This is a genomic window from Ignisphaera cupida, assembly GCF_030186535.1.
Lineage (GTDB): Archaea > Thermoproteota > Thermoprotei_A > Sulfolobales > Ignisphaeraceae > Ignisphaera > Ignisphaera cupida.
Window position 1 is genome coordinate 403701 of record NZ_JASNVW010000001.1, and the last position, 57671, is coordinate 461371.

Sequence of the window (57671 nt, forward strand, 5' to 3'; positions counted from 1 at the left end):
ATTGCCATTTCCGTTCCTTTTCTAATACATTCTAAAAACTCATCCTTACTCTTGAAGAGGCCTAGAGCTGCTTTTTGACTAAGCTCATCTATGGTCTCGTTTCTGTAATTCCAATATTCAGCTTCTTGCCAACCAGGCATATAGCCAAGCCATGGTGCTGCAAACTGTGCTAACATTCCAGGATCCCATCTCTCTAATGCTCCTCTACCCCAACCCTCTGTGTATAAATGCCATTGAAACTCCATAGGATCTGTGCCATAAACCCTTGTTATTGCTTCGCCAAATGTTAGCATAACTCTATCGACTTTAAAGCCCAGGTTTTGCTCAATAGCAGCTGCAACAGTTTCTCCTATATTTTTCCTCTCATCCTCAGTTCTAATTATGAATGTAACTTTGATTGGCTCTCCATCATATATCCAAGTGCCACCCTCAAACTTTGCACCAACCTTTGTCAATACATCAGATACTAGTTGGTAGGCATAGCTTGGATCAAATGTGAATCTGTACTTTGCAACAATATCAACAATATCTGCATACATTGGATCAGCAGGTCCATAGTTTGTGTACATGGGTATTCCAAATCCCTTCATGATTTCACGTATTATGAAGTCTCTATCAACCATGTAATTCATTGCAAATCTCACTTGCTTAAAGCAGAATGGGTTTATCTTTAACCCAGTATCTCTGGCAACTTCATAACCAGATGGAATGGTCTTGGGCTTAACACAAAGCTCAATGGATGTAACTCCCTCCTTCTCACTGTAGTAAGTGTTGATAGCCTCTACTGGTAACCCAAGTGCTTTGCTAACATCATCTTTAGTTACTTTGCCTTTGTACTTCAGTATTGTTACTGGTGCTGGATTTAGTATTATATCTAGCAGACCAGCAGCTGCTTGATATAGTTTTATATCAGTTCTACCAGCTAATTGAACTGCTTGAGCAGGTCTTAAACCAAAGAGATAAACATCTATTTCTCTACCAAGTTTTGCAGGCACATCTTCTAGTGGTACTCTTACAAATTCAATTCTCTTAGTGTATGCAGGTAATATTCGCTGGGCTTGAATAGTTAATGGTGCTACAATACTCAGTAATAATATTGTTGCAAGAGCTATTGAAAAGATTGTTTTTACACCATTCATTACTTTCTTCATGAACAAACCCCAACTAAATTAACATGTTTAAACTATATAAATTTTTATGGCACTATTAAATCAGTCTTTAAAAGGTATGATTATGATATTTCTTACATTTAGATATAGAATATTATCTTAGAAGTTAAGTGATAATAGAAAAAGAATTGAGAGGCTATATTTCTTTTGACTTTTCTATATTCATTGTAGAGCTTGCAACATCAAAATTTCTTTTATTAACCTGTCAATTGCTTATGGCATGTCATTTCAATAATTCCGTAAGTTCCTTTCATTGTTTTTGCATAATCCTTGATAACTTTGTTAGCTCGTAATTAAACACATCTTCATATAGTCTATGTACAGAGGTATAATTATGTCTGGGTCTTCTAGTTGTGGATGCCACATTTTCTCCCATTCCACAGATATGTATCCTTGATAGTTTGCAGCGTCAAGATCTCTTACTATTTTGCATATTGGAACTATTCCTTTTCCTGGTCTTACAAATACTCTTTTCCCTTCAACAATTACAAAGTCTTTCATGTGCACATGAACTATTCTATTGGGTATGGAAAAACAGTTTCATGTTTTTCACCAAGCATGATCATATTTGCTGGATCATACAAGATTTTTATTCTTGGATCTAATTCTTTCAAAAGCCTTAGTAATACTTCAAGTCTAGAAAGCTCATCATGTGTCTCAATAGCTATGTATATACCATGTTTTTCAGCATAATCAGCAAATTTGTTAAGGCTTTTAGATATCCTCTTAATAGAGCTTTCAGAATCATCCTCGAATCTACCAGCAAAAACCCTTATTACTTTTGCTTCAAGCTGTTCAGCCATAAGTGTAAGTGTTTTCAATAACTCTTCATTTCTTTTTCTTTCCTCATCTGAAACAGATGAAAATCTTGCATAACCTGCTATAGAAACAATTTTTACTCCACTACTACGTATAGTATCCACATATTCTTTGCCTATTGGGTAGTGAGGTTTAAGATGAATACCATCATCTGCAACTCTAAGTTCTACACCATCTAAACCAAATTTTTTAGCTCTTTCAAGAACCTCATCAATTTTTAGATGGGGATATGCAAGCGTTGAAAATGTAAACCTCATTAAAACACACCATCAGCTAGCAATGGAAGTTTTACATGTGTTTTTCTAGTACTTGAATAGTAAATAGCTCTAACAATTTCAAGACTCTTTAAACCCTCTTCACCAGTTATTGGAAAATCCCTATCCTCAGATAATGCCTTGAGAAAATCTTCAAATAGTTTTCTATGGAGACCTCCAGGCACTTTCAGTGTTTCAGAGGAGTATCCAGGTTTTCTCTCTATAGATATGTCATCTTCAGTTTTCAAAAACACAAGCTCATTATCCCATAGCTCAGCCTGTCCCTTTGAACCAAATATCTTTATTCTTCTATATTGATATGTTGAGGGTTTTGTAAATAGATTTGCTATGAGAACTCCATAACCCCCACTTCTATACTTCATAACCCCTATGCCAATATCCTCAACATTTACTGAGGGGTGTGTAAGGTTATCGATATAGCCAACAACTTCCTCAACATCTCCTCCAAACCACAGCATGAGATCTATTGTATGTATTGCCTGGTTTATTAATGCCCCTCCTCCCTCCGTTGCCCATAAACCTCTCCAACTTCTAGCAAGCTCATCTTTTAAGTAATATGATGTTTCATCTCTATACCACATCATTTCACCAGTAACCAGCAATATCTTGCCAAGAGCATTGCTGTCAACATATCTCTTCAGCTCAACTACACCATCAGCATATCTACCTTGGAAAATAACACCAAGTTTAATACCTTTTCGCCTAGCCTTTGAAATCATTTCTCTTGCAGCAGTAACTGTTGTTGCCATAGGCTTTTCAACAATAACATGCTTGCCATGTTCCATCGCATAAAATGCTTGCCATGCATGAAGATAGTGAGGAGTAGCTATAACCACCACATCAACCTCTGGATCCCTAACAACATCATCATACGACTCATACCCCTTGCAGCCATACCTAGAAGCAAACTCCCTTACCTTACGTCTGCTTAAACTGTGAATCCCTACAAGCTTTACAAGATTAGTTGATTTTTCAAGATCTTTGAGAGCTTCAACATGAACTTGCCCAATTGTGCCAAGACCAATAACAGCTACTCCAATTCTCCTAGACATGGAAACACCACACAATATAAAATATTGTTGTGCAATCTTAATATCTTTACTCAATCCTTGTTATTGTGAATGTTTTCAAGATATGCTAAAAAGCTTTTGTTAATGATTTCCGCTATGGTCATTGTTAAAATGCGCCATTATTGGTTAATGTTGATTGGACTTAAAGAAATTAGGTTCAGCCATGAAATAACTAATCCACTCAACGTAATAGCATATCATGGAACATGGGTTATGGATTTACACTATTTTAAAATGAGAATTAATGTTTATAAGTTTAAAACTAACTTAGTTTTTGATTCATTATGTCAAGCTATCTAATGTTACTGATAGCTTCAGGACTTTTCTTAGCATCACTATTTATTGTTCTATTACATAACTTTCCATGGATTATGAGATGCTATATTCCCAGGATCCATAACGTGAAACTTTCATTAGATGATTTACCTGTTTTCATAGTCTCCGATATTCATTTAGGTAATAAAAATAGCTTGGGTGTGTATGTTTTCAAAATTGCTTCAAAATATAGTTTTCGAACAATGGTTATCGCAGGTGATTTAATCGATAAAAGGGTTTTCTTTAGTGATAAAGTATTTGATTTGCTTAAAATGTTTCTTGTTGGAGATGTTAAAAATGTTTTTTACATACCCTCATCATCAAGTCACGACATAGAGCCGCTACCCAAGAATGTTATAACTCAGTATTTTAATGGTAGAAGAGTTGCTGTTGTACCTCAAGCTCTGGCAATATCTATTAGCAACTGCGTTGGAAGGATATATATAACCCATGGAGATTATGCATCAAGGAATGGTGTAGTAGCTCATTTACTAGATGCTATATTCACAAAGGTTTTGTCTAGGCCATTCACAGTCTTAGTACTTAGAAAAGTTTTTAATGTCAAAAACTTTGAGTGGATTATTTATGGCCATACCCACTTAACAGCATATCTCAAAAACTATAGAGCAGTTAACACTGGTTGTTGGATTAGAAGACCTCACGAATCTATGCAGAAAGCATTTGCTATATTGAAGTGTAGTAACGGATTTGTTGAAGTTGGGTTAGTGAGAATTAAAAACTAATGTTGAGGGGTTTATTTAGAAAGTATTATCTCGAAAACGTCCTTATCCACTTCATCCACCATTGGTATTCCCAATACCCTTGCAGCTCTCTCCGTTAATGCAGCTAAATCTGATCGGTTAAGCAGCCACAGCTTGTACTTTCTTTGTCCAGCCATAAGAATCTTTATTCCTGTTACAATTTTTGTAAAGTATGTGTATAATCCAATTGCACCAGATTTTAGCAGTTTCTCAAAGTTTGTAGCACCATATTTTGCAACAATTTCTGGTGCTGATACAAAGAATTGTTCTGGTTTTGACCCATATCTCTTAGCAAAGTCAGGTGGTAAAGCACCTTTTTGTGCTAGCTCAAGAAAGTATTTCGATTTCATAATAGCTGTTATTGGTGCTCTAGCCATGGCAACTGCTTTAACATATGGTTCTCCATCAAAGTTGCTAAGAGCAATAGCCTTAACAATTTGATGTTCATTTGAGAAACCACCAGCCATTGCAATATCTGGTATGTGCATACCTTTTTTCTTCATTATATTGCATGCCTTCAAAACCCATGCCTCCATATAAAGTGTTGGAACACCACTTTCATTCATCATTGGAATTGGTGACATTCCTGTTCCTCCACCAGCACCATCAAATGTAACACCATTTGCTTTAGCTTCTGATGCTAGCTTCATTACAAATGCTATTTCAGCTGGTCTATAGGTGCCTGTCTTTATCCATATTCTCTTAACCCCCATTGATCTCAATTTATCTATTCTCTCTAGGAAGTGCTGTGGATCGGGTTTAGCGATTCTGCTATGTCTTTCAAAAGTTTTTATAACACCTAGTTTGTAGGCTTCTTGAACATTTTTGTCTTCAGGATCTGGAATAACTATGTAGCCTCTTCTCTTAAGCTCAATAGCTCTATTAATATCGCTAACTCTAACCTCGCCACCAATTGATTTTGCTCCTTGCCCAAACTTCTTCTCAATAATGTTTACCTCAAGCTTTGAAGCAGCATATATATCAACACCAAACATCTCATCTTCAACATTTGTCTGAACAGCTATATCCCCGTGTTTCCCATCCCAAAACTCTCTATATGTCTTAACTCTGTACTCCATATCTCTAGAGCTAACAACTTGCCCATTTGAAAACACAGCCTCTTTATCCATTCCACAAACATTTTCACCAACAACCATTGCAGTACCGGATATTGCAGCACCGTAGGCAAGCCCATCCCAATTTCTTTTAGCAACATCAGTAGAGCCAAGCGCAGCTATAAACACAGGGATTTTTAGCTCAACACCACCATACCTAGTCGAGACATCCACATTCTCAAAAATCATTTTATCTGGAATTGGCTCAACTCCAAACACTTGTGAAAGTCTTGGCATTAATTGAATGTCAGACCAGTCAAGACCAAAATCCTTGTTAGCTGCTGCCGTACTAGCACCAAATTCCTCTGGCTCTGGATAAAGCACTTCCCTACCTCTAAACGCAGCTTTTCCAATATCGCATAGTAATGGGCAGCTATATATGCATAGTGAGCAAATACCACTCAAGGGCGTTATATCAGGGCTTCTAGTTCTTGTACCTGCCAACAAGCTGCTATTCTCTGTGGGCAATTTCTTCTCAGGCATGCTTATTTTCACCTACACAGTTTTACAAAGGCTTTTGTAACATTCTGAACAAAATTAAAAAACTTTACCTTATATACTTTTTAAAGCATGTTTAAACATGCTTTAAAGCTACTAACAAATTTATGGCCATAAATTAAGAAAGGCTTTCTGTTCATAATCATATTATCATCATTAATGCAAGTACAGCTACATATATCGCTACATTTACTATTGTTACAATTACACCAGTTCTAAGGAATTCTGTAAACGATATTGATGTACTCATTCTCGACTCTAAATACTCAACAATAATAATGTTTGATGCTGCACCCAAAAGCGTTAGATTCCCTGCTATTGTTGATGCCATTGCCAGTGTTAGCCATGGCACATAATCAGAGTTTGTGTATCCAAGGCTCTTCATATACCTTATAAACAATTTTGCGAATGGAACATTGCTCACAATTTGACTTACAACTATTGAAATAATTGCTATAGATACTATGGCTTGTATACCCTCAAGTTTCTTTGGCATGAACATGTTAAACAATGGGTTTAGCACACCACTTCTCCACACACCTTCCATGGTTATAAACATTGTTATGAAGAATATTATTGTGCCCCAGTCAACATTAGCTAGAATTCTTCTTGGATTTCTAGAAGCTATATACAAAGCTGCTGAGATTATAAATGGTATAAATCCTCTTTTCGATATATATGGCAAACCTATTAGCTGAAAAACATCGTTAATTACAAGAGCTGTTATTGAAGAAAACAATCCTATTGCAGCTAACAACGCTTCTCTCTTGTCTTTTAAAGCTTCGTGAGGAATTAAAGCAATGTTAACTCTTTGATTCTCTATCCTGAAAAACTTTATAATTATGAACGGAGTTATGAAAAGATTTATAAGTGTAGGCATTAAAAGATACTCCACAAATCTTATGAACGGAGCTTCCAAATCGGATTTTTCAACAATTAAAATATTTTGTGGATTTCCAACTGGAGTAGTAACAGATCCTATTGTAAGTGAAAATGCTAGTAATAGAAACATTGCCTTTGGATCAACATTGATTGCTCTTGCAATAGCATATGCTATTGGCGGACCCATAAAAGCAACTGTATCGTTCATAGCAATAGCAGCAAGCAGTCCAAACAATACGGAGGAGGCGCACAATAAACTGTATCTAGTTTTAAATAAGCTAACAAACCATATAGAAACAGCTTCAATTAAACCAGAGGCTTCTGCAAATCCAACAATGGTGAACATCCCTATTAAGAATAGTATAACGTCAAGATCTATCACACTTTCTAGTTCACTGGGCTTAACTAAGCGAAATAGTATTGTTAAAAATGATAGAAATGCCATTATACTCCACACAGGTGTTTGAGGTCTACGACTTCTTACAATAAGCGATGATATTAAAAGCAAAACTATGGCTAAACCAGCTATGTAATCATAGCTCATATAACATCAGTTTTTGATGAAGCAAAAACTTGAATTAAAAGCATGTTATATATCTAATAATACACAATATGTATAGAAATTATATGGAAGTTCTAGCCTTTGTCGAGTCTTTTTATTGGTGGTGGCACCAAACCTCCTCTCTCAACAAATCTTTTCGAACTAAACCTCGGTATATTCATAACAACTGCTGAGCCCAGTAGACCACCAAAATCAACAACATCACCAGGTTTTGAATTGGGTACAGGTATTATTCTTACTCCAAGCGCTTTATCAAGAGCTATTGCAATAGCCATAACATCTAGTATTAAAGCAGCAATTGTTTCTGGTGGGGTATCACCTGGAATTGCAACCATGTCTATCCCAGTGTTGCATACACTCATCATAGCCTCAAGTCTATCTATTGTTATAGCACCTAGCATTGCCGCTCTATTCATTTCCCAGTCTTCACTAACAGGTATAAATGCTCCACTAAGTCCACCAATGCTTGATGTTGCCATTGCACCACCTTTCTTAACAGCATCAACAAGAATATATAGAGCTGCTATACTTCCAGGCGCTCCAGCAACTTCAACACCCATAGCCTCTAAAATTTTCGCAACGCTATCTCCAATTTTTGGCGATGGTGCAACTGAGAGATCTACTATGCCAAACTGAGCACCAATCTCTCTAGCAACCTCTCTTCCAATAAGCTCACCTAGTCTAGTTATTTTAAATGCTGCTCTCTTCACATAATCATGTAATGTTCTCATATCAGCCTTTTCCCCAAGTCTTCTAACAACAGCTTCTATAACACCAGGTCCACTAACAGCAACATTTACAACAGCCTCTGGCTCCCCCAAACCATGGTATGCACCTGGTATAAACGGGTTGTCCTCTGGTGCATTAGCCATTACAGTAAATCTTGCACATCCAATTCCCTTTGGCGTGTTATTAGCTAATTCAATTATTTTTCTGGAGACAATGTTAATAGCATCCACATTAATACCTGTATAAGTGGAGGCCACATTAATCATCGATGCAATTGTTTGTGTAATTGCAAGTGCTTTGGGAAAAGACTCCAACACAACAAAGTCTCCTGGTGTAATCCCTTTGTGCACAAAAGCTGAGTAGCCACCAACATAGTCTATTCCAGCACTTAAAGCAACTTTATCAACTGTTTTAGCAAATTCTATACCTGCTTCAACAGCTTTTTCAATGCTTTTCTTAGCAAAACCCTCTAAAAGAATTGATATTGGTGTTAATGCTATTCTCTTAGTAACTATCTTCACACCATATTTGTTAGAAACCTTTTCAACTGCTTTAACAAGGCTGTTAGCAAATCCTCTCAACTTGTTCTCAACACAACCAATAAAGTCCAAAGCATTATTTGATGCACAATCCTGAATGCTTAAACCAAGTGTTACAGATCTTATGTCGAGATCTTGAAAAAGAAGCATTTCAACAATTTCTCCAATTTCCTCTGGAGCAAATATTTTTGGCAATGGCTACACCCTTTGCATAGCCTTGAAAACAGCTATGTGATTTACACTCACCTCAACACCTAGCTCCTTACCTCTTGAAACAAGCTCTTCTCTAAGCCTAGGCAAATCTATGTTACCAGTAGATAGATCCACAATCATTATCATACTGAAAATTCCTCTAACAACAGTTTGCGCAATATCAACAATGTTCACATTGTGTTTAGCTAAAACAGCTGTTATACCAGCTACAATACCTGGTTTATCAGCACCAATAACAGTTACCACAGCCAAGTTCTCATCTGAAGTCTCATCAAAGTAATTATGCGGCATAGCAATGATACCATTTAGTAGTAACACATATAAACATATAAAAACATTATTGTATCAACAGCTATGCAATTTGGCAATGTGATGAGCTCAGGCGACTCTGATTAGTGATGTGGTCAGCCTTGGCTGATGTACAAATATGTGATGGAAACAAACCAGTTTTATTCTAAACCAATAAACAAGCTTTGTAGTGAATGCTATGAAAATAAAAATAGTTAAGTTAACATTGAGAAGCAGTGGCTATGAAGTACAAGATATAACAGCTCATGTAGCGCAATTGGTTAAGGAAAATGGATTGGAAAATGGATTGGCTATTCTATACACAAATGAGAGGGGGTGTAGCGTTGCTGAAATAGAGTATGAGCCAGAGCTTTTAGCAGATCTCGAAACATTTCTACAGAAGGTTGGTTGTATAGATAAGAACATATGCAATGTATTGATAGGTAAAAACACCTTTGTACCTGTTGTCCATAGCTCTTTATTCCTTGGCCAATTCAAGAATATTGTGTTTGTTGATGTCTCTAGAGTTGATGGGGAAAAGTCTTTGGTGATTGTTCTTGAGGGTATATTCAAAAATAATTGAAGTTAAAACCTATGGTCCAATGGTGCTACACAACATAACTAATCTCGTGAGAAAAGTTGTTGACTTAAGTAATGTTGAAATGGGCTTGGCGTGGCTTTCTGTTGAAGGAGCTACACCAGCTCTGATAATACTTAGAAATGGTGAAGAGAAAACCTTTCTAGATTCACTAACTAAGCTAATACCATTTACTGGTTGGAGACATGGAAACGCATATGCACATCTAATATCAACTATTCTCTCAACAAATATTGCAATACCAATAATCAACAAGGCTCTTTTGATAAACAGCGATGAAAACATTTATCTTCTTGAAACAAGATCAGTTTACAACCACACTAGAAGGGTTCTAGTGCAAATACATGAAAATGAAAAACCGTAAAACATGGTGGTAAAACTATTTTTAGAAATATTGCAAAAATTTTTTATGTATTTGTCATAACCATTTTTCTTAAGATAATTCACAAAGTTTTGTGGAGACATACAATAATTAAGGGATATGTAACACAAAATGTTTTCATACCATTCTATTTCACATCATCAAATAGCATTGCAAGTGCTGCAAGAGCTGTGCTTTTGAGAATCTCAAATATTCAAAGCTTATGTGAGGTTGGAAGTGGATCTGGCTATGTAACCACAGAGCTTTTGAAAAGATTCAGCAACCTATATGCCATAGCAATAGATGCTTTTAGCAGCGCTACAACAATTACAAAGCTTAATGCTAAAAAGCATATGGTTTTTGATAGAATTGATGTTGTTCAATGCATTTCAGGTCATTGCATAAGAGAAAAATCGTTTGATTTAGTATTTTCAAATCCTCCTTATCTTCCATGCCCCACTATTCTATCTCCTGAACTATGTAGCAATATTAACGAGAATGTGTATATAGACATTGCTTTACAGCTTATTAGAATTTCAAAAAGATTTGTCATATTATCTTCATCAAGTTTATCAAAAGCTTACAAAACACTTTTGAAGATACTGAAAAAAGTTATTGTGCTTGGTGTTAGAACTCCTGTTGATGAAGTAAAAATTTTGATAATAGTTCTCAGGTAAACTAGTTTCTATTTTCTATTGTAGCTGTAGCTAAAACTTTTTTGTCATTGAGAGTGAAGCTGTGGACTTGTTTGTGGTGTGGAGGAGGTTAGATTGCTAAAATGTTACTATAGTTCCATAAGCTGTTTCCAGAATTATTTTACCTGATCCGCTAACAACATCTCCAAGATCATATGGTTTAAATCCATGTTTTTCAATAATATGTTTAACAATATTGCTTTTTTCTCTAGATGTGGTAATCACAAGTCCTATGCCCATGTTGAATACTTTGTACATTTCCTCTATTGAAATGCTGCCAAGCTTCATAATAACTTCGAATATTTTTGGAGGTGTAGGCATTTTGAGAATCATGTCCAAGTTTTGTGGTAAAACCCTTTTTAGCTTTGAGAAGGCGCCACCAGTTATGTGTGCTGCAGATGTTATCAGGTTTTGTTCTATCAGCTCCAGAATTAGGTTAGAATATATCGCTACAGGTTTCGTAATTTCCTCAGCAATGTTAATACCATCTATAGTTGTTGTGTAACCCACTCCACTGCTTTCCAAGACCTTTCTCACAAGACTATAGCCATTTGCGTGAAGACCCCAGCTGGAAACCCCTATAACCACATCCCCAGTCTGTGCTCTATTAGCAAAACTATTATTCTTAACACCCAGAGCTGTGCACACAACATCAAAACCATTTACTAAATCAGGCAAAATAGCTGTTTCACCTCCAAGCAAAGCAACCCTAGCAACTTTAGCTGCGTCTATAATACCCCTCATAATTTCTCTAAAGCTATTCTCATCTGGTTTTGACATAGCTATGTAGTCAACAACAGCAAGTGGTTTAATACCGTCACAAGCAATATCATTTACGTTCATAGCTATGCAGTCCCATCCAGCAACATATAGCTTGTTTAGTTTTTGAAGAACAATTGTTTTTGTTCCAACACCATCAACATGAAGAGAAAACAAGATGTTGTTGTATTTAATTGTTGCTGCATATCCTCCAAAGCTTTCTATATCAAAACCTAGCTCCCTATTTAAATTCTCTATTGCCTCAAGAGCAAACCTGTGCATAGCTTTATGCTTATCCAGATCAACACCTGCTTTGCTATAGCTCCACGAACTCATAAAATATTCACTCAATTACTATATGCGATACTGCTTCTCTCGCCTTTTTCAATGCTTCTTCAACACTGCTTCCCCTTGCTAGCACAACAGCCATTCTTCTATCCTTATACGTGAACGGTTTTCCAAACACTCTCAAATCAACGCCATTAATTTTCATAGCTTCATAAACACCTTTGATTTTTGGAGCCCAAACATTATCACTTTCAGCATATATCGCTATGGATGCTGCTGGTGATAGTATTCTCGGTCTTGGTACTGGAAGCCCTAAAACAGCTCTAACATGAATTGCAAACTCACTTAGCTCCTGACTTGCCATTGTAACCATTCCAGTGTCGTGTGGTCTTGGAGCAACTTCGCTAAACAATATTCTACCATCTTTCGTTAGGAAAATCTCGACACCAAATATTCCAAGACCTCCAAGACCATTGGCTACTTTAACGCCTATTTCCCTTGCTTTTTCAAGAACATCCATAGGCTTTGTTGATGGCTGCCAAGACTCTATGTAGTGATACTTTCCATATCTCCAGTGCTCCACAGGTTCACAAGTTTCTGTAGCAATTCCACTATCTCCAACATATCTATATGTCAATACAGTGAATTCTGTTTCTAGCTGAACAAACTCCTCAACAATCACCCTTCTGCTTTTACCTCTTGAGTGAGTAACTGCATATTCATACGCTTCTTTAACAAGCTTTGGACTAGGCTCAAAAACCTTTACATGGCCATGGCCACTACTGCTCATCTCTGGTTTTATTAGACATGGATAGCCAACTTTATCACATGCATCAACAGCTTCATCAGGATTTTCAGCAAATGCGTATCTAGTTGTTGGAAGACCTAGCTGTTCTGCTGCAAATTTTCTAAGCTCTATTCTGTTCATGGCTATTTTAACAGCTTTAGCATTTGGAATTACCATGAACCCTCTTGACTCCAAATCCTCTAGAGCATCATATGAAACAGCCTCGATTTCAGGTATTATAACATCGGGTTTTTCTCTTTCAACAACAGCTTTAACAGCATTAGCATTAAGCATATCCAAGACATATCTTCTGTGAGCAACATGCATCGCAGGTGCCCAGTCATATCTATCAACAACTATAACCTCTACACCAAGCCTTTGAGCCTCTATAGCAATCTCTTTGCCCAGTTCCCCACCACCGAGAAGCATAATCTTTATTGATTCTCCAAACATTGGTGTTGTAAGATATTCCCTTCTTCTATAGTCCATGTAAATCACCTTACAAAACCAATTAATGGATTCTCTATAACACCTTCGCCAGGAAGCCAAATAAGAACCTTGCCAAGCAATCCATTAGAAGCTCTTGCCATATAAACTTCTCTAACTCTTTTCGCAACCCTTATTCTATCCTCCAAAAGCTCTCTAGATCCAATATCTCTTCTATAGAAAAGTGGCCATCCATCCAACGACTCAACAAATTGCACAGCATTTTCGCTTTTCCTATAGGCCTCCTCATAGTCTTTTCCACTACAAACAATTTCAAAAGCTCTAGAGCCCTTTGTGTACATCATGTTGTTTGAACCAAGCTCAACACTAGCATATAGAACCTCACAACTAAGCTCCCTTATCCTATTCTCATCAACATAAATTGTGTGGTTGCTAGCTAGCTTCTTATCATCGGGGTAGCCAGCAGGTGCAATGGCTTTAACTATAGTTACTACATCCTCATTTATCTCCAGCTTTACACCAGCAAGTCTTTTTTCAGCTGCTCTATCCAAAATCTCTAGAAAATCGCTTTCAACTATTGGAACAAGATTCGATATCTCAGGGTCTCCAAATCTGCTGTAAAACTCTATTACTGTTGGTCCCCAAACTCCTGTTAGCATCATCTGACCTGCAAATGCACCTATATAAGGCTCTTTAGTCTCCATATACAATGCCTTTAAAACTTTTGAAACAATTTCAATGGTTTTTCTATACTCATCAAATGTTATAAATGGTAGCACCCAACCAGGTCCTTGTATACTTCCCATACCGCCTGTTTCAGGCCCAATGTCATATTCAAATGCATGTGGATGATCTTGTATAAGCGGTAATGATAAAACGTAATCTCCATCAGTTATAACCATTGCTGTGTATTCAACTCCTTCAACTCTTTGCTCAACAATAATCTTATAGTCGATATCTCTATAGCTACTCATTTCAGTGAAGAGCTTATCAACATAGCTTCTCTTGACTTCTGATCTATCTTTTGACAAATAGGCTTGAGTGTCTTTAAGAACCTTAACACCTTTTCCACCAGCTTGTCTAGCAGGCTTTATAACAACATCGCCAGCAAATTCAATGAATTTTCTCGCCTCCTCAACATCTCTAAAGGCTTTGAAATACAGTCTACCATCAATATTGTATTTCCACATAACAGTTCTTGCAAACACTTTGCTTTTCTCAATTTCAGCACATCTCATTGAAGCTCCAAATACTGTGAAACCTTTTTCTCTAAGAGCATCTGAAACACCTGCAAACTGTGGTTCCTCAGGCCCTATAACAATTAAGTCAGGAGATAACTCATTGGCTATCTCAAGAACCTTGCCTACAGAAGTTGTGCTTGCAACAAACCATTTTCCACCAGTTTCAACAGCCTCTCTTTCTAAGCCAGGGTTTCTATAATCCATTACAACAAATATTTTTGGATTCAAAGAGCTTCTTCTAACAAGCTTGGCAATTGCATGTTCTCTTCCACCAGATCCTATGATAAGCACCTTCACTTTTCCTCACCCCCAATCACATTAACTCCTAAACATCTTCCACAAAATCTTAAACCAAACATTCTAGCAACCCTATCCACATCTTCAATCGAAAGCCAGTGAAGAGAATCAACCTCTAGATAGCTTTTGGCAAGCTCCTTGGAGAGATTAGCTGCAAGAAGGTTTTGCATATCTAGCTTCATAACATTGTATGGACAGGATCTTATAAGTGGTGGCGATGCTATGAACAAATGTATCTCCCTCACACCAACTCTAAACCTAAGTATTTGGGATACTGTCTTAATCGTTGACCCAGTCACCATACTGTCATCGACTATTGCCACCTTCTTGCCTTCTAACGAGCTCCTAATTGGATTCATTTTAAGGTGAATAGCAACTATCTTCTCAAAGGGATTGCTTGCTAACATAGATCTTCTCCTCCCACCAGTAGCAACAAAAGCAACTTCAAATGGTTTGCCAACTCTACTTGAAAATCCTATGGCGTAAGGCAAAGCTGTTTCAGGTACACCAACAACAACATCAACTTCTTTATCAAGATACTCCCCAAGATCGTATCCCAAAGCCTTTCTAAACTCATAAACACTAACATTGTTGATAATGGCATCGTGACGAGATAGGTAAAGAAATTCAAAAAGACAGAGACCGTTATATGCATCTGCTTGATTAACCAAGAATGTTTTTAGCATATGCCTTGAAATGTAGATGCCTTCCCCAGGTTTAAGAAACTTCTTTAAATCACCACCAAGAATATCTATGGCAACACTTTCAGAAGCTGCTATAGCCATGTCGAAACCATAGCTACCTAGAGCAATTGGTGAAAACCCATTGTGACTTCTCCAAACAAAAACCTCTTTATCTTTTGTTAAAACCATTAACGATGGCACAACATCTTCAGAATCTCTTTGAAGATTTGATAAAGCATTTGTAAAAGCTTCTACTCTATTTCTAGATGTTTTCAACATGTTTACAAGATCTAGTGCAAAATCGTCAATTCTTCTCCACGGCCTTTCAGCAACAATGACAACACTATATTCATTACTTCTTTGAATTGTGAAAGTCTTTTCATTTTCATAATTATGAATCGAAGCTATTGCAACATGACCCGAAGCACTTTTTGCAACATCGATGTCACTACCCTCAACACACTCAACATCGACTCCAGTACTGCAAACAACATAGTTTTGCAAACCCCTATGCTGCAATGCCATTAGTCCATATCTCACAGTATTTGCTAAATTCCAGAGCTCGTCAAATGCATAGATAGAGAGCATTCCACTCACTATAATCACCTCACAAAAGATTTTTCCAGAGCATCAACATCTAATCCTCTGAATGGATAAAGTCCTGTGAAACATGCATAGCATAGCAATGGTATTCCAACAGCTTTTCTAAGTCCTTGGATACTGTTATAGCCAACACTATCTGCTTCTATAGCTCTAGCAATATCATCTAAGTCCATTAGTCTCCAAGCAATTAGCTCATCTCTAGACGCAACATCTATACCCATAAAGCATGGGTATCTAAATGGAGGACTAGCAACTCTTACATGAACTTCTCTAGCACCTATTTCCCTAAGCCTTCTCACAATGTTTCTCATGGTTGTTCCTCTAACAATAGAGTCATCAACTAAAACAATCCTCTTACCATTTACCACATCTTTGACAAACCCATATTTGAATCTGAATATAAAATCTCTCATTGTTGGAGGTGCTATGAATCCTCTGCCAACATATTTATTGACAACGATACCTTCTTCAATTGGTATTCCAGAAACTTTGCTAAAACCTATTGCAGCTGCTCTACCACTATCAGGAACAGGTATCACAACATCACCATTTGTTGGAACCTCTTTAGCAAGTTCCTCACCCATTCTAACCCTAGAAACATAGATGTTAACACCATTAAAAACAGAATCAGGTCGAGAGAAATACACGTATTCAAAAACACATGGCGATACAAACCTGGATATTGGTGATTTTGTTTGCTCCAATGATCTTCCATCAAATGATATGATTTCACCTGGTAAAACCTCTCTCCAAGGATAGGGACTAGCAATTTCAAGAGCAGCTGTTTCTGATGCTATGTACAACTCGTTATTTGCAAAAGATATTGATAAAGGTCTGAACCCATGTGGATCTTTAGCAACAACAACTCTAGGCTCCGAGGTCAGAACTGCTATGCTGTAACCCCCAACAACATACATTGGCAGAATCTTCAAAGCCTCAACAACATCATTTCCAAGCTCTTTAGCAAGCCTGTATAAAAGCATTGAAAGAAGTTTTGCATCGCCATTGACATTGCCAAATCCAAACGCTTTTGCAAGACTAGCATAGTTTGCTATTGTGCCATTAAATGCAACAGCTATTTTGAGGCTATTATCTCCAACAACAATGGGCTGAGCCTGGGAATCTAAATAGCCACCAGATGTTGAGTATCTCACATGTCCTATGCCACCAACAATTCCATCGAGATTGTACAGCAGATAAAGATTTTCGTAACTAAGAGCTTCAACAACAAGACCTTTGCCAACAACTCTGTGTATACTACCATCTCTTGTAGCAACAGCTATTCCAGCTGCTTCCTGCCCTCTGTGCTGCAACTCCAAAAGAATAGATGTTATAATAGATATTGCGTTACCAGAGCCCATGTATCCAGCAATTCCACACATTCAAGCCCCACTCTCAAGATCCTTTTCCAACTCATTTTCATATTCATAAGCAAGCTCATTGAGATCAAAACTCGCTACAACTCTCGAACCATTCCATATAACAACACTTGGCTTATCAATAACATTACCAACAATACTTACTCTAACACCTAACTTGTTTGCTAGTTTCTTGAAGTCTTCAATCCTATCTCTTTTAACCTCAACAACATATCTTGCTTGTGTTTCTGAGAACAACACTTCATCAATTCTTTGAATCCCCCTTGCATAAATTTTTGATACATCAATCTCAAATCCAAGTTTTCCAGTAATAGCCATTTCAGCTACAGCAATAGAAGCTCCACCTATGCTAACATCATGTACAGCATTGACAAACCCAAGGCTTATTGCCTTTAGAATAAACCTTGCATTTCTAATCTCAGATACTGGTCTAGGCTTTGGTATTTCACCTTCCTCAACTCCAAACAATCTGTAGAGATATTCGCTACCTCCAAGCTCAGGATATGTAACACCTACAATAGCTATTGCTGAACCACTTTCTTTGAAGCCCATAGTCATTGCATTATCAATGTTCTCTATCTTGCCAACACCAACAATTGTTGCTGTAGGCTTTATTTGCTTGCCCATGTGATCCTCATTATAGAAACTCACCTTGCCACCAACAACTGGCAGTTTAAGCTCCTCAGCCATCCAAGCAACACCCTTCAACATCATTTCAAAATACCAGAAATGCTCTGGCTTCTCAGGATTTCCAGCATTAAGCTCATCAACTATGGCAATAGGCTTTGAACCCACAGCAACAAGATTTCTAAAACACTCACCAACAGAATTTGCTGCTCCATTGAATGGATCGAGAGCAGTGTATCTGGGGTTTGCATCACCTTTTACAGCAATACCTCTTTTGCTTCCATCTAAAAGCCTCAAAACAGCTGCATCACCATACCCAGGCTTAACAACAGTTCTAATCCCTACCTCATAATCATATTGCTCGTAGATCCACCTCTTCGATGCAACATTAGGGGATGAGACTATGGATAGTATGGCCTTTCTATAGTCCGGCTCTGGAGGAAGAGCAAAAACTGGTTTTAAACCCTTTAGCGCCTCCTGTGGTGGTGTAGAAGCTCTTCTAATTGGTCTTGGCTTTGCAAGCTCCTTTGCAGGCACCTCAGCAACTTTTATTCTATTGAAGTAAACCCTTATAACTCCATCATCTGTAAAATAGCCTATGAAGCTATATGCCAAATCAAATTTTGTTAGAACCTCCTCAACCTCATTGATTTTACTTGGATCAACAACTATAAGCATCCTTTCCTGACTTTCAGAAACAAGCAACTCTAGAGGAGTAAGCTTTTCTCTTATGTGAAGCTTTTCAAGATGAATAACCACTCCAAGGCCGTGGTCAGCAGCTGTTTCGCTTATAGCTGTTGTTAAACCACCGCCACCAAGATCCTTAACATATTTAACAAGCTTCTTCTTTACAAGAACCTGTATAGAATCTATTAAAAGCTTCTCAGTTAAGGCATCACCAACTTGAACAGCACCAATATCCTTATCCACATCATCTGAAAGAGGCTTTGATGCAAAGCTACTTCCAAGCAAACCATCTCTTCCAGTTGAATTACCAATTATAGCTATTACATCCCCTGGTTTTGGAGAATCCAAAACAATATCTCCAGTTTTTGCTATACCAACACAAGCAACATTAACAAGAGGTTGCGTATTGAATGCTTCATCAAAAAACGTATCACCTGCTACAGTTGGAACACCTATTCTATTTCCATAATCGCTAATACCCTTGACAATGCCTCTTATTAACCAGTTTGCATGAGAGTTTCTTGGATTGCCCATGTACAACATATCTAGAAGAGCTACAGGCTTTGCTCCCAAGGTTAGAATATCACGCACTATGCCACCAATACCAGTTGCAGCTCCGTTATATGGATCAACAGCTGATGGATGATTGTGACTCTCAATCTTGAAAACAACAACCCAGTTACTAAAAACCTTTACCGCAGGAGCATCCTTTCCAGGTCCAACCAACACATGCTTACCTTCTGTTGGTAAAAGCTTTAAAAGAATTCTACTGCTCTTATATGAGCAATGCTCACTCCACTGAGCTTCAAACATTGCCAGCTCTTCAGCTGTTGGCTCTCTCCCAAGTATTTTCCTAATCTCACTAACCTCATCACTTGTTAAGGGCATTACCAACCCCTCTTCAAGGAATATGCAATGCTTTCAAATATTGCTCTACCACCAGCTCTAAACCCTTTTGGAGCCAAAACATCTTCAGAAGCTCTTTCTGGATGAGGCATTAACCCAAGGATTAGGCCATCCTCTGTAGCAATTCCAGCAACATCATATAGACTTCCGTTGGGGTTAAAACCAGGGCAATATCTTATTATTGGCGATGATGAGGCAACACTTTTGTATGTCTCCTCATCTATGTAGTACCTCCCCTCAGCATGGGCAACAGGCATATCCAAAACCTGACCATCACTCACAAGAGAAAGCCATGGACCCTTAGGATTCTTAACACATGTCCTAACCCATCTACACACAAACCTACTATTTTCATTTGGTAGAAGAGCACCTGGAAGAAGATTTGCTTCAACAAGTATTTGAAACCCATTGCAAATACCTAGAACAGGCACCCCCTCATCAACAGCATTGCGAAGCTCTTCAATAGCTTGAGTGTTTGCTGCTATGGCTCCTGCTCTAAGCCAGTCCCCGTAGCTGAAGCCCCCTGGAATTATAACAGCATCCCAGTTTCTCAAAGAAAAGTCTTTGTACCACACAATCTCAGATTCAATACCAATAACATTTTTTAGAACATTATGAACATCCTCATCACAGTTCGTTCCAGGAAACTTTAGAATAGCTATTCTAGCTATGGGGCCTCACCTCTATGTCGTGTACAATGGGATTGTATATTCTAAGTCTCACGCAAATCTCCTTCGCTATGTTCATAGCCTCTTCAACGCTATTAGCATTTACTTCAAGCAGAAAATACTTCCCAGTTCTAACACTTGAAACCATCGAGTATCCCTTTCTCAGTATGAGATGCTTGTGTATTGTCTCCCCCTCTGGATCTCTAACCCCTCTCTTATTCATTATTATAACCTCAATAAGATGAGAAGACACCATCTACACTCACACCAACAACTTCAGCAAGACGCAAATATGCCTTGAGAAGAAGACCAGCATCTTTTGTTCTTCTAAAAACCTCTTTATCAAGGTGATTACCATTTTCATCAAGAACTCTGAAGGTGTCTCCAGAAATCTCATCTGCCACTAATATTTCTCCTGATCTTGATTTTCCAAACTCAAGCTTTACATCAACAAACTTGAGCTTTTTAGATTCAAAGAATTTTGTTAAAATATCATTGACTCTCAGACTAACACTCTTTATAAAATCAAGTTCCTGCTCACTTAAAATACCGGTTCTGATTAGATCCTCCTCCAAAACGAGTGGGTCGTGAAGATCGTCATCCTTGTAGTGAAATTCTAGTAGAGGTGGCTCAAGCTTTTGCAGAGGCTTGTAAATAGGTAATCTTCTAAGTAGTGATCCATAGGCATAGTTTCTAACTATTACTTCAACAGGTATTATTTCAAGTTTTTTAACAATTATTCTTCTAAATCCGTCATATTCTATGAAATGAGTTTTGATGCCAGCATCATTAAGAAGTTTGAAGAAAAAGGCAGAGATTCTTGCTGCTAAAACACCTTTGCCAATCGCAACTGCTTTCACAAGCCCATCAATAGCTGTGACATCATCTTTGAACTCAATTACAAGTGTATCCTCATCCTTTGCATAAACCCTCTTACTCTTACCCTCGTAAATAAGTTGCAAAGTATTCATTTGCACCACACTTACTTTAGTTGTGTAATACTCTATATAAGCCGCACATTTACATACTCAAAAATATATATACATAAACTATGCAATGATTGTAAGAAACTTTCAATATTTGGTTTAGTATAAGACAAACCAGTAAGCTTTTCATATATCATGAAACACTTGCTTCACAACAGACCTTATTAAGCTATAGATACAAAATAATTGCTTGAATCAGGTAAGAAAAATGGTTGTAGGAAAAACTATGAAATTAATTGCATCAATACTGCTAATATCAATAGCAATAGCTGCTTCCATAGGACAGCTTAGCCTAGCTCAAACTACTACAACAACTACTACTCCAAAGCAATCAACAACAAATGTAAATGCCTCAAATGTTACATACCAGGTATTTTTAGCTAAAGCACTAGTACTTAGAGAAATGCTTAGCAGAGTACAAGCATTGAATATCTCAAGCGAGTTAAAATCTGAGATATCAGCTCTACTAGCTATAAACATATCAAAGCTGCCTCTCGATGAGCTTAAAGAGTGGATTTACAACGCATCAAAAGTTCTTTCAGATGTTCATAAGGAAATTGTGGTTGGTGGAAGAGCTTACGCTGTTGAAATAGTTTTAGAGAGATATATTAATGGTTTGAAAATAGCTATTGAAAATAGGGTTAAGCACATAGAAAAGAAATACAATATAACAATACCTGTAGAAAGTATTGTAGCTAACATAACTAAAGCTAAAAACATTAGAGAAGTTAACAAAGCTTTAAAAGAGCTTGAAAAGGAGATGGAGCGTGAAAGAGTAAAGAAGTTTGCTAACATAGTTCTCAATGCAACAGCTAAGGAGCTTGCCAAGGGAGTTCCAAAAGGTATTGAGGAAGCGTATAAACATTTAAACATAGTCATAAACATTCTGAATCAAACTGTTAAAAAATTGGAAAAAGCTAACGTGTCTAAGGATATTATTGCATCACTGAATATAGCCATTGAGAAAGTTATTGAAGCTAGAAATATTGTTGTCAACATATCTAAGCGCATTACTATTGAGAAACCTGTAAATATCTCTGCTGTTGTATCAAAGGTTGTTAAGAATAAGACTGAAGAGGCTTTAGAGGAACTAGAGGAATTAGAGGAAGAACTTGAGAACTTAAGAAATGTCTCTATAAGCACTAACATCACAACAAAAATTAACGAGCTTCTACAAAGAATTGAAGAGCTAAAAAAGAAAATAGCTAATGCGAGCATAGAGGACTTAAGTAGGTGGATGCCTGATCTAGCAGAAATAAAGGCTTGGATAAAGGCTATTAGAGATGAGTACAAGGAGCTGCCAAAGTCTTTGCCTGCTGCAAATGTGGATAAGGCATATAATGTGACCATTGGAAAGGCAGAAAAACTCTTGGAAAAAGTGAAGCAAATGCTTAGCTACATAAGGAATATGACCAAGGATCTCAAATATTGTATAATGATATATCCACCACCACCAGTATGTAAAGTTCTAGAACCAGCATTCATTAACTGGGTAAACAATTCAATTAAAACAGCTGAAGATTTAATTACAACAGCAAAGCAACAGTATGAAGCTGGTAACAAGATAACAGCTTTAATACTTGCAAACAAAGCATATTCCATACTAAAAATAGTTGAAGGACAACTAAAACCAATTTATGAGTTATTGCTTAAGTCAAAAAGTGCACAACAAATATCTACTCAAACACAAAAACCATTGCTAGAGGTTAAAGAGGCTAGAATTGAGCGTAAAGGTCTCACCTCTGTACTTATTTTAAAGGTTAAAAACAATGGAAATGTAGATGTGAAGATAACAAGCATAACAATAATGCTGAAACCAAAACCAGTATCAATTCAAAAAGAAGTTACTATTAGTGCCGGTGCTGAGCAAACAATTAGCATACAGCTCTCTATACCCATAATTGAAAAAACTGTAGATATAGTTATTACAACATCTAGTGGAGAAACAATAGCTTCAAGTGCAGAGGTGGAGTAAAGCAAAAACAACCTTTATAATTTTTTTACAATTCAATTTTTTAAATACATAAAATTTTTATCTAATTTGAAGATTTATCTGATGTGTATAGCTGGGGTTGTCTTTATTGGACATGTTTTTGAGTAGAGGTACTAAATGTTTATTGTTTTTTGCAGCTGGTGGTGGAGGTGATGCTGCAACAGCTTCAATGCTTTCATTGGCTGCTAGAAGAGTTGGTTTAAAATCCTTTGTTGCTAGTGTTATTTGGGAGAGGTTTGTTGTTGATCCTGTTCCAGGTCCGATACCATTTGAGGAAATAGTTGGTGGTAAAATCATTGGCAACTTTTCTATGCTTGTCAATGGTTTTTCAAAGGCTTTTAGAGGTGGTAGAGAGGTTATTTTCCAAGCCGCTAAAACGTCTATGGTTCTTGGAGAGCCCATAGCTGTTGTTGATCTTGTGAAGGGTGTCTATGGTGTTATGAAGGGGTTGGAGGAGATAATGAGTTATTTTGGATGTGAAACTGTTGTTACTGTTGATGTTGGTGGAGATATTCTTGCAACTGGTTTTGAAGATGATTTGTGGAGTCCTCTAGCAGATTTTATTGGTCTTGCAGCATCAGCTTCACTCAATAGTGTTATAGCTGTTCACTCACCTGGTAGCGATGGTGAGTTATCTCAGGAGTATGTATTGAAAAGAATTTCACTAGTTGCTGAAAATGGTGGTTATTTGGGTGCTAGAGGTGTTACGAAGGAGGATGTTGAAAACCTTGAAAAAATACTTGAAGTTGTTGAAAGTGAGGCAAGTAGAGCAACATTGTTAGCTGCCAAAGGGGTTTGGGGATTTACTGCTTTGAGAAAGGGAAGTAGAGAATCATTCATAACACCAGTAAATCTCCTAACGTTCTTTCTAGACGCAAAAACTGTTGCATCTCTAAACCCTGTAATCAAGGAGATTAACAATTGCGAAGAGATTGAGTGTGCAAGAAAAAAGCTTAACAGCTTATGCATATTCACAGAACTTGATCTGGAAGAGGAGGTTTATAAGCTAATTCAAAAAGGTGTTGAAATCAATGGTAATATTCTAGTCGACATAAAGAAGAGGTTTAAAAGCACCTGCAAAACACTTACAAAGCAAAGCTCAAAGCCATAATGAAACAACTTCTAACCTCTTCACCCTTTAATGAATAAATCTAAGGCATTCTCAATTTACTTTAATGAGTTTAAACATCTACTTTACTACTAAAACCTTATAAAGCATTGATCTATTAATTACATACCAAAACCGTTTTGGCTTAGATAAAACCCTAGTTGTGTGGTATGTTAAATGATTTCAAGAACGGAGGCTTTAAATCTTTTGAGAAAGTATTTGGTAGATGAAAAGATGATAAAGCATTGCATTGCTGTTGAAAGCATTATGAGAAGTTTGGCTAGGATGCTTGGAGAAGATGAGGAGCTCTGGGGCCTTGTAGGATTGTTGCACGACATAGACTATGACTATGTAAATAGAGATATGAGTAGACATGGCTTGGAAGCATTAAATATTCTGAAAAACGTTTTACCTGAAGATGCTTTACAGGCTATTGCAGGTCATAATGAACATAATGGCTTTGTAGTAACAAGTGAGAAAGCTAAGAAGCTTCTACATGCCCTAAGAGCGGCAGATCATACCGCAGGTTTAATAGTTGCAACTGCATTGGTTATGCCAGGAAAGAGAATTTCTGAAGTGAAATTAAATACGCTTATGAGGAAGTTTAGGTCAAAAGACTTTGCTAGAGGGGTGGATAGAAGTAGGATAATGGAGGTGCAACAACTGGGGTTAGGCGTAGAAGAGCTTCTTAAGCTAGCATTGGAAAGTTTGAAGAATGTTGCACAAGAACTTGAGCTATAAGCAAAAAAGATGCAAAGCTTGTAGTAGAATTCATGTAGTATGACCATGTTTAAATGTTTTTTAGCCAATTCTTTTTCTTTCAGAAACTCTTTTAATAATGTTTTTGGTGCAAACCTCATTTGCAAGAGCTTCAACAAGTTTTTCTGGATCTGAAAACATTTTTATTTCGGATAGGGCTCTTCTATCTATGTGTGGTGCTAAAAGCTCTATTCTATCGCTTGACAAACCCGATTTTAGAACATAAACAGGTTTTCCCTCTGTATAAGCTGCTACAATCTCATGTATTGTACCACTTTCGCCACCCACGGCTATTAAAGCATTGCATGATCTAACCATGAACACGCTTCTAACCCTGTAGTCAACTCCAGGCTTAAACACTATAGCTTCTTCAGGAAAATCTGTTTCCTCACCTGATATTGGAGAAACAATAACAACTTGAAAACCATTTTCTATTGCTCTATCAACAATGTTTTTCATAAGCCCCCAGTAACCACCTACAAAGATGACCACATTGCTGCAATACCTTTTCAGATTATCTACAACCTTAATCGCGTTGATAACAACACTCTTCTCTGGCTCTTCACTATAGGCAGCAAAACATATTTGAATCATTTCACTAAACACCCTTAACCCTCTTGTTTCTAGCAAATTCTTTAACTGTGGGGTTGATGGCATCTAGAGGTTCTTCACCATTGAGAACTTTTATAACATTTTCAGCAGCTCTCATAGCCATTGCCCTTCTGCTTTCCTCTGTTAACCAAGCTATGTGAGGTGTTAGTACAGTATTTGGAAGTTTCACAATTTCATCAGTTGGTGGGATAGGCTCAACATGAAAAACATCTAGTGCTGCTCCAGCCAATCTACCACTTTTTAGTGCTTTCACAAGAGCTTTATGATCTACTACTGCTCCTCTGGATATGTTGATTAGTATAGCGTTTTGCTTCATCATATAGAGTTCTCTCTCCCCTATCAAACCCCTGGTTTTTTCTGTTAACGGCACTGAAACAACTATGAAATCAGAGTTTTTGAGAAGATAATCAAATTGCGAAAATTCCACACCAAGTCTTTTCTCCAACTCAATTTTTCTCTCAATATCATAGTAAATAACCTTTAGCCCAAAACCCTTAGCTCTTTCAGCAATTCTAGCCCCTATTCTTCCAAGCCCCACAATCCCCAGCGTCTTACCTCTCAAACCAATTCCGATAAAGAGTTGTTTATCAAATGGTTTTTCAAACCATTTACCAAGCCTTACAAAACTGTCCGCAGTACAAATTTTTCTAGTTATGCACAGAAGCAGAGCAATAGCATGATCAGCAACAGCATCGAAAAGCTCTTCAACAGGTGTTATAGTTACCCATATCCCAAGTCTTGTAGCTGCATCCACATCAATATTGTCATATCCAACACCATGCCTTGCAACAATCAATAACCTACTAGAATTCTCTAAAACTCTTTTTGTAAATGGCTCAACACCCATAGAGATAACAGCATCAAAATCTTTCACAACATTCATCAACTCATCTTCGCTTCTCAAAGGCTTATCAGATACAACAACTTCTGCAACACCTCTAAGCAACTCAACAGCATCTTGGTGTATAGGAGCAGTTAACAAAACCCTCCTCATGTATAATCACAAACATATGTTGAAGCAACTAAGATTTAAATATTTTGAAAAGAAATTGATGCAAAGGTGGATAAATTGTCTAAACTCAAAAAGATTTTGAAAAGTGGTGAAGTTGCTTTAGGAACTTGGATAACAATAGCTCATCCAGATGTTGTTGAAGCTATATCCACATTACCAATAAATTGGCTTGTTTTTGATATGGAGCATGCACCTATAGATGTTTCAAACCTGGAAATTCTTCTAATGGGTGTTAAAAACCCTGACATAGCCTCTATTGTTAGAGTTCCATGGAATGACATGGTCGTTATAAAAAGAGTTCTAGATGTTGGAGCAACAGGTATTCTAGTTCCATGGGTCAACACAAGAACAGAAGCTGAAAATGTTATGAAGTATGTTAAGTATCCACCAACTGGTGTACGTGGTGTGGGCCCAAGAAGAGCTATTCTCTACGGAGCCATAAACTTTCTAGACTACTACAAAAAATTTAAGCTAGAAGACCTTGTAGTTGCTGTTCAAATTGAGACTGAAGAAGCATTAAAGAATCTTGAAGAAATTGTGAGCGTCAATGGAATAGACATATACTATGTAGGTCCAATGGATCTTTCAACAAATCTTGGCATACCACTTGAATACAACCACCCAAAATTTGTTGAAGCAATACAAAAAGTTCTAAAAACATGCGAAAAATTCGATAAAACCCCAGGAATACATGCCTTCGACACACAATTAGCAATAAAATACATTGAAATGGGATTCAAATTCGTAGCCATAATGTCAGACATAAGCATCTTAAGAAGCTCATTAGCAAAAATGATTGAAATCATAAGAACCAAAAATAAATAAGCCATGGATTATTGTAACAAGAATTAAAGTAGAATTGTAGCATTAAACATTAATGATTATAACAGTTCATTCCTTTTCAATACTATTTGAAATGTTATTTTAAAGAGCATAGCCTTATCAATGTATTCTAGTTATACCAGCATCAGTAATGTTAAAATGTTAATAAAGTCTTAGTGTTGTTATGCTTCTATTAATACTAAATGTTCCAATAATTTGCATTAAAATTTTTAAAACTAGCTTAAAAATCAATATCTAGGGTTGAACTCAATGCACATCCTAGTAAAAGCAAAGAAAATTAAGGGTAAAGCAGAAACTCATACAAAAATTCTTACCACAATTACTGCTATCGCATTAATTATCCTAGTTGCATTATCAAGCACTTATACAAGAGCACAGGTTGCAATACCTAGAGAAGACACAGTGCATGTTATAGGAGCTCAGTGGGGGCCTCCACCAGGCTGGAATCTATTTCAACCATCCACAACATGGGGAACTTGGGGCTATCTTTATATGCCTCTCTTCACCTACAGCGCTTTGAAAGATGCATGGCTCCCTGTAATTGCTGAAAGATTTGAGTTTGTTGATCCCTATACACTTAGAGTTTATATAAGGCCTCAAGCTAAGTGGAGTGATGGAAAACCAATAACAGCTTATGATGTTGAGTTTACATACTTTGTTGTACAAAAGGTAAAACTTGGTCCAGGTGTTGGTTGCTGGGATTATGTTGAATATATAAAGGCTATTGGAGATAAGGTTGTTGAGACCAGAATTAAGGATCCGCCAAGAAACTACTTCTCATTCATAGGTTGTGCACTAGGACTCTATCCAATGCCAAAACATGTTATAGAGCCTTTGTGGAATCAAATGGGTGAGAAAATAAAGGAATGGAAAAACGATGATCCAGCAAAACAAGTTGTTTCAGGACCATACAAACTATATTACTATGATACTGATAGAGTTATATATGCTAGAGTTGATGATTGGTGGGGCAAAGATATATTTGGTTTACCAAAACCAAAATACCTTGCACACATAATATATAAGGATAATCCATCAGCTAATACAGCATTTGAAAAGGGAGATGCAGATTGGGCAGGAACCTTCATACCCTCGGTATGGACATTGTTTACTAAAGGCATAGGCACATGGTATAAGAGCAAACCATATTATGTTGGTTCAGGACCAAACTTTCTCTATCTAAACTTAAACAAGACAGCATTTCAAAATGTAGCTGTGAGAAAGGCTATAGCATACGCAATACCATATACTGATATGCTTGAAAAAGCTTACTTCGGTTACTCACCACAAGCTACAGCTGTAGCTGTACATCATGTGTTTGAAGTTTATAGAAAGTACATATTCACGGACCTTTGTCAGATGTATCTAGGATCTACAGAATGCTTCTTTGCAACAGATCTTGATAAGGCCAAGAAGATTTTGGATGATGCAGGCATAATTGATAGAAATGGTGATGGTATTAGAGAACTTCCAGATGGAACACCACTAAAAGACTTAACAATATCTGTTCCATATGGATGGACAGATTGGATGATGATGTGTGAAATGATTGCAGAAAACCTTAGAAAGATAGGCATAGATGTTCGAACATACTTCCCAGACTTTAGCGTATGGTGGAACAATATTATTGAAGGAAAATATGATATGGTTATAGGATGGGATGGGGGTATAGGCTTTGATCATCCATGGGGTGTTTATAGATGGGTAATGGACCCAAGGCTATCAGCACCTGCAGGCAACTGGGAAAGATATAACAACAAAGAAGTTATACCATTAATAGACAATGCAGCAAGTAAAGCATATGATCCAACAGCATATGTCGAAGCCATAAAGAAGTTGCAAGAAATATGGTTAAGAGATTTACCAGCAATACCATTGTTCTATGGAGCTCATTGGTACGCATACAATACAAAATACTGGATAGGATGGCCTAACAACGATAATCCATGGTGGTGGCCTGCTGCACCATGGGATGCAGGTGCATGGCCAATACTCTTCGGCATAGCCAAAGCAGGTGAAACACCAACACCACCAAAATGGGTACAAACAATTGACAAAGGTGGATTACTCATCCCGACCTCAATAATATGGCAACAAATAGTGAGATTAGTAGCAACGCCAACGCCTACACCTACACCTACTCCAACTCCTACACCAACTCCAACACCCAAGCCCACTCCTACACCGACTCCTACTCCTACTCCAACGCCTACACCTACACCAACTCCGACTCCCACACCAACTCCTAAGCCAACACCATCTCCAACACCTACAATAGCACCAACAATAACAACAACTGTTACAACTGTTGTTACTCAAACAATTGAAAGAACTGTTACAACAATATCAACAATGTTATCAACAGTTGTTTCAACAGTGTTATCAACAACAACATCAACTGTTACACAAACAGTAACAGAATGGACAACAACAATAGCAATAGCAATAGTGTTATTCATAATAGGATTCGCAATAGCATGGACAATAAAAAGAAAATAAACAAAAACAAATTTTTAAACTTTAATTTTTTTAATCTAGTTATAAACTGATGTGAGATGAATCAATCATGGTTTCAGATAAAAGGTTTAGAATATCACCTGTTGTTATCTTTTTGGTGAGAAGATCAGCGTTTTTGATAACAACATATTTTATCGCATTGACAATAGTGTTTATATTGCCTAGAGCCATACCTGGAAATCCATTGGCTTTGCTTTTAACACAATTGTTTCAGCAAGCTCAAACAAATCCAGAGGCTATAAGAGAGGTTTACAAGAAGTTAATGGAGGAGTTTGGCATTGGCAAACCAATTTATGTGCAGTACATAGAATTTCTTTCAAGAGCTTTTAGAGGTGATTTAGGAACCTCTATTGCGTTCTATCCTAAGAAAGTTATAGATTTAATTGCTCCCGCAATTCCATGGACACTTGCTTTACTAGTACCTGCAACAATTTCTGCATGGACTGTTGGTAATTTAATTGGAGCTGTAGCAGGCTATAAGCGGGGAAGTAAGTTCGAAAAAACAGTGCTTATTTCATCACTGATACTATCTCAAACACCTTATTATTGGTTGGCAATGTTACTTATGTTTGTTTTGGCAGTAAGGCTTAATATCTTTCCATATGGTGGTGCTTATAGCCAAGATCTAATACCGTCGTTTGCACCTCAATTTATATTGGATGTTTTGTGGCACTATGTTCTTCCATTTCTTTCAATATTTTTATCAGCTATAGGTGGCTGGGCCATAGGCATGAGAGTTTTAACGATATATGAGCTAGGCTCGGATTACATGACTTATTCAGAGTCTTTAGGTGTTAAAGAATCAATTATATTTAAATATGCATTTAGAAATTCATTACTGCCTCAAGTAACAGGCCTAGCTCTCTCCCTGGGCTCTGTTTTAGGTGGTGCACTAATTACAGAGGTCGTATTCAATTATCCTGGAACAGGTTACATACTATTTAGAGGCTTATCAACACTTGACTATCCCCTAATCCAAGGGGTATTTGTAATATTAATAGCGACACTTTACATAGCTAATTTTGCTGTAGACTTTGTTTACGCATTGATAGATCCTAGAATTAGACTTGCAGGTGAAAAAGTGTAGGGGTGACTCTATGAATCCACTGATATATATGCTGCTTAGAAACATGAGGTTTGTAGTAGGTTTATCAATATTTATGATAGTAGTTCTTTTAGGAACAATTGGACCTCTCATATATACCAAGGATCCTTTAAGTTTTGCAGGTCCTATGGAAACACCTCCATCTCCTCAATACCCCTTAGGAACAGACACCTATGGCAGAGATATTTTGGCTCAATTGCTATGGGGAACTAGAAACTCTTTATATGTAGGGCTTTTAACAGCAGTCATAGCAACAATCATAGGTCTTGTAATAGGCTCTGTGGCTGGTATAAAAGGTGGTATCATAGACGAGGTTCTCATGTCTATAACAAACATAGTTTTAAGTATACCAGGCATGCTCCTAGCAATTCTAGTTGCTAGTTACTTAAAGGTTAGAGCTATGGAAATGGTAGCACTGCTTCTAGGTGTCACATCGTGGCCATGGTTTGCAAGAGCTATTAGAGCTCAGTTAATGAGTTTGAAGGAGAGAGAATATGTATACTTATCTAAGATGGCTGGTCTCGAAGATCTTAAAATAGCATTTGCAGATTTACTACCAAACATAGCATCATACGTGTTCATGGCTTTTGTTCTCTATGTTAATGGTGGTATCCTAGGAGAAGCTGGATTATCTATAATAGGTGTAGGGCCTACTAGAGGTGTTACCCTGGGGTTGATGCTTCAGTGGGCAGCATTGATGGAGGCTGTTAGAAGAGGGTTGTGGTGGTGGTTTATACCGCCAGGAGCAGTTATGGTTGCAGCAACATCCTCGTTAATGGTAATTTCAACAGCATTAGATGAAATATTTAATCCGAGACTAAGACAAGGCTAAATTTTAACCAATTGTTTTAATTAAATACGTAACTATTATTCATTTGGCAGAGGTTATAGAAACAATAATTTATAGCAAAAACTGCTTCACTAGGTTTTTGAATTCTTGAGCATTTTGAGCCATATAAACATTGTTGAATAATACAAATATTTCCTTGCTTTTCTCCACAACTCTCTTTGTAATGCTCAGAAGGTTTGCAAGGTCCTGGTTTGTGTATCTATATTTGTAGTTTACCTCTCCACTGCCTATTCCATGCAATCTGAAGTAGGCTGTGTTTTTGTCTACTGCTGGAAGGGTTTTGAATGGATCAACAACATGAATTAAATTCTTGAATCTAGAAACTATTTCAGTTATTTTGTCTTTGTGTTGCATCCATGTTCCTCTGGGTTCCCACCCAATTAAAAAGTTGTGTGTAGCTGTAGATGAGAAAAATTCAATAGCATTTCTAAAGTTCTCTTCATTATATCCAAAACTTGGTGGTGTTTGAATAACAATGACCTTTGCGTTTAAGGCTTTTGCACCTTCGACAACCTTTTCCCAGGCATCGAAAACTTCTTTAGTTGGTCTTAAAAATCCATATCTATCACTAAGGCTTTTATCTGGTATTGTTTTTGCTTTTTTCCAAGTTGGTGAATCAAGTGGATGTGTTATAGCCTGCCATGCCTTCATCGCAAATACAAAACTTGGTGGTGCCTCGCTTGCAATTTTTTTAAGTTTTTCTGGATCTGGAGGATTGTAGAAAGTCTCCTGAATTTCAACAACATCGAATATTGAAAAGTATTTTTCTCTGCTTATGCAAAAACCACAGCAACCAACAAATACCATGTTAAATCACATTAATGATCTTGTTCTTAACACTCATTTAAGCATTTAGAGATATGCGAAAATTGTGTGAAGTGCTAGTAGCATTTTCTCTCAACTTCTTTAACACATTCTTCAACACATGAGTTGTAGGATTCTCTATCGATGGCCTCTTCAGAGCATGCATCTCTGCAAAATCTATATGGATGTGTTTTTACATAGTCATCACAAACAATTTCCATGCATACACCAAAAAGATTTTTGTTTACAGCATTAATTAGCTTAATGAAAAGATGTTAAAGAATAAATCTTTATACTAATATAATGATTAATATATGTTGTAGTTGTGGTGTTTTAAAGCTATGGTCATTAAATTTATTGCTTTACAATATACTGTTATAATGCTTCTTACTTTTACTGTTCAATTCCTTTACTCAGAACACGTTGTTTTGCCATATCTAGGAGCTCCAAATGCTATTTGTTTTTACAATGGCACTGTGTATGTTTTTGGTTTTGAAAATAGTAGTAAAGTTCCAAGAGCATTTGCTATTTCCTTTGATGTGCAAAACAATAATGTTGTGAAAATATTCAATGGTTCTTTTGGAGGTTTTTACAATTGTATTGTTTATGAAGATAAAATTTATGTTGTCGGCTTTGAAAACATTTCCAATGTTTTCTCATGGGCTTTGACGATATTTAGCTCTAGTTTACATTTGGAGAGAATGGTACTTGAGAACCTGTCTAGTGGAATCAATGTTGCAATGGATATTGTTGTACACAATAACAGTTTGTATGTTGCTGGTGTTGTTAACAAATCAGGTAATGCCTTCATTAGAATTGAGAAAAGATCTCTTAAAACACTAACTATTGAGTCTGTGCTCAATATTCGCATTGGTTCTGCTGTTGGTATTGTTCCAAGGCTTTACATAATCAAAAATTTCTTGGTTATTGCCTATACAAATCGCGAAAAAGGGGTGATATCAATGGACTTTCTAGACACGAATCTTAACCTCGTTAATAGAATTAATGTGAATATTAATGGTTATTTGTATAGCATTGTCTCAGACAATAACTGCATTTATATAGGTGGATCTTTTGGTGTTGCAAAAATTTGTGATGGTAAAGTTAATAACTTGGTTTATCTTTATGGTGGTGATGCTCTAAGTGTGAAATTTTATAATGAGAGTTTAATTGCATTAGTTTCAACCCCTATTGGAATAGATAGTGCTCAAATCAATGTTTATGCATTGGACAAGAATCTTAATATTTTATGGAGAAAACATCTAAATAACTCATATAGGCATTTGCTCTACATAAAACCAGTTGAGATAGTTGAAAATAGTATTGTCATAGCCTCTTCATCATCTTCAGGTTTTTGGACGCTAAACAAGTTTGCAATCCCACAAATAAGCACTAAGGCTGATAGAGACTTTATTACATGCTATACTGAAGTGGTTATTGTATTGTCATATCTTCTAACCATGGCTATTATAATTATATTAAGATTGTTAAGATATAGTAGAATGCAGAGAAGGTAAAATCAAATGTTTGGTAGCTAGTAGAAAGGTAGTATCAAAGCTATTATGATCATGGCAATAGATGCTGCTACTTTGAATAGCCTTTGTCTAGATAGCAAATATCTATAGGCTTTTTCAATCTTTGTCAAGCCTGCAACAGCTATTGCAATGAGTATTAGTGGAGAAACAAAAATTGCTGTATATAGCATTGCTAGTGGAAACCATAACAGCAGCTCCATATTTGCAGTAACAAAATTGAATACAATGTATAATCCAGCACTACATGGAAGTAGTGTAAAAGATGCTACAAAGCCAAGTACTGAAATAATGAAAACACTTGTTTTTGTATTTGCAAATCTATTTAGATTTAGCGTTGAAGCAATTTTACACTCAATTCTATCCTCTCTACATACCATCTCACTTGCTTCACCCTCAAAAAACATTGTATAAACAATCATTGCTAAGGCGTAAACAATTAGAATAGCTGATAAAATCCATCGAGGTGGAGTCCATGAAGCAACTAATGTTTTGAGAATAACTCCAAAAAGTAAATAGCCTATGTAAACAGAAGACACAAAGGCTGCAGCAGTTTTTGCTATATGCTTTAACCCAGCTAATGAAGCAGATAGGAGAAGTGATACATATAAAGCGAATATGCATGGATCTATAGAATCTGCTAACGCACCAAAAACAATTAGTGTAAGTAACTGCCAAATGCTAAAATCCAACTATTTTCACCACTATCCATATAATCGCTTTATTGAAACAAAATAAGTTTTTGTCAGAATCTCTAACCCCTATCACCAATCATTTTCGAGGACCCCATTCATCATCTAGCTATGAACTAATTTACTGCGAGTTAGCTTATATAATTATCTTACATTGGGTAACTGTTTAAACTATTTAAATAGATTATAACAACAGGTTTAAATATGTTTAAGGATTCAATATTCTTAAGATGAAGGTGATTTGATATGAGGAATATAAATAAAAATATTGTGGTAATCCTTGTAATAGCTTTTGTTATAATTATGTTTCTGTCTGCTTTCTATGCTTATAATATTCACAGAGTACATTCTACAGTCACAATTACATATACCTATACCTACTCTGTTACCTCTAGATTATCTCCACTTACCATTGCTATTTCAACAGATATATCAACTGTTGATATTCATTTTGCTACTGGTGTAGCTGATTTTGAGATTCTTGGAAAAGTTTATGAGTCTCTATTCAAAATTGTTTTAGATAATGGAAAACTTGAATATGTTCCGTGGCTTGTGAAATACTATAAACAGTTGAACGATACCACATGGATTTTTGTTATTAGAGACAATATTTATTTTCATAATGGTAAGAAACTTGATGCTTGGGATGTTAAAGCAAGTTTAGAAAGATCAATGAGGATATCGCCAATAGGAAGAATGTTGTTGAGAGATTCAAGTGGTAATCCAATAATTAGTGATATTACAGTTTTAAATAGTACGGCAATTGTTCTAAAATTAAGCAAGCCCTTTACTCCTTTAATAGAGCACTTAGCCCATCTAGCAACAGCTATAATGCCTAGAGAAATAGCTGAAAAATATTGGAATAGCCCAATAAACTCCACAGCTGATGTTATTGGAACAGGGCCATTTAGATTTATTTCATATGAAAAGGGGTCGAAGATTGTTCTAGCAAGATTTGATGGTTACTGGAGCAAAAAACCAAACATATCACTATTAACATACTTGATTCTTCCAAATCCATCAGCAAGAATATCAGCGGTTCTTAGTGGATCAGCAGATATAGCTGTTGGCATATCACCTGATGATGTGTCTAAGCTAAGATCAAGCGGTATCAGCATTTATAATGTTACTGGTGTTAGACTTGTTCTAGTTGCAATAAATTGTAAGAGAATTCCAGATGTGCGCATTAGACAAGCATTGAACTATGCCATTGATAAGAAGGCTATAGTTAAAGATCTTTTGAATGGATTTGCAGCAATTGCTAATAGCGTTACCTCGCCTGTTTTCCCTAACGTCTATACAATGAATCCATATGAATACAATGTTTCCAAGGCTAAAGAACTTTTAAAAGAAGCAGGCTTTTCAAACAAAACTTTGAAGCTTTTGGTATCAACACGAAGTGCAAAGGATATTCAATTAGCTCAAGTTATACAACAATATCTTGCTGCTATTGGAATAAATACTGAAATTATTCAAATGGAGCATACAGCATTTTTGAAAAAGGTTTTTGGAGAGCATGATTTTGACCTTGCAATATATGGGCCATCACCATCGTCTTTGTACTACGCATTAACATATTGGAGAACAAATGCTAGTTTAAATGGTCCTCAATACAGCAATCCAGTATATGATAAGCTACTGGATGATATTGCTAGTGAGGTTAATGAAAGTAGGAGAGCTTTGTTATATAAAGAAGCTCAAGAGATTTTGTGGAGTGATGCACCAGCTATATGGCTTTACTATGAAGATATTATAGTTGCTGCAAAACCATCTATAAAAGGATTGCAGATATTGCCATTTCAAATGCTTGTTTTGGATAATGTGTTAGTTGATTAATATGATGTGGTGGTTAATTGCAAAAAGCATTGCAAAAACCCTTACCTTAATTCTCCTAACCACAGCAACAATATATTTGGTTGCAAGAGCTTTTCCTGGCGATCCAATAACTGTTTTATATGGTGAGCAACCAATATCAGATGAGGTTAGAAAAGCTGTTGAGTCTAGACTTGGTTTAGACAAGCCTCTTTATCTACAGATTTTGATTTACTGGAGAAGAGTTTTTACAGGTGATTGGGGTGTATCAACATTTTTTGCAAAACCTGTTTTCCAGGTTGTTTTTCAAAGCTTTATCAACTCTTTGAAGCTTGCTGTATCAGCAACAGTTTTAACAACATTGGTATGTGTTTTGCTAGCTTACTTATCAATGGCTAAGGGTTTTAAAATGCTTTCCTCGGTTTTCCCAACACTTTCCTCATCAATGCCTGCAGCTGTTTGGGGGGTTGTTCTAATGGTTTTTGCAGCTTATTTGAAAATACCAATAGGTTTTGGCAGCATGTCAATGCCTTTGCTAACACTTGTTGTTGCTGGAACAGGGGTTTTTTACAGGATTTTGCAAAGTCTTCTAGAAAAAACCTTTTCAGAGCCCTTTGTGGAAATGTACAAAGCTTTTGGTATGTCAATAGAAAAAATTTTTCTGAAAGCATTGAGATATGCTATGCCTGTTTACTTAACAGCAACTTTCTATAGAATGGGGCTTATAATAGCTGGTGCAATGGCTACAGAGGTTATCTTTGCCTATCCGGGAATGGGTTTGCTATTGGTTCAAGCATTTTCCTCAAGAGATTACCCTGTTTTAATTGGATGGACAACAATAGTTTCAGTAACGCTATCGGTTTTGAACATGGTTTCAGATATTCTCCATATCTATATGGATCCTAGACTAAGAGGTGTTGTTTAATGAATATTTGGACAAAAATCAGTATAGTCGTTCTTGTTGTAGAAGCTTTTTTAGCTGCTTTTCCACAGCTTTTTTCACATTATTCCCCAACAACAATAGATCTTACTAACAGACTTGCTCCACCATCTATAGCTCATTTTCTTGGAACCGACACTCTTGGGAGAGACGTTTTTATAAGACTTCTCTATGCCATTAGATATTCGTTTACTGTAGCCAGTTTCTCACTAGTATTATCGCTTTCAATAGGGCTTTTAATGGGAAGTTTATCAGCTATTGTAGGAGGCTTTGCAGATTCTATGCTTTCAACTCTTTTTAATATTCTCTATATCATACCAGGTTTCTTCATAGCAATAGCTCTATCAATTCTAATCGGATCTGGCTTAACAACAACTTCAATAGTAATTGGATTGAGTCTAGCACCAATCTTTTATAGACTTTGCAGATCAGCTGCAAAAGAGATTTTAACACAGCCATATATAGAAGCTGCAAAAGCTCTTGGAGCTTCTACAAACTGGATCATCTTTAGATACGTTGGTAAGGAGCTTTTCTACATAGCGTTAACAACAGCAATATTTCTTCTATCAGATGCTATTGCATTTGAAGCTTCTCTTAGTATTTTAGGACTAGGTGTTCAACCTCCAACGCCAACTCTAGGTAATATGATTGCAGAATACAAAGAATATGTGTTTACATCTCCACATCTCCTAATATATCCAGTAATGGTTATAGCAACAACCATAGCATCTCTGAATACACTAGCTAATGAAGTTGGGAGAAAACTAAATGTGTTGATGAAGAATAGTTTGTTATAGAGTTGAAATTTCATATGGGTTTTGTCTCAAAAGCTCAAGTCTATAAATAGATTTTCATTTTATTTTAGTGTTTAAGGTAGTAGAATTTTTGAATAGTTTAGATGCTACATTTAAGATGAGTGATTTAAAAATGCCAAGAACTATTTCAAAACTTCATTTTGGAACTGCCGGCATACCCAATTCAACTCCTAGGAAGTCTACTCCCAATGGTGTTAGAAGAGTTTGGGAGCTGGGTCTCGACGCTATGGAGATTGAGTTTGTTAGAGGTGTTAGAATGAGTAGTGAAATAGCTGAAGAGGTTAGAAGCATTGCTAATGGTTTAGGTGTTTTGTTAACTGTTCATGCACCTTACTACATAAACCTCAATTCTTCTGATAATTCAAAAGTTGAAGCCAGTATTAACAGAATTCTTGAAAGTGCTAGAATTGGGTTTAGAGCTGGTGCTTGGAGTGTTGTTTTTCATAGCGGCTACTACGGTTCTTTCACAAGTGATGAGGCTTATAGAAGAGTTAGAGACGCTATCAAAGTTATTGTTTTGAGACTTAGAGATGAGGGCATAGATATTTGGATAAGACCAGAGCTAATGGGTGGAACAAGTGAAATTGGATCACTTGAAGAAGTAATTAAATTAACTGAGGATATAGGCGATAATGTGCTACCCTGTATAGACTTTGCGCACTTGCATGCAAGAACAAATGGAAAGTACAATACATATGAAGAGTTTAGAGAAGTTCTAAACATGTTAGAGAATAGATTAGGGAAAGAAGCTTTACAAAATATGCATATACACATAAGTGGTATTGAATACGGAGAAAAAGGTGAAATAAAGCATCTAAATCTAAAGGAATCTGACTTTAACTATCAGGATTTGGCAAAAACACTAAAAGAATACAACGTAAAAGGGGTGGTAATAAGTGAGTCACCAAATCTAGAAGAAGATGCAATACTATTTAAACAAGCCTATGAAAAAATAAAAACCTAAGTAAAAAGGAAAAGATAAATGGGCCCGTAGCTCAGCCAGGACAGAGCGCCGGCCTCCTAAGCCGGTGGTCGGGGGTTCAAATCCCCCCGGGCCCGCCACAGAATTAAATAATTGACACAAAGAATTCAATCACAAATACAAATTACTTCACATCAATGAAATATTGTATAACTAATGGTAAAGAGAATAACTAATGAGAATTACCGCAAGAAGATTAGATTTCTGCTGGAGTTGCATTTACATACTATTTAATTTTGGGGAATAGAATTATTTGATGGTTGTAACAATGACTTTGTATTCTTTTGAATACATAATAGCCAAAAATACATTGAAGACTTGAAATTACTGGGATAAATAGTTGTAAAATGTAGCTGTAGATATCATTATTTCTTTGTAGTAAATCCATATAGTTATCATCTTTTTGCTTTCCTCTGAAAGTGTGAATATTGCGTCCCATATTCGTTTCTCTGGATCCCATGTGAAATATGTTGTTTTGCTTTCCAATGTGTTACCCCTATCATCCATTACCTTGTATACTATCTTCGAATTCTGTATAAAATCTCGACTGGGATTTTCAAGCCATAGTGTAATGGTTGTTGTTATTGGTTTGTTAGTGTTAGGTATAGGTTTTTGTTCATAGCGTATAACTGGTATTTGCATCAGTGATGATGGTAATGGTGTTGGTGTTGCAGTATTTGGTGCTGCTGGAAGGCTTCGTGATGTGGCTAAGTCGTGTTGGTATGCTATATCCACATTGTTTTTAGCTATGTTCAATGTTTTCGATATTTTTATCCAGTAATTGCTTCCTAGATTTCTTCCAAGATTAAATGTTGCTGTATTTATTTGTTGATTTGTGCCATCACTTGCTGTTACTGTTGCTGGTGGATTTATGTTGTAGAAGTAACCTGCAATTGTACGAGAATTGGTTATAGCTATTGTTGCTATTGGTATTGTTGTGCCAGTGCCAACCCATGTATTTGAGTTGATGAGCACAAGAGTTATATACCCTTTGCTTCCTGGGGAAAGCCAAGAATATGGATTTTTACATATATCCTCTAAATCTGCTCCATAGCTAAGCAAAACTGATGATGCTACAGGTTTTGGGTTCCAACCAAATGGATATCTGCAAGAATATGCACCATACACTCTATCCTGCAAACTGTTAACAATTGTATCTACATTGCTTGGATAAAGCACTAGTTTCAGGTCATAGTATGTGAAATCGTATAATTGATTTATTTGTCCATATCTACTGTGTTCAAGTTTAAATGACGCTACTAGAAATTCTCCACCATCAAGTTCATAGATTATGGTCTTGAACACTAAGTTAATTTCAGGAATCATTATATAAACATTGCTAGACTCTTTCTTGAAACCACTTTGAGAAACGATATTACCGCTATCATCAATTACTATGCTGTATTTAGCGTTTGTTGCAATGTTTTTTATTGTTATGTTTGTATATAGTTTTCCGCTATTTGTATAGCTATAATCAGATATGTTAAGAGGTCCATAGTAGAATACCACTATTGGTGGCAAAATTATGAGTTGTTTTAGATTAACCCAAGTATCTATATACCAAATATTGTTGTAGGAATCAAGATTTACAGTCATTGATGTGCTTATAACATAGTTTTTCACAACTATTTGCTGAGGTCTTGACTTAGCAAGGTAAACTTTATAAAAACCTGTCGGTAGTAAAAACCCTCTTTCAATTATTGTTGAATTATACATGTAAAACCTTAGGTATGTTGGACACCATCCAAATATTCTTCCTCTCTTAGTAACTATGTATATACGTGCTTTACACTTATCCACTTCCTTGGCCAGTCCTTGCCCAGACCATTTATCTGAGTATATAAGTGTCCACTTACCTGGTTCCAGAGAAACCTCTGTATTGTTTCTCCATGGCTGGTACTCACCAGAGGTATTACTAAGCAAAATTGTTGCATATACAACTCTCACAGCAATGTTTGGATTAGCATATATTGCATCATTAGTTAAATTAAATGCGATGTATTCTTCTAATGCCTGAGAATATCGAATATACTCCTGCTGAACAGCTGCTGCAGCCTGCTTAACAAGTATAACATATCGCGTTATAAGCATAAGCATTATTGAAAGAATTACAGCTAAAACCATCACAGCAACAGTTTCAGCTTGACCAACAAAACGTTTTCTACTCATAATACCTAGCCTTACCCAACCCTCTTAGTGGGTATGAGAAAACCCTCAGTAAGTATCCATCCAGCATCGCATACACTTCTAATGTTACTGCAAGTGAAGGTGCTATTGCCAGAAACTACAATTCTTTCTCCTTCAATGTTACTAATATTACAAATAGCGATATTGTTACAAATGGTGCCATTCCTAGCAATAAGCACAATGTTATAATTCTTAAGGTCATTATTTACAATAACCAAGTCATTACCAACAACAAAAGCAGCTATATTAGGAGTTTTACCAATACCTGTAGGCATTTGCATTAAGTATTGTCTAAGCCAATAGATTACAGCACCAGCTGCCGTAACAACAACCATTGTTAGTATTAATCCAACAACAACATTAGCTAAACCCTTTCCATAAATACACATTTTTGCTTACCTCCAAAAATTGCCTTGTATTTAAATAGTTTTCAAATCAAAGCATTGAATTGAAAATCTTATGCATCATCAAATAATGCATATACTCATAAAATCAATTAACATATTATAAAGTATTAGAATTTTATTGTAGATAATCGCTTTAGGTTTTAATAGAAGGATCTCATCTCCTCATAGCTAAATAGCTCATTAAAAACATCTCTTATGATTTGTGCTTTGTCTCTCAATTCTCTTCTTATGTACAATCTAATTAGTATTGCAAACTTTGGTATATTGAACCATGTGAAGTCAAATATGCTTTTTCTTGTTATTTGCCCTCCTTCAAGCATCACAATTATTTCTTCTGAGCCTAGCATTGGATTTAGAGAAAGCTTTGGTGTATCTATGAAAAAGTCTTTGTCTTTTTCTACTTCAATGCTTTTTCTTTTTAGTTCTTGCTCAAGAATATTCTCTAAAACTACTTTGCTTCTATTTATAAATTCTATTGGTGTTCTAAGATTTGCTAGTGGTATTCTGTACTCTGCCACAAGTTTATATGGTATTTTTCTTGATAGAAAATCCCTGGTTTCGTTTAAACTGTATACACTTGGATTGAATAGAAAGCTCTCATCATTTAACTTTATGTATTCACCAACATTTTTTAACATATTATTAAAATCCATTATTTTTCTGCTTTGAACAATAGACATTATATCACCTAGAAACTTTGTTGCAGCTCTAACTGTTTTATGGTAGTAAACTGTTGAAAACATGTACATTCGAGCAAGCATTAATAGCTCCAAAGCATCTAAGGCTCTATAGTCAATAACGATATTGTCTCCCACAACCCCTAGATAATACGAGATTCTATACCAATCTATATTGCTTCCATATCCAGCACCTGTATAATATGAATCTCTAAGCAAATAATCAATGATATCAGCACTGTAAACACCCTTTAATATGTAGAACAATGCTTTTTCAGAGCCACCATCATATATATTCTCTTTAAATGGCCAAAAATCTTTTTTAGTACATTTCAAAGCCGCTGAAACATCACTTAATTTATATCCATACTCAGAAACAATTCTTTCAACAACTGAAGATATTTGAGGTTCTTGCAAAACAATTTCGGCACCAACATCTTCATGAGTTATTCCTTTTGGTATGAGAATAAAATCTTCAAAAGCATGGCTAAATGGGCCATGGCCAATATCATGCAGAAGCGCTATAAACCTCATGATAACAACATATCTCTCTAAATCATATTGCTTAACCCTATACTTTCTAGTAACATCTCTTACAAGAGCCTCTGTTACATGGGCCACACCCAAACTGTGACTAAATCTCGTATGTGTAGCACCAGGATAAACAATATCAGCTACTGAAAGCTGTTTTATTTTTCGAAGTCTTTGAAAAGCAAATGTGTCTACAATAGAAAGTTCATGCTCATATATCTTAATATACCCATGAACAGGGTCTTTAACTATCTTATATCTTCCAAGATCCATGAACAAAACCCTGGCTAATCAGGAACTTTGTTCCTATTTAAGCTAGCATCTTCCCAACCACAAGAGGTAAAGACCTTTTTAGCATAATTCATTAACTTTCACCATTTATTCACGACTGTGTTTCTTATCTACTAAGTAGCTATTATGATTAGAGATACTTCATACATCTTAATCTTTTACTACTAGTCATTATATTTCTCCTGAAGTAAAGAGTCTCATCATTTAGAGAAGAATATGTGTAAAAAAGATTATAAAATTTTGTTTAACCCAAATATCAAGATCTTAACTGCAAGAGATTATAATTTGAAATTAATGTATCATCTTTTATCTTCAAATACAAAAACAGAAACTTTTAGTCACTAGTTTTCAGAATGTATTGAGGGGGTTACATACATAAGTTGTGAAAACCTTAATTATTCTAAAGAAAATTGAGCATTAAATGAAATGCTGTATACAGCTCTAAGTAGCTATCCATGCTTATTAGCTAAATTATTCTAGCTATTATTGACTTGTTTAAGTAGCGATATTTTTCGACCTCTGCTTACTAATTATAGAGCTATCAAAAGAATTGAGTTGAAAACACTGCAAGAACTGTTTTTGCAAAGGTTTAATTCTGAGCTTTACCTCTTGCAGTTTTTGGTATCATCAAGATATCAAATAGTTATGATATTTAAGATTAGCTTTAAAATTCTCATTTGTAGAATGTTCTATGGATAAACTAGGTTGTATGTTCCATTTAGTAAGTCTATATCTACGTGAATTAGATGAGCATAGGGCTCTAACCTCTTTTTACTATATGAAATAATTTCATTTATTTCTTTTTCTGTTGGAAAGGGTAGAAACGATATCTTATCCTTATTGCCAACAACAATAAATTGTGAAATTTCAAGTACTTTCTCTATTAAAGCATTAAATATGTAAATAACGTCTTTCCAGCCATTCATGGGTTTTATACATGTGAGAACCGCTTTAGATTTAGAGACTTTGCTAATAACGCATTCAGCTTCATAATCCAGTTGATAAGCAGATAATATATCTTCTGGAGATGGTAATGGCAAAGGTATTGGATGGCTGTGCAGAAATATTGTGCTTTTGCATTGACTTTTATACTGCGAATATATTTCATGAGCAGGTATCAAGCCTTCTACAAATCTTCCAATATAAACCAACGATTCATTATTGCACAATGCATAAGCATCTTCCATCAGAAGATTAAGAGATAGAGGCTTTAACCCAATTACATCATATACATACTTTGTTGCTTCATCCATGTACATACTAATAGTCTTTTTAACAATAGCGTTTCCAACAAATGGCAAATCACTAAAACCAACTACTGATGGAATTTCATATGCTGTGGAAGCCATTAACCCAATGAGTTCATTTCCAAAAACATGCTGTTTCATTTTAACTAAACCTGTAGCATTTAAACATAACTTTTTGTCTGAATTGCTAAAAAGTTTTTATGATAGTTAACATTAGCAATAAAATAAAAAAAATGTTAATAGTACAACTAACGAGAGAACTTATAAAGCGTTAAGCAAATTCAGGAGCGCCAGCCATCATCATTAACAAAAATCAGATGGGGTTATAAACACATCACTCCTTTACTAAGCACAGCTACCAAATTTTCATACCTCAACAATATTTTTACAAACGCTTTTTAATTTTTCTAATAATGCATCAAGATTTTGTATTTGTATTTTATATGTGTAGAGATATCTTTTTGTTCTTGCTTTAACCTTTGCAATATTCTTCTTTGGAATCCTCTTAACTCTACACTCCTCAGCTTTTCTAGCTACATCTATGAATTCTTCTTCACTGGAAATAAATACAGGCATTGTGTTATACCCATTAATTCTATTTTTAATACCACATTGATACCTCTCGGTTAAAAGCTTTTTAATAGATTCCTTGATATAACATTTTCAAACTGGTGTCGACTATGATTAATCAGTACCTTAACTGGTATAACATGGTTCAAGAAACATTGGAAAGTGAAGTATTTAATTCAAAGGAGTATAAGGATATTGAAAGAGTTGTTGTAATTGGAATGGGTGGAAGTGGCATAGTAGGAGATATCCTTAGTGTAATAGCACAAAACTACTCTAATCTTTTAATGCTTACATACAAGGATTTCTATGTTCCAAATAATTTCATAAGCAATAAAACATTTGTTTTAGCAATAAGCTATTCTGGTAACACATTAGAAACAATAGCATCTGTAATACAGCTTCTAAAGAAAGGTCTTCCAATAGGTGTTGTTGCTTCTGGTGGTGAGCTTCTGGATATAGCAAAGAAGCATATACTACCACACATTGTTGTGCGACCTGGTTTAGCACCCAGATCAGCTATGCCTCTAATGCTTGTTGCATCTATTAAGCTACTTAGTTCATGTGGCATAAGATTGGTTTCATGGGAAAGCTTACACAAGTCTTTAGCTATTCTAAGAAATACTGAAGAAGCTAATAGAATTAGTGATGAAGTTGTTGAGTTTCTAAAAGAATCTACCATACCTTTGATTGTAGCTACAAATAGATATCATCCATTAGCCATAAGAATTAAAAATGAGTTAAATGAAAATGCGAAAATGCCTGCTAAAATTGAGGTAATTCCTGAGCTATTTCATAATGATATAGTTGGTTGGGAAAGACATAGCGGAAGGGAAAAGGCAATAATTATAAGCTCAGATATCGAGTATGAGGAGCAGCTACTAAAATTCTATGGAGAATATTTAGAGAGTACAGGATTTGATGTGTATCATCTTAAACTTAGTGGTAACATAATTGAAAGGTATTTGTTTGGATCACTTATAGCTGGAATTGCAAGTGCTAAAATTGCTAATAAGCTTGGTTTAGATCCACTGCAAACAAGAAGCATAGTAATGTATAAGGAATTTTTAAAGAAACATCGCGATGATATTTTAAAAAAGGTTTTGAGTTTATAAAAAAATGGAAATAATGTGCTATGTGATATAGTATGGTCTTTTCTCTCCTTTTATACCCTCCTCTTTTTGCTGAGTAAAGCTTCTGAGAAGTAACTCAACCTCTTTCTCAATACCTTTCCCCTTTCTCTCCAAATCTCGAGTATCTACACCAAGATTCCATACGTTACTTAGCAAATCAATGACAAGCTTAGCAGCTGTATAATCCACATAGTTTAGCTCTACAATGCTTCTCCAAGTTTCTCCAAGTGCGCAAGTTCCTTGAATACCAAAAACTTTTGCCCACCCAATTATAATGCCGTTTAATCCACTTATAACACCTTCACTTAGCACTACAGCTCCTTTATCCACATATTTTCTCAACACATCTTTGTTATTACCAACAACAAAAACTCTTCTACTAGAAACAACAACATCTGAAACATATGCTGCAGCAGCTATAACCTCAACAATGTTGTATTTCCTAAGCTTACTGAGAATGTAGTGACTAAGGAAATGCTGATCGGAATCGCTAATAGGTTGAGAATCTCCTGTTACAATGAAAACTCCAAGATCATTCACCTTGGAATTGTATATTAAAACCTTACTAATTTCACCAATTCCACCAGAATCCACTATTAGCTGAGCAGGGAATTTAGTGCCATAGATAACCCCAAACAATTTTGCATCAAGAGAATCTATCAAATGAGAAGCAACAGTTTTTCCAACAAGACCCATACCAGGAAAACCAACTATAACTATACTTCTACCAAAGTCAATGTTATTATCATACTTAATAAATTTCCACATAAATATTATTCCCCTATATTCAACCTATTTCAGTATCGAATGATATGAGAGTATCTAGTTAATTAGTTTTTAGGAAAATATGAGTATAGGCAAAGAAAAACATATAAACCTAGGGCAACAATTATTAGTTGATAGGGCCCGTAGCTCAGCCAGGTAGAGCGCCCGGCTCATAACCGGGTGGTCCGGGGTTCAAATCCCCGCGGGCCCACTAATATAATTGAATGTGCTATTTTAAATAGTGTTTCAAAAATGGAAGTTGAGATAACACACATTAAATATGTCATTGCTATTACTTTATCAGTACCATTAATAATAATATACTTATTGTCAATGATTATGCCATTAAGGTTTGAAAACATTTTTATAGAAAACCCCAAATTTCTTGCTGTAATTACGTTCTATTTATCATTGATACTGTTAATTATTAGAGAGCTTATAGCAAGCATGAAATTAAGGGATATATTGACAATTTTAATAATCTTGGTAATAAATCTGTATTCATACGTAGTTGGATTATACTTTGAATTAAGTCATTTGACATTTTTGAAGCATTACGTAATTCCACCATCTTTTATATACATACCCTGTTCTGATATTAGTAGATGTGACAATTTTGCAGCACTTAGTATAAGTGTTCCACTAACTTTGGAATCAGTACTACTAATCTACGGCATTTTTGGTTTTTTGAAACAAAATGGGCAATAGTAACCAAAAAGTTTTGGAAAATCTATTCTAGGCTCTAAACCTATATGCCAAAGAACCATTGTTGTTAGAGGTAATACCTTATCTGCTTTTTCTATTATTACAGCATCTGTTGATGCAACTACACCGTGTTTCGCCATTGATATTGTCTCTGAATCAGGTGTTTGTGAAAGTATGTATGAGACTTTGATATTTTTAACATTATTGCTTAGCAAATTTGAAAATGATTTCACATAATCTAGACTATGACTAACATTTTTGTCAGCAATAATCACTACTTCGTTAAAAAGATTTCTGTATGTAGATAAAACATCCATAATTATTTTGTATACATTAGCTAACAATGCTTTTTCATCACCTCTTATTTTAGCACCTCTCAAGTCTCTTACAAGACAATCATCACAAAGAAAAACACATTCTGATTTAATAATTGATAAAACAGTTAATACTATGTTAAAGAAATCTATTACAAGAATGGAACTATTCAAGCTATTTACACATGGAACAACAAGTTTTTTCATAGTATCATATACGTAGCTCAAGCTATGAACACACCTAAAAAGTAGCATTTTCTCATATCGATCCAGCATATAGTGCTTTGCAACAATATCCAATATAGATGATGAATAGCCTCTAGAAAGTAGAAACCTATAATCATAAGCTGCATTAGCTAACGCATCAAGTCTTATTTCTTCATTACACCTACTTCTTTCACTATTTCTTAAATTCACATAACATTACCCTGTGAGCCTAGAGCGTTTCCCCGCTAACGGAACTAAAGATATTTACAAGTATTTAGAAGTACCGTTAGCGGGGTTGGCCCTAGGCTTGGGATCACTAGCTTCGCCCAAGCCTCATGGGGCCCTGTCGAGGGGAACGCCACGCCCCTCCCATCTGCGGACAGATATCTCAGACCAATATTGATAGCACCTATCATGTCTCTATCCATGGTTAATCCGTTGCTCAGCCTGGCTATTCTCATCTGTATCTTTATGACTTTTACCCTTCTACCCCCTCTCAACGCAATGCGAATCACAGAGGGGGCATAATTTTTGATGGGTCTACCGCTAAACGGATCCCTTGAGGAGGAGTATGCCTCTGACTCCTCAACAACATATATAGGTTTATTATTCAATGTTTCAACTAGTTTTGAGGTGCTCCACTGGTGGATTCTATGCCTAAGATTTTTACTAGCTTTGCTAGCCATTCTATTCTTACCCCTATGGACATTTCCAACAACTATAGTTGCATCATATCTCCTAGCGATCTTCTCAATGATCCTAGCTGTCTTGTATATTATATCCTCCTTCCTCTCACCCTCTCTAAGCTTTCTAAATGCTTTCCTAGCAATTCTATCCCTAGTGGATCTACCGCTTGCTATCCTCTTCCTCCTCTCAGAATACGCTATAACTATTCTACCAATATTGGTTTCAATCCTATAGATCTCATGTAGCCTCCTATCAACAAAAACAGCTAGTGTAACATTGTTCTCATTTATATCCACTGCAACAGCGTTATTCGGGTTATAAGATACCTCGAATTCTCTTACAAGGGTTAGATATATGAGGATCCTCCCACCAACTAGCTTCAGCTTTAACTCGCTTGATTGTCTCCAACCACTGTAGAGATATCTATGTAATTGCCTATGATTTTTATAGGTTATTCTGATCCATCCCCTATGTGTTCTAAGTTCTACAGCTCCATCCCTCAACCTCCAATCCTGAGAATCAGAATATGTTATTGTTATACTCCTTATCTCAGGCCTATCTCTTTTTGCCTGTCCTTTTTTCCTAAGCTTTTTGAATGATTTTACCCTTCTAATGGCATCTCTATAGCACCCCTTAATAATCCTCGTGGGAAGCCATGGATATTCCTCTCTAAACCTGTTATAGAAGATCCTGTGTAAAGTAGATTGAGATGCTCTATGCTCTAGAGCGTAGCAGAGCATCTCACCCAACATCTCCCTATATGCATCCCCAACCTCTCTAAGAGCCTCTCCACCAAACCTATTAGTCCAGCCTTCTAGCACAACCGTTCTCCTAAGCGTCTTTAAGAGCATCTCCAACACTAACCAAGTAATTAGAAGTAGCTGAAAGCATTTAAATTTATCGCTAAACCAGCAACAGCCTATTTTGAAACTTTTAGAGAATACAACTTTATAATTTCAATAACAACTAAGTAGTATGTTCAGTGTAAAACAATGGTATCTGAAAACAATGTTGTAGAGGTTAGTGAGGATGAGCTTTTAGAGATAGAGAAAGAACTAGAAAAGTTAAGTGAGAAAACGAAAAGCAGTAGAAAGGAGGAGAAAGCAGGACAGAAACAAACAAAGGGACTATATTATGTGACAAGAGTTTCAACTGGTGTAACAGAATTAGATAATGCTCTAGAGGGTGGAGTCCCAAAAGGTTCATGGGTTGCAATAACAGGTGAGCCTGGCACTGGCAAATCTATACTGTGTATGCATTTTGCATGGGCAGGTCTAATGGCTGGAGATCCGGTGGTTTACGTTACTACAGAAGCTGAGTTTAGAGATGTTGTTAAACAAGCAAAGATGTTTGGCATGGATTTTGAACAATATAGAATATATGACATATCTAGTAGTAGAGAAGCTTCAGAAACACCCAATATTGTTGTCATAGACATATTTGGTTTACTAAAAATTGCAAGACAAATGAGTGAAGCAATTCCAACTGATGTTGAAACTGCTAAAAAGAGAAGGTTTGCTGCACTCGATATTCAAACACTTGTAGCAGCTATTCAAGAAGCTTACAAAATTCTTGGTGTTCTTAGGGAAGGTGGTAAATCACCTACTAGACATGTGAGGTTAATAATAGACTCTTTAAGTGCTTTTTGGGCAGATAAACCAGCAATGGCAAGAAAATATAGCTATGATTTGAAGATATCTACTCATAGAGAAAATGTAACAGCTTACTTGGTATCACAATATGCAATGACAACAAAATCCACATTTGGATTTGGCTTAGAGCATATAGCTGATGGCGTATTCCATTTATGGATGGATGATGTAGAAAATGCAAAGGAGGTTAGAAGATATTTAATAATAAAGAAAATGAGGATGACGAATCACGCAAGATATGCATTTAAAGTAGATATAGTTCCGGAAAAAGGTTTCACAATAACACCACTTGTTTCCTAATCCTCATAAAAAATTGTTTTAATCATCTCCTTTGCATAGCAATAACATTGTTAATAATTAATAAGTTCATAAACAATTTAGAATAGCTCATACTGAAATATGTAAATAATCATAAATTTTGTTATTTTATAATAATTTTTGCTTTAGAAACAATTTTTTCAATAAGTTCATCGATATTGTTAGAGAATGTGTAAAGTCCATGAGGTACATATTCTAGGTACTCACATTTCCAATAGGGTTCTAAAACCTTAGATGCATCAACAATTTTCGCATACAATGATCTTACCCCACTATATATTCCAATAATTATGTTGAAATCACCAATCTTTCCTAAGAAGAGTACACAATTGTGCTCTTTTTCAACTAAATATACTTTCTCAAATCCTTTTTGAATAAGAATATTTCTTATAGTATTTGCATCAAGTGCTGCCATAGATTTTCACTATTAAAGCATCTAGGTAACTTTTTTATATCCTTTTCTTTGCCTTGTTGATCCGAGGAATATCAATGCTTGAAGGAGTAACATTAAAGTATTATAGGTTTTTAAGAATTCCATCAGCAATTGCAAAGAAATTTTACATAGCTTACATAACATTGTTTTTGTTGCTTTTCATAGCGGATGTTTATCCCTTTCTATTCTTATATGCTATTAATTTGATGTTTTTATATAAATTACTTATTATCCATGTTTTATCTATGTTGATTTTGATATTGTTTATGAAAATTTCTGCAAAATATATGAAAACTAGGCAAATAGTTAATGCAATTGTTTTCATAGTTAGTGTCGGTGTGCCATTAGAGTTCATATCTTCTCCTATTGGGTTGTATGGTATAGCTTATGCTATTATACCATTAATTGGAACAATAACACTAGTTCATTTAGCAGGATTATTTAAGGGGTTAATTTACGTAGTTTTTGTATCTATAGCTATAGAGTCCATGTTTTCATATGTTGATAGCTTCAAATTCGTATTACTCAGATTTTCATTGGTATTAATACTTCTACTTGTTTCAGTTTCTATTGTAATGCGATTAAATAAAGTTGGGAACTATAATGTACTTAAAATAGCAAATGCGTGGATAAGATTCATGTTATCTGGAGATGGCAATGAAATTGAGGAAGCACTTGATAACATTGGCATAGAGTTCAATGCGCAAATGAAGATATTTTTGTTTGAAAGAAAAACTGATGCCATAGCACTGATTACACCAACAATACATTTTGGACCATATAAAAATATTGGAAGCACATACCTTCCTTATGACATAGAATCGGTTTTTACAAGCAAAAAATTAAAGGTGCTTGTATTTCATGGTGCAGGATCACATGAACTTGATCTTACTAAAAGAGCTTATGGGGTATCATTAGCACGTGAACTTGCCTCAAGAATAGTAGAAGAAAAAGATAGAATAGTTCCAGAACTTGTTTACGAACCTTTTCGTGTTTTTAATGGTTTGCGAGAAGCCTTAGCTATACAAACTGATAGTACTGCACTAATAATAATATCATCTACTGTGACAGGAGGGGATGATTTGCCTTATGAATTGCAAAAATTTGCAGAATCAATTACTAGGTTGTATGGATTTAGGGATGTTGTTATTGTCGATGCTCATAATTTAGAAGGTAAGCGAGAACTTGATGTATCACAGTTTAGTTTATTGGTAAAAGCTGCTTTGTCAAAGAGAAGCAAAGTATGTGAAGAGTTTATGGTTGGTTATGGAGAATCAAGTATAAAGGAACATGTTTACGTTAAAGGAATTTGCAGAGATGTTGTCAAGGCTTTAACGATGAGATGTAATGAAAATCTCTACTCCATAATATATCTCTATGGAAATAATGCCAAAGTTGGTGTGAGAGATGCTTTGAGAAAAGTAGCTATAGAGAATGGCTGCAAAGATGCTGAAGTTGTTACACTAGATGATCATACTTGCGCAGGATCAGTTTTTGATGCACCATATTATAGTATTGAATTGAGTAATAGCCTCATTGATGCTGTGAAAAATGCATTGAATGTCTCCATCAATGACCTTAAACCTGCTACAGTTAAATACCTACAATATGAATCCAAGGTTAAAGTTGCTGGTAATAAAATTTATGAATTATTAGATGTTGCAACTCGTGTTGGCTCCATAATTGTAAAATATCTGAAAATATCGTTACCATTATTATATTTTATATGGCTTGTGCTAGTTCTTATAATTAAGACTGCTATAATTTAGTGGTAATACTGCATCTATAAAGCAATTGAGTTTCCACGTATGTGACACCTTATATAAAATTGCTTTTTAAAAGTCATATTATCGAGGTTAGGATTATGGGTATAACCATAGAGAATGTTGCTTCAAGTATTGGTCAAACCATAACAGATATTTATGGTAGAAAAGTTGGTGTTTTGGTGAGTGTCTATAGCGATTTCGATGGTAAGGTAACAGCTGTTGAGATAATGACCAATGATATGACATATGAAACTCTTTCAAGTGATAGGTTAGAGCATGGAATAGATGGAATCAAGATTCTTCCAGAATGGGTTATTGAGGCTAGAAAAATTGAGCGCAAGTTAGATGTGATAAAGAAGAGATTCAAAGCCTTAGAGGAGCTCTATAAAAAGAATCAAATTGCTCAACACGCTTATAAAGAACTCAAAGAAAAATTTGCAAAGGAGATTGAACATGTTAAGATAGAGACAAAGAATACTAAGGAGCTTCTGCGCAAGAGAATAAACGAATTGGAGAACTTTGTTATACATATAGAGAAGGCTATGACACATCTAATAGTAAGCTATACAGCAGGAGAAATACCGGAAACAGGGTTTAAAATATCTGCAGATTTCATGAGATTTGCTAGACAAGCTGCAATAGATGAAAGAAAGGATTTGGATAAACATCTAGGTCTAATTGAAAAATTAGAACAAGAACTTGTTTCAATAGTATCAGGATTTGAAGAATCACAAACAATTGCTACACCAGCTCAGCCAGTCACTCAACCATCTCCAACTCCTCTAGCCGTGAAGGTTGTAAGTTAGCATAGCTAGTGATTTTCATGGCAATGCCGGCAGGAATTTTGGATCATTTCACAAAGATTCTTAGCATATCATCTCGGCGTGATCCTCAGAAAGGAGCTTTAGTATACATAGTTTCCTCATTAAATGAATTGAAGATAAAGCTGGAGGAGGTTAAGAAGAGACTTAAAGATAGAGATGATGAATTGTTAACAAGTGCTGTTAAAGCATTGAATATGAATGATAGAGAAAGAGCTTCAATATATGCTGCAGAAATAGCTGAGGTTAGAAGATTAATAAAATATGTTCAAATAGCATTGCTAGCAGTAGAAAGATTGCTAGAACGCATGAAAACCATGAATATTGTTAATGATATAAGGGTTTTATCAACAACACTAGGTGTTTTAAATGAGCTTAAAGCAATGTTCTCTAATACAATGCCTGAGCTTGCATCAACTTTAGATACCATTGTAAATAATGTGAATGCAATTGTTGCACAAACACAAACACCTGAATTCAATATAAGCTTAGTACCTGAGACAAAGGAGGTTAAAGAAATATTGAAGGAAATAGAAAGTCAGGCAGAAGAAAAGGTGAAGAGCACCTTATCTCCTATACCAGTACAATTAGAAAGTGTAATTAATAGTGTTACACAAGAGGACATTATTAGTATTTCCAAAATAGTTGAAAAAGGAACTTCAGCAACAGCAACCATTCCAACAGCTTTCGTAACTCGAAAACATCAATATGTACCTTCATCAGGTATAGATAGTGGAATAGAATATCAAATATATAGCTATATAGTATCCAACAAAGGTATGATAAAAATAGATGAATGTGCACGTATTTTTGGTATTTCAAAGGATGATGTTATAACCATTTTGAAGAGACTTGAGCAGAAAGGTCTTATAAAAATAGTTGCATGAATTTGAATTTTTTCTTTGAATTCTTATACGTGGTCGATTTAAATGAGTGGTGGACGTGAATATCTAGAAGCACTAGCTAGGAAATATGTTCATGAAGCAATGATAAATGAAAAAATTGGCAATAAAGTTGATGCTGCTAAAAACTATAAAAAAGCTGCTGAAATAATCATGATGCTTATAAATAACTACAAAAATGATCCAATGATACATATATATAAAAGTCTTGCCGAAAGCTATATTAACAAGGCTAAGGAACTTGAAGAAGAATCCAAACTCTCAGTATCTATAGGAGGTGAGAAAGAGGAATCTGAAGAGGATGTTGTGAAGGATTATGTTCTAATTGAAAAACCTTCTGTAAGATTCGAAGATGTGATAGGATTAGATAATGTGAAACAGGCAATAATGGATTCAATTGTTTATCCAACAAAAAGACCAGACCTCTTTCCACTTGGTTGGCCAAGAAACATACTTCTCTATGGCCCACCTGGATGTGGAAAGACGTTAATAGCTGCAGCTGTAGCTAATGAAATAGATGGAGTATTTATGCAAGTAGATGCAGCTAGTCTAATGTCAAAATGGCTAGGCGAAGCTGAGAAAAGAGTTGCTGCAATATTTAAATACGCCAGGAAAATAGGTGTGTCAAAGCCGGTTATAATATTTATTGATGAAGCTGACGGGTTATTGGGTGTATATGAAAGCGAAATTGGTGGTGAGGCCAGGGTTAGAAATCAGTTTTTAAAAGAATTGGATGGTCTAAGCGACAAAGGCAAAAAATTCTTCATTTATGTTATAGCTGCAACTAATAAGCCATGGAAACTTGACATAGGCTTTTTGAGAAGATTCCAAAAGAGAATATATGTACCACCACCTAATAAGGAGGCAAGAAGAAACTTATTTGAATACTATACCAAGTTCTTTAAACTTGCTCCCGATGTTGATTTCAATATCTTAGCAGAGAAAACAGAAGGCTATTCAGCAAGTGATATTAGAGATATTGTTTTAGAAGCTTATTTAAAAACCGTTAGAGAATTATTCAAATCAAATAACTTTAATGAGAGCCCGAGACCAATAACATTAAAGGATTTTATGGAGGTTCTTCAACATAGAAAACCAAGCATTTCGCAAGAACTCTTAAAGCTGTATGAAGAATGGGGTAAAAACTTCGGTGCAATGGCTTAATGCCATTATTTTTAACCTTCTAAACACTATAATTAATCTTTCTCCATTTAAAGAACGAAAATTTTCTCAGCATGGCTTATTTGTTTCTTTTTCATGGATCTATGCACAAAGTTTATGATTTCATAATATGTTGCATATATGGCAAGAATTCAAATTATAGATTACCATAATTCAGCAATAAATTTTATCAAAGACTTTTATGAGCAAGTACAACTTTATTCATAGAAAAAGTCCTTACCTACTTTTCATCTCTACATACTCCAACAGCTCTGGCACATATTTTAATACATCATCTATTGTCACAATGCCTATAACTTTTCCGATTTTGTTGACAACTGGAATGTGACCATGACCTGTACCAATCATCAGATTTATAACATCCTTTAGTGGTGTATCGGGGTCTACTACTGTAACTGGTTTTGAAAGTATTTGAGTAATATTGACAAGTTTTGGGTCAAGACCTTTTGCAATAGTCTTTATCACTATGTCCTTTGCAGTTACAACACCGAATACAATATCATTTTCATCAACAACTATAACTGATGCTATATTGTATTTCTCCATTGTTTTTATCGCATCATATACCGTTGCATTTATCCTTACACAAATTGGGTTAGGAACCATCACATCAGATGCTCTAAGCATTTTTCCAGCACCTCTTTAGCATTTTCATTTACAGCTATTTTAACTATTCTACTTTTTCCAGGTATTTTAGTTCTTAATTCATTTAAATCAATAGCCATAGCAACAACCTCTAAACCTCTTTTCTTCAATTCACTTAGAAACTCATTTACCACTTCCTCAATTTTTAGGTCCCCTGGTTCCAAAATCATATAGGCAATACTTTTTCTTAGAACATTATTTTCTGAACCAATAACAACCCTAAGATTACAAATGTTTTCATTATCTATGGTAAGCTCTAATCCTATACCTAATCTAAGCTTTACATCATTTAAGTAATTCTTTTTTCCATAAACCATAAATCCTCCACGTGGAAGATATTCCCCAGCTGGAGGAGATAGGGATACCTGGAATCCAGGAACCCAAAAAACATTCACAGAATGTAAACCCATTTTCCAGGCCTTGCTATAGCACGCAGCTAAAATAGCTGCCTCTTTCAACGCTTCTTCATCAATATTTCTATTATTTGTTTTCACAATCACTGCACTACCGCCATGAATATCAGCATGCATTACAATATCGTTATCATGCAAAAATCTTTTGATGAGGTAAATGTTTTGACTTGCATCCCTACCTCCAAGAATCAAGAACCC

Annotated in this window: 55 protein-coding genes and 2 tRNA genes (2 of these 57 cut by a window edge); 24 read left to right on the top strand and 33 right to left on the bottom strand. The window is 35.8% G+C overall.

The window, feature by feature from the left end; translation table 11 throughout:
* From QPL79_RS02295 to QPL79_RS02310, 4 genes are all read right to left on the bottom strand, one after another.
* Positions 1-1151: the start of an ABC transporter substrate-binding protein gene (locus QPL79_RS02295; protein ID WP_285273166.1), read on the bottom strand. 1933 nt of this gene lie to the left of the window's left edge; the window shows 1151 of its 3084 coding nt (coding positions 1-1151); its start codon is at positions 1149-1151; its stop codon lies beyond the left edge, outside the window.
* Between the two features lie 300 nt (positions 1152-1451).
* Entirely contained in the window at positions 1452-1670 is a 219-nt protein-coding gene (locus QPL79_RS02300; protein WP_285273167.1) for an apurinic/apyrimidinic endonuclease family protein, read from the bottom strand.
* 11 nt (positions 1671-1681) lie between these two features.
* Complete coding sequence (locus tag QPL79_RS02305) at positions 1682-2245, bottom strand: sugar phosphate isomerase/epimerase family protein (protein ID WP_285273168.1); 564 nt, start codon at positions 2243-2245, stop codon at positions 1682-1684.
* On the bottom strand, positions 2245-3315 hold the full coding sequence (locus tag QPL79_RS02310; protein ID WP_285273169.1) for a Gfo/Idh/MocA family protein: 1071 nt from the start codon (positions 3313-3315) through the stop codon (positions 2245-2247). The genes QPL79_RS02305 and QPL79_RS02310 overlap by 1 nt, the downstream gene beginning before the upstream one ends.
* Before the next feature lie 302 nt (positions 3316-3617).
* Between QPL79_RS02310 and QPL79_RS02315 the strand changes: the two genes are divergently transcribed.
* Complete coding sequence (locus QPL79_RS02315; protein ID WP_285273170.1) at positions 3618-4391, top strand: metallophosphoesterase; 774 nt, start codon at positions 3618-3620, stop codon at positions 4389-4391.
* Between the two features lie 11 nt (positions 4392-4402).
* Here QPL79_RS02315 and QPL79_RS02320 read toward each other — a convergent pair whose 3' ends face one another.
* The 4 genes from QPL79_RS02320 to QPL79_RS02335 all read right to left on the bottom strand — a co-directional run bounded on the left by QPL79_RS02320 (position 4403) and on the right by QPL79_RS02335 (position 9238).
* The gene (locus tag QPL79_RS02320; protein WP_285273171.1) at positions 4403-6007 is read right to left on the bottom strand and encodes a glutamate synthase-related protein; all 1605 of its coding nucleotides are present in this window, start codon (positions 6005-6007) and stop codon (positions 4403-4405) included.
* 157 nt (positions 6008-6164) lie between these two features.
* Positions 6165-7448: an ArsB/NhaD family transporter gene (locus tag QPL79_RS02325; RefSeq protein ID WP_285273172.1), complete on the bottom strand. Its 1284-nt coding sequence runs from the start codon at positions 7446-7448 to the stop codon at positions 6165-6167.
* Between the two features lie 92 nt (positions 7449-7540).
* A complete protein-coding gene (locus QPL79_RS02330; RefSeq protein WP_350309068.1) occupies positions 7541-8920 on the bottom strand; it encodes a PFL family protein in 1380 nt (459 codons plus the stop codon).
* 12 nt (positions 8921-8932) lie between these two features.
* On the bottom strand, positions 8933-9238 hold the full coding sequence (locus tag QPL79_RS02335) for an ACT domain-containing protein (protein ID WP_285273174.1): 306 nt from the start codon (positions 9236-9238) through the stop codon (positions 8933-8935).
* A 196-nt stretch (positions 9239-9434) separates the two neighbouring features.
* Between QPL79_RS02335 and QPL79_RS02340 the strand changes: the two genes are divergently transcribed.
* The 3 genes from QPL79_RS02340 to QPL79_RS02350 all read left to right on the top strand — a co-directional run bounded on the left by QPL79_RS02340 (position 9435) and on the right by QPL79_RS02350 (position 10871).
* Positions 9435-9818: a YjbQ family protein gene (locus QPL79_RS02340; protein WP_285273175.1), complete on the top strand. Its 384-nt coding sequence runs from the start codon at positions 9435-9437 to the stop codon at positions 9816-9818.
* Positions 9793-10197, top strand: a complete 405-nt coding sequence (locus tag QPL79_RS02345) for a YjbQ family protein (RefSeq protein WP_285273176.1) — start codon at positions 9793-9795, stop codon at positions 10195-10197. The genes QPL79_RS02340 and QPL79_RS02345 overlap by 26 nt, the downstream gene beginning before the upstream one ends.
* Before the next feature lie 89 nt (positions 10198-10286).
* Positions 10287-10871 carry a methyltransferase gene (locus QPL79_RS02350; RefSeq protein ID WP_285273177.1) on the top strand — a complete coding sequence of 195 codons (585 nt, stop codon included), beginning with the start codon at positions 10287-10289 and terminating at the stop codon, positions 10869-10871.
* Between the two features lie 96 nt (positions 10872-10967).
* Here the strand turns inward: QPL79_RS02350 and purM are convergent, their stop codons facing one another.
* Genes purM through QPL79_RS02395 form a run of 9 tightly spaced genes read right to left on the bottom strand, consistent with a single transcriptional unit; the run spans position 10968 to position 21232 of the window.
* A complete protein-coding gene (purM, locus tag QPL79_RS02355; protein WP_285273178.1) occupies positions 10968-11984 on the bottom strand; it encodes a phosphoribosylformylglycinamidine cyclo-ligase in 1017 nt (338 codons plus the stop codon).
* A gap of 7 nt (positions 11985-11991) precedes the next feature.
* Complete coding sequence (gene purT / locus QPL79_RS02360; protein ID WP_285273179.1) at positions 11992-13212, bottom strand: formate-dependent phosphoribosylglycinamide formyltransferase; 1221 nt, start codon at positions 13210-13212, stop codon at positions 11992-11994.
* A 5-nt stretch (positions 13213-13217) separates the two neighbouring features.
* Entirely contained in the window at positions 13218-14708 is a 1491-nt protein-coding gene (purD, locus tag QPL79_RS02365) for a phosphoribosylamine--glycine ligase (protein ID WP_285273180.1), read from the bottom strand.
* Positions 14705-15979 (bottom strand): phosphoribosyltransferase family protein, encoded by a 1275-nt coding sequence (locus QPL79_RS02370; RefSeq protein ID WP_285273403.1) that lies wholly within the window; start codon positions 15977-15979, stop codon positions 14705-14707. The genes purD and QPL79_RS02370 overlap by 4 nt, the downstream gene beginning before the upstream one ends.
* A gap of 14 nt (positions 15980-15993) precedes the next feature.
* Positions 15994-17376 carry an amidophosphoribosyltransferase gene (gene purF / locus QPL79_RS02375; protein ID WP_285273181.1) on the bottom strand — a complete coding sequence of 461 codons (1383 nt, stop codon included), beginning with the start codon at positions 17374-17376 and terminating at the stop codon, positions 15994-15996.
* Positions 17377-19575 carry a phosphoribosylformylglycinamidine synthase subunit PurL gene (purL, locus tag QPL79_RS02380; RefSeq protein ID WP_285273182.1) on the bottom strand — a complete coding sequence of 733 codons (2199 nt, stop codon included), beginning with the start codon at positions 19573-19575 and terminating at the stop codon, positions 17377-17379.
* Positions 19575-20264: a phosphoribosylformylglycinamidine synthase I gene (gene purQ / locus QPL79_RS02385; protein ID WP_285273404.1), complete on the bottom strand. Its 690-nt coding sequence runs from the start codon at positions 20262-20264 to the stop codon at positions 19575-19577. The genes purL and purQ overlap by 1 nt, the downstream gene beginning before the upstream one ends.
* The gene (purS, locus tag QPL79_RS02390; protein ID WP_285273183.1) at positions 20257-20517 is read right to left on the bottom strand and encodes a phosphoribosylformylglycinamidine synthase subunit PurS; all 261 of its coding nucleotides are present in this window, start codon (positions 20515-20517) and stop codon (positions 20257-20259) included. Before purS ends, purQ begins: the two co-directional genes overlap by 8 nt.
* Positions 20495-21232: a phosphoribosylaminoimidazolesuccinocarboxamide synthase gene (locus QPL79_RS02395; RefSeq protein WP_285273184.1), complete on the bottom strand. Its 738-nt coding sequence runs from the start codon at positions 21230-21232 to the stop codon at positions 20495-20497. The genes purS and QPL79_RS02395 overlap by 23 nt, the downstream gene beginning before the upstream one ends.
* Positions 21233-21455: 223 nt before the next feature.
* Here QPL79_RS02395 and QPL79_RS02400 point away from each other — a divergent pair, with 223 nt between their 5' ends.
* The 3 genes from QPL79_RS02400 to QPL79_RS02410 all read left to right on the top strand — a co-directional run bounded on the left by QPL79_RS02400 (position 21456) and on the right by QPL79_RS02410 (position 25089).
* Positions 21456-23222, top strand: coding sequence for a hypothetical protein (locus tag QPL79_RS02400; protein ID WP_285273185.1), 1767 nt, complete (start codon positions 21456-21458; stop codon positions 23220-23222).
* A 112-nt stretch (positions 23223-23334) separates the two neighbouring features.
* A complete protein-coding gene (locus QPL79_RS02405; RefSeq protein WP_285273405.1) occupies positions 23335-24351 on the top strand; it encodes a DUF1152 domain-containing protein in 1017 nt (338 codons plus the stop codon).
* A gap of 174 nt (positions 24352-24525) precedes the next feature.
* On the top strand, positions 24526-25089 hold the full coding sequence (locus QPL79_RS02410) for an HD domain-containing protein (protein ID WP_285273186.1): 564 nt from the start codon (positions 24526-24528) through the stop codon (positions 25087-25089).
* A gap of 60 nt (positions 25090-25149) precedes the next feature.
* Here QPL79_RS02410 and QPL79_RS02415 read toward each other — a convergent pair whose 3' ends face one another.
* The gene (locus QPL79_RS02415) at positions 25150-25701 is read right to left on the bottom strand and encodes an SLOG cluster 4 domain-containing protein (RefSeq protein WP_285273187.1); all 552 of its coding nucleotides are present in this window, start codon (positions 25699-25701) and stop codon (positions 25150-25152) included.
* A gap of 4 nt (positions 25702-25705) precedes the next feature.
* Positions 25706-26713: a 2-hydroxyacid dehydrogenase gene (locus QPL79_RS02420; protein WP_285273188.1), complete on the bottom strand. Its 1008-nt coding sequence runs from the start codon at positions 26711-26713 to the stop codon at positions 25706-25708.
* A gap of 75 nt (positions 26714-26788) precedes the next feature.
* Between QPL79_RS02420 and QPL79_RS02425 the strand changes: the two genes are divergently transcribed.
* The 4 genes from QPL79_RS02425 (at position 26789) to QPL79_RS02440 (ending at position 32028) form a co-directional block, all read left to right on the top strand.
* Complete coding sequence (locus tag QPL79_RS02425) at positions 26789-27556, top strand: HpcH/HpaI aldolase family protein (RefSeq protein WP_285273189.1); 768 nt, start codon at positions 26789-26791, stop codon at positions 27554-27556.
* Positions 27557-27823: 267 nt separating this feature from the next.
* Complete coding sequence (locus QPL79_RS02430) at positions 27824-30073, top strand: ABC transporter substrate-binding protein (protein WP_285273190.1); 2250 nt, start codon at positions 27824-27826, stop codon at positions 30071-30073.
* 67 nt (positions 30074-30140) lie between these two features.
* On the top strand, positions 30141-31178 hold the full coding sequence (locus QPL79_RS02435) for an ABC transporter permease (protein ID WP_285273191.1): 1038 nt from the start codon (positions 30141-30143) through the stop codon (positions 31176-31178).
* A gap of 10 nt (positions 31179-31188) precedes the next feature.
* Positions 31189-32028 (top strand): ABC transporter permease, encoded by an 840-nt coding sequence (locus tag QPL79_RS02440; protein ID WP_285273192.1) that lies wholly within the window; start codon positions 31189-31191, stop codon positions 32026-32028.
* 69 nt (positions 32029-32097) lie between these two features.
* Here QPL79_RS02440 and QPL79_RS02445 read toward each other — a convergent pair whose 3' ends face one another.
* Both QPL79_RS02445 and QPL79_RS02450 read right to left on the bottom strand, forming a co-directional pair.
* A complete protein-coding gene (locus QPL79_RS02445) occupies positions 32098-32853 on the bottom strand; it encodes a DUF72 domain-containing protein (RefSeq protein WP_285273193.1) in 756 nt (251 codons plus the stop codon).
* Positions 32854-32927: 74 nt separating this feature from the next.
* The gene (locus QPL79_RS02450; protein ID WP_285273194.1) at positions 32928-33071 is read right to left on the bottom strand and encodes a hypothetical protein; all 144 of its coding nucleotides are present in this window, start codon (positions 33069-33071) and stop codon (positions 32928-32930) included.
* Between the two features lie 120 nt (positions 33072-33191).
* Between QPL79_RS02450 and QPL79_RS02455 the strand changes: the two genes are divergently transcribed.
* Positions 33192-34367, top strand: a complete 1176-nt coding sequence (locus QPL79_RS02455; RefSeq protein ID WP_285273195.1) for a hypothetical protein — start codon at positions 33192-33194, stop codon at positions 34365-34367.
* A gap of 17 nt (positions 34368-34384) precedes the next feature.
* Here the strand turns inward: QPL79_RS02455 and QPL79_RS02460 are convergent, their stop codons facing one another.
* Positions 34385-35074: a hypothetical protein gene (locus QPL79_RS02460; protein WP_285273196.1), complete on the bottom strand. Its 690-nt coding sequence runs from the start codon at positions 35072-35074 to the stop codon at positions 34385-34387.
* Between the two features lie 246 nt (positions 35075-35320).
* Here QPL79_RS02460 and QPL79_RS02465 point away from each other — a divergent pair, with 246 nt between their 5' ends.
* The 5 genes from QPL79_RS02465 (at position 35321) to QPL79_RS02485 (ending at position 39703) form a co-directional block, all read left to right on the top strand.
* Positions 35321-36910, top strand: a complete 1590-nt coding sequence (locus QPL79_RS02465; protein WP_285273197.1) for an ABC transporter substrate-binding protein — start codon at positions 35321-35323, stop codon at positions 36908-36910.
* Position 36911: 1 nt separating this feature from the next.
* On the top strand, positions 36912-37811 hold the full coding sequence (locus QPL79_RS02470; protein ID WP_285273198.1) for an ABC transporter permease: 900 nt from the start codon (positions 36912-36914) through the stop codon (positions 37809-37811).
* Positions 37811-38623 (top strand): ABC transporter permease, encoded by an 813-nt coding sequence (locus tag QPL79_RS02475; RefSeq protein ID WP_285273199.1) that lies wholly within the window; start codon positions 37811-37813, stop codon positions 38621-38623. Before QPL79_RS02470 ends, QPL79_RS02475 begins: the two co-directional genes overlap by 1 nt.
* Before the next feature lie 130 nt (positions 38624-38753).
* Positions 38754-39605 (top strand): TIM barrel protein, encoded by an 852-nt coding sequence (locus QPL79_RS02480; RefSeq protein WP_350309069.1) that lies wholly within the window; start codon positions 38754-38756, stop codon positions 39603-39605.
* A 20-nt stretch (positions 39606-39625) separates the two neighbouring features.
* Positions 39626-39703: transfer RNA gene (locus QPL79_RS02485), tRNA-Arg, on the top strand.
* Positions 39704-39947: 244 nt separating this feature from the next.
* On the opposite strand, the gene QPL79_RS02490 is transcribed toward QPL79_RS02485, so the two are convergent.
* From QPL79_RS02490 to QPL79_RS02510, 5 genes are all read right to left on the bottom strand, one after another.
* The gene (locus QPL79_RS02490) at positions 39948-41792 is read right to left on the bottom strand and encodes a hypothetical protein (RefSeq protein ID WP_285273201.1); all 1845 of its coding nucleotides are present in this window, start codon (positions 41790-41792) and stop codon (positions 39948-39950) included.
* 11 nt (positions 41793-41803) lie between these two features.
* A complete protein-coding gene (locus QPL79_RS02495) occupies positions 41804-42199 on the bottom strand; it encodes a hypothetical protein (RefSeq protein ID WP_285273202.1) in 396 nt (131 codons plus the stop codon).
* A 158-nt stretch (positions 42200-42357) separates the two neighbouring features.
* A complete protein-coding gene (locus tag QPL79_RS02500; RefSeq protein ID WP_285273203.1) occupies positions 42358-43698 on the bottom strand; it encodes an HD domain-containing protein in 1341 nt (446 codons plus the stop codon).
* Positions 43699-44405: 707 nt separating this feature from the next.
* Positions 44406-45104: a hypothetical protein gene (locus QPL79_RS02505; protein WP_285273204.1), complete on the bottom strand. Its 699-nt coding sequence runs from the start codon at positions 45102-45104 to the stop codon at positions 44406-44408.
* A 225-nt stretch (positions 45105-45329) separates the two neighbouring features.
* Positions 45330-45539 (bottom strand): 5'-nucleotidase, encoded by a 210-nt coding sequence (locus tag QPL79_RS02510; protein ID WP_285273205.1) that lies wholly within the window; start codon positions 45537-45539, stop codon positions 45330-45332.
* Positions 45540-45643: 104 nt separating this feature from the next.
* Between QPL79_RS02510 and QPL79_RS02515 the strand changes: the two genes are divergently transcribed.
* The gene (locus QPL79_RS02515; protein ID WP_285273206.1) at positions 45644-46645 is read left to right on the top strand and encodes a bifunctional phosphoglucose/phosphomannose isomerase; all 1002 of its coding nucleotides are present in this window, start codon (positions 45644-45646) and stop codon (positions 46643-46645) included.
* A gap of 18 nt (positions 46646-46663) precedes the next feature.
* Here the strand turns inward: QPL79_RS02515 and QPL79_RS02520 are convergent, their stop codons facing one another.
* Positions 46664-47431: a PAC2 family protein gene (locus tag QPL79_RS02520; RefSeq protein WP_285273207.1), complete on the bottom strand. Its 768-nt coding sequence runs from the start codon at positions 47429-47431 to the stop codon at positions 46664-46666.
* A 134-nt stretch (positions 47432-47565) separates the two neighbouring features.
* Between QPL79_RS02520 and QPL79_RS02525 the strand changes: the two genes are divergently transcribed.
* A tRNA-Ile gene (locus tag QPL79_RS02525) sits at positions 47566-47639 on the top strand.
* Between the two features lie 457 nt (positions 47640-48096).
* Here the strand turns inward: QPL79_RS02525 and QPL79_RS02530 are convergent.
* Entirely contained in the window at positions 48097-48864 is a 768-nt protein-coding gene (locus tag QPL79_RS02530; RefSeq protein ID WP_285273208.1) for a DUF434 domain-containing protein, read from the bottom strand.
* Between the two features lie 44 nt (positions 48865-48908).
* A complete protein-coding gene (locus tag QPL79_RS02535) occupies positions 48909-50192 on the bottom strand; it encodes an IS200/IS605 family accessory protein TnpB-related protein (protein ID WP_285273209.1) in 1284 nt (427 codons plus the stop codon).
* A 285-nt stretch (positions 50193-50477) separates the two neighbouring features.
* Between QPL79_RS02535 and QPL79_RS02540 the strand changes: the two genes are divergently transcribed.
* A complete protein-coding gene (locus QPL79_RS02540; RefSeq protein ID WP_350309070.1) occupies positions 50478-51293 on the top strand; it encodes a KaiC domain-containing protein in 816 nt (271 codons plus the stop codon).
* 121 nt (positions 51294-51414) lie between these two features.
* On the opposite strand, the gene QPL79_RS02545 is transcribed toward QPL79_RS02540, so the two are convergent.
* Entirely contained in the window at positions 51415-51726 is a 312-nt protein-coding gene (locus QPL79_RS02545; protein WP_285273211.1) for a hypothetical protein, read from the bottom strand.
* A 74-nt stretch (positions 51727-51800) separates the two neighbouring features.
* On the opposite strand from QPL79_RS02545, the gene QPL79_RS02550 reads away from it, so the two are divergent.
* The 4 genes from QPL79_RS02550 (at position 51801) to QPL79_RS02565 (ending at position 56397) form a co-directional block, all read left to right on the top strand.
* Positions 51801-53513 (top strand): DUF2070 family protein, encoded by a 1713-nt coding sequence (locus tag QPL79_RS02550; protein WP_285273212.1) that lies wholly within the window; start codon positions 51801-51803, stop codon positions 53511-53513.
* 95 nt (positions 53514-53608) lie between these two features.
* Positions 53609-54316, top strand: coding sequence for a CdvA-like protein (locus tag QPL79_RS02555; RefSeq protein WP_285273213.1), 708 nt, complete (start codon positions 53609-53611; stop codon positions 54314-54316).
* 17 nt (positions 54317-54333) lie between these two features.
* Positions 54334-55218, top strand: coding sequence for a hypothetical protein (locus QPL79_RS02560; RefSeq protein ID WP_285273214.1), 885 nt, complete (start codon positions 54334-54336; stop codon positions 55216-55218).
* A 42-nt stretch (positions 55219-55260) separates the two neighbouring features.
* On the top strand, positions 55261-56397 hold the full coding sequence (locus QPL79_RS02565) for an AAA family ATPase (RefSeq protein ID WP_285273215.1): 1137 nt from the start codon (positions 55261-55263) through the stop codon (positions 56395-56397).
* A 234-nt stretch (positions 56398-56631) separates the two neighbouring features.
* Here the strand turns inward: QPL79_RS02565 and QPL79_RS02570 are convergent, their stop codons facing one another.
* Both QPL79_RS02570 and rqcH read right to left on the bottom strand, forming a co-directional pair.
* The gene (locus QPL79_RS02570) at positions 56632-57042 is read right to left on the bottom strand and encodes a CBS domain-containing protein (RefSeq protein WP_285273216.1); all 411 of its coding nucleotides are present in this window, start codon (positions 57040-57042) and stop codon (positions 56632-56634) included.
* A protein-coding gene (gene rqcH / locus QPL79_RS02575; RefSeq protein WP_285273217.1) for a ribosome rescue protein RqcH crosses the window boundary here: on the bottom strand, positions 57021-57671 show its 3' end. The gene runs 1407 nt beyond the window's last position; only the last 651 of its 2058 coding nucleotides appear in the window; its start codon lies off the right edge, out of view; it ends in the stop codon at positions 57021-57023. The genes QPL79_RS02570 and rqcH overlap by 22 nt, the downstream gene beginning before the upstream one ends.

Bases quoted from the DNA above. Each gene is read 5' to 3' on its own strand.
- QPL79_RS02305 (WP_285273168.1), bottom strand. From the start codon at position 2,245: ATGAGGTTTACATTTTCAACGCTTGCATATCCCCATCTAAAAATTGAT.
- QPL79_RS02450 (WP_285273194.1), bottom strand. From the start codon at position 33,071: ATGGAAATTGTTTGTGATGACTATGTAAAAACACATCCATATAGATTT.
- QPL79_RS02550 (WP_285273212.1), top strand. From the start codon at position 51,801: ATGCTTGAAGGAGTAACATTAAAGTATTATAGGTTTTTAAGAATTCCA.
- QPL79_RS02325 (WP_285273172.1), bottom strand. From the start codon at position 7,448: ATGAGCTATGATTACATAGCTGGTTTAGCCATAGTTTTGCTTTTAATA.
- QPL79_RS02535 (WP_285273209.1), bottom strand. From the start codon at position 50,192: ATGCTCTTAAAGACGCTTAGGAGAACGGTTGTGCTAGAAGGCTGGACT.
- QPL79_RS02315 (WP_285273170.1), top strand. From the start codon at position 3,618: ATGTCAAGCTATCTAATGTTACTGATAGCTTCAGGACTTTTCTTAGCA.
- QPL79_RS02430 (WP_285273190.1), top strand. From the start codon at position 27,824: ATGCACATCCTAGTAAAAGCAAAGAAAATTAAGGGTAAAGCAGAAACT.
- QPL79_RS02505 (WP_285273204.1), bottom strand. From the start codon at position 45,104: ATGAAACAGCATGTTTTTGGAAATGAACTCATTGGGTTAATGGCTTCC.
- purL (WP_285273182.1), bottom strand. From the start codon at position 19,575: ATGCCCTTAACAAGTGATGAGGTTAGTGAGATTAGGAAAATACTTGGG.
- purF (WP_285273181.1), bottom strand. From the start codon at position 17,376: ATGTGTGGAATTGCTGGATACATGGGCTCTGGTAACGCAATATCTATT.
- QPL79_RS02335 (WP_285273174.1), bottom strand. From the start codon at position 9,238: ATGCCGCATAATTACTTTGATGAGACTTCAGATGAGAACTTGGCTGTG.
- QPL79_RS02410 (WP_285273186.1), top strand. From the start codon at position 24,526: ATGATTTCAAGAACGGAGGCTTTAAATCTTTTGAGAAAGTATTTGGTA.
- purM (WP_285273178.1), bottom strand. From the start codon at position 11,984: ATGAGTTCGTGGAGCTATAGCAAAGCAGGTGTTGATCTGGATAAGCAT.
- QPL79_RS02490 (WP_285273201.1), bottom strand. From the start codon at position 41,792: ATGAGTAGAAAACGTTTTGTTGGTCAAGCTGAAACTGTTGCTGTGATG.
- QPL79_RS02500 (WP_285273203.1), bottom strand. From the start codon at position 43,698: ATGGATCTTGGAAGATATAAGATAGTTAAAGACCCTGTTCATGGGTAT.
- purS (WP_285273183.1), bottom strand. From the start codon at position 20,517: ATGGTGTCTTCTCATCTTATTGAGGTTATAATAATGAATAAGAGAGGG.
- QPL79_RS02395 (WP_285273184.1), bottom strand. From the start codon at position 21,232: ATGAATACTTTGCAACTTATTTACGAGGGTAAGAGTAAGAGGGTTTAT.
- QPL79_RS02495 (WP_285273202.1), bottom strand. From the start codon at position 42,199: ATGTGTATTTATGGAAAGGGTTTAGCTAATGTTGTTGTTGGATTAATA.
- QPL79_RS02480 (WP_350309069.1), top strand. From the start codon at position 38,754: ATGCCAAGAACTATTTCAAAACTTCATTTTGGAACTGCCGGCATACCC.
- QPL79_RS02510 (WP_285273205.1), bottom strand. From the start codon at position 45,539: ATGCCTGTATTTATTTCCAGTGAAGAAGAATTCATAGATGTAGCTAGA.
- QPL79_RS02565 (WP_285273215.1), top strand. From the start codon at position 55,261: ATGAGTGGTGGACGTGAATATCTAGAAGCACTAGCTAGGAAATATGTT.
- QPL79_RS02400 (WP_285273185.1), top strand. From the start codon at position 21,456: ATGGTTGTAGGAAAAACTATGAAATTAATTGCATCAATACTGCTAATA.
- QPL79_RS02520 (WP_285273207.1), bottom strand. From the start codon at position 47,431: ATGTGGAAATTTATTAAGTATGATAATAACATTGACTTTGGTAGAAGT.
- purT (WP_285273179.1), bottom strand. From the start codon at position 13,212: ATGGACTATAGAAGAAGGGAATATCTTACAACACCAATGTTTGGAGAA.
- QPL79_RS02570 (WP_285273216.1), bottom strand. From the start codon at position 57,042: ATGCTTAGAGCATCTGATGTGATGGTTCCTAACCCAATTTGTGTAAGG.
- QPL79_RS02560 (WP_285273214.1), top strand. From the start codon at position 54,334: ATGGCAATGCCGGCAGGAATTTTGGATCATTTCACAAAGATTCTTAGC.
- QPL79_RS02465 (WP_285273197.1), top strand. From the start codon at position 35,321: ATGAGGAATATAAATAAAAATATTGTGGTAATCCTTGTAATAGCTTTT.
- QPL79_RS02405 (WP_285273405.1), top strand. From the start codon at position 23,335: ATGTTTTTGAGTAGAGGTACTAAATGTTTATTGTTTTTTGCAGCTGGT.
- QPL79_RS02445 (WP_285273193.1), bottom strand. From the start codon at position 32,853: ATGGTATTTGTTGGTTGCTGTGGTTTTTGCATAAGCAGAGAAAAATAC.
- QPL79_RS02455 (WP_285273195.1), top strand. From the start codon at position 33,192: ATGGTCATTAAATTTATTGCTTTACAATATACTGTTATAATGCTTCTT.
- QPL79_RS02470 (WP_285273198.1), top strand. From the start codon at position 36,912: ATGATGTGGTGGTTAATTGCAAAAAGCATTGCAAAAACCCTTACCTTA.
- QPL79_RS02300 (WP_285273167.1), bottom strand. From the start codon at position 1,670: ATGAAAGACTTTGTAATTGTTGAAGGGAAAAGAGTATTTGTAAGACCA.
- QPL79_RS02320 (WP_285273171.1), bottom strand. From the start codon at position 6,007: ATGCCTGAGAAGAAATTGCCCACAGAGAATAGCAGCTTGTTGGCAGGT.
- QPL79_RS02310 (WP_285273169.1), bottom strand. From the start codon at position 3,315: ATGTCTAGGAGAATTGGAGTAGCTGTTATTGGTCTTGGCACAATTGGG.
- QPL79_RS02370 (WP_285273403.1), bottom strand. From the start codon at position 15,979: ATGCTCTCTATCTATGCATTTGACGAGCTCTGGAATTTAGCAAATACT.
- QPL79_RS02515 (WP_285273206.1), top strand. From the start codon at position 45,644: ATGATTAATCAGTACCTTAACTGGTATAACATGGTTCAAGAAACATTG.
- QPL79_RS02545 (WP_285273211.1), bottom strand. From the start codon at position 51,726: ATGGCAGCACTTGATGCAAATACTATAAGAAATATTCTTATTCAAAAA.
- QPL79_RS02440 (WP_285273192.1), top strand. From the start codon at position 31,189: ATGAATCCACTGATATATATGCTGCTTAGAAACATGAGGTTTGTAGTA.
- QPL79_RS02475 (WP_285273199.1), top strand. From the start codon at position 37,811: ATGAATATTTGGACAAAAATCAGTATAGTCGTTCTTGTTGTAGAAGCT.
- QPL79_RS02340 (WP_285273175.1), top strand. From the start codon at position 9,435: ATGAAAATAAAAATAGTTAAGTTAACATTGAGAAGCAGTGGCTATGAA.
- QPL79_RS02435 (WP_285273191.1), top strand. From the start codon at position 30,141: ATGGTTTCAGATAAAAGGTTTAGAATATCACCTGTTGTTATCTTTTTG.
- QPL79_RS02555 (WP_285273213.1), top strand. From the start codon at position 53,609: ATGGGTATAACCATAGAGAATGTTGCTTCAAGTATTGGTCAAACCATA.
- QPL79_RS02415 (WP_285273187.1), bottom strand. From the start codon at position 25,701: ATGATTCAAATATGTTTTGCTGCCTATAGTGAAGAGCCAGAGAAGAGT.
- QPL79_RS02420 (WP_285273188.1), bottom strand. From the start codon at position 26,713: ATGAGGAGGGTTTTGTTAACTGCTCCTATACACCAAGATGCTGTTGAG.